71 protein-coding genes and 1 pseudogene (1 of these 72 running past the window's edge) are annotated in these 56,798 nt (G+C 34.3%); 62 read left to right on the top strand and 10 right to left on the bottom strand.

The window, feature by feature from the left end; all coding sequences use genetic code 11:
* Positions 1-114 precede the first annotated feature (114 nt).
* From tnpA to B5E92_RS04200, 4 genes are all read left to right on the top strand, one after another.
* Positions 115-582 (top strand): IS200/IS605 family transposase, encoded by a 468-nt coding sequence (gene tnpA / locus B5E92_RS04185; protein WP_087299509.1) that lies wholly within the window; start codon positions 115-117, stop codon positions 580-582.
* Between the two features lie 214 nt (positions 583-796).
* Positions 797-1,393 carry a PTS sugar transporter subunit IIB gene (locus B5E92_RS04190; protein ID WP_158095185.1) on the top strand — a complete coding sequence of 199 codons (597 nt, stop codon included), beginning with the start codon at positions 797-799 and terminating at the stop codon, positions 1,391-1,393.
* Positions 1,394-1,489: 96 nt separating this feature from the next.
* Positions 1,490-2,242 carry a MurR/RpiR family transcriptional regulator gene (locus B5E92_RS04195; protein WP_087299655.1) on the top strand — a complete coding sequence of 251 codons (753 nt, stop codon included), beginning with the start codon at positions 1,490-1,492 and terminating at the stop codon, positions 2,240-2,242.
* 122 nt (positions 2,243-2,364) lie between these two features.
* The gene (locus B5E92_RS04200; protein WP_158095186.1) at positions 2,365-2,673 is read left to right on the top strand and encodes a cyclic-di-AMP receptor; all 309 of its coding nucleotides are present in this window, start codon (positions 2,365-2,367) and stop codon (positions 2,671-2,673) included.
* A gap of 57 nt (positions 2,674-2,730) precedes the next feature.
* On the opposite strand, the gene B5E92_RS04205 is transcribed toward B5E92_RS04200, so the two are convergent.
* The 6 genes from B5E92_RS04205 to B5E92_RS04230 form a co-directional block, all read right to left on the bottom strand.
* Positions 2,731-3,615, bottom strand: coding sequence for a DUF362 domain-containing protein (locus B5E92_RS04205; RefSeq protein WP_087299515.1), 885 nt, complete (start codon positions 3,613-3,615; stop codon positions 2,731-2,733).
* 60 nt (positions 3,616-3,675) lie between these two features.
* Positions 3,676-4,131, bottom strand: a complete 456-nt coding sequence (locus tag B5E92_RS04210; protein ID WP_087299517.1) for a GNAT family N-acetyltransferase — start codon at positions 4,129-4,131, stop codon at positions 3,676-3,678.
* A 171-nt stretch (positions 4,132-4,302) separates the two neighbouring features.
* Positions 4,303-5,415 carry a tyrosine-type recombinase/integrase gene (locus tag B5E92_RS04215; protein ID WP_087299519.1) on the bottom strand — a complete coding sequence of 371 codons (1,113 nt, stop codon included), beginning with the start codon at positions 5,413-5,415 and terminating at the stop codon, positions 4,303-4,305.
* 189 nt (positions 5,416-5,604) lie between these two features.
* Positions 5,605-6,654 (bottom strand): type I restriction endonuclease, encoded by a 1,050-nt coding sequence (locus tag B5E92_RS04220; RefSeq protein WP_087299521.1) that lies wholly within the window; start codon positions 6,652-6,654, stop codon positions 5,605-5,607.
* A gap of 48 nt (positions 6,655-6,702) precedes the next feature.
* The gene (locus tag B5E92_RS04225; protein WP_087299523.1) at positions 6,703-6,969 is read right to left on the bottom strand and encodes a hypothetical protein; all 267 of its coding nucleotides are present in this window, start codon (positions 6,967-6,969) and stop codon (positions 6,703-6,705) included.
* 4 nt (positions 6,970-6,973) lie between these two features.
* Positions 6,974-7,423 (bottom strand): helix-turn-helix domain-containing protein, encoded by a 450-nt coding sequence (locus B5E92_RS04230; RefSeq protein ID WP_087299525.1) that lies wholly within the window; start codon positions 7,421-7,423, stop codon positions 6,974-6,976.
* A 150-nt stretch (positions 7,424-7,573) separates the two neighbouring features.
* On the opposite strand from B5E92_RS04230, the gene B5E92_RS04235 reads away from it, so the two are divergent.
* Complete coding sequence (locus tag B5E92_RS04235; protein WP_087299527.1) at positions 7,574-7,771, top strand: helix-turn-helix transcriptional regulator; 198 nt, start codon at positions 7,574-7,576, stop codon at positions 7,769-7,771.
* A 153-nt stretch (positions 7,772-7,924) separates the two neighbouring features.
* A complete protein-coding gene (locus tag B5E92_RS04240) occupies positions 7,925-8,128 on the top strand; it encodes a hypothetical protein (protein ID WP_087299529.1) in 204 nt (67 codons plus the stop codon).
* Here B5E92_RS04240 and B5E92_RS04245 read toward each other — a convergent pair.
* The gene (locus tag B5E92_RS04245) at positions 8,112-8,348 is read right to left on the bottom strand and encodes a hypothetical protein (protein WP_087299531.1); all 237 of its coding nucleotides are present in this window, start codon (positions 8,346-8,348) and stop codon (positions 8,112-8,114) included. The two genes, B5E92_RS04240 and B5E92_RS04245, sit on opposite strands and share 17 nt — an antisense overlap.
* A 219-nt stretch (positions 8,349-8,567) precedes the next feature.
* Here B5E92_RS04245 and B5E92_RS04250 point away from each other — a divergent pair, with 219 nt between their 5' ends.
* The 50 genes from B5E92_RS04250 (at position 8,568) to B5E92_RS04490 (ending at position 48,469) form a co-directional block, all read left to right on the top strand.
* Entirely contained in the window at positions 8,568-8,828 is a 261-nt protein-coding gene (locus tag B5E92_RS04250) for a helix-turn-helix domain-containing protein (protein ID WP_087299533.1), read from the top strand.
* Positions 8,829-8,880: 52 nt separating this feature from the next.
* Positions 8,881-9,081: a hypothetical protein gene (locus B5E92_RS04255; protein WP_087299535.1), complete on the top strand. Its 201-nt coding sequence runs from the start codon at positions 8,881-8,883 to the stop codon at positions 9,079-9,081.
* Positions 9,082-9,185: 104 nt separating this feature from the next.
* Entirely contained in the window at positions 9,186-9,434 is a 249-nt protein-coding gene (locus B5E92_RS04260; RefSeq protein ID WP_087299537.1) for a hypothetical protein, read from the top strand.
* Positions 9,424-10,704: an AAA family ATPase gene (locus tag B5E92_RS04265; RefSeq protein ID WP_087299539.1), complete on the top strand. Its 1,281-nt coding sequence runs from the start codon at positions 9,424-9,426 to the stop codon at positions 10,702-10,704. Before B5E92_RS04260 ends, B5E92_RS04265 begins: the two co-directional genes overlap by 11 nt.
* Positions 10,704-11,795, top strand: coding sequence for an ATP-binding protein (locus tag B5E92_RS04270; protein ID WP_087299541.1), 1,092 nt, complete (start codon positions 10,704-10,706; stop codon positions 11,793-11,795). The genes B5E92_RS04265 and B5E92_RS04270 overlap by 1 nt, the downstream gene beginning before the upstream one ends.
* 15 nt (positions 11,796-11,810) lie before the next feature.
* On the top strand, positions 11,811-12,308 hold the full coding sequence (locus B5E92_RS04275) for a DUF669 domain-containing protein (protein ID WP_087299543.1): 498 nt from the start codon (positions 11,811-11,813) through the stop codon (positions 12,306-12,308).
* On the top strand, positions 12,308-13,915 hold the full coding sequence (locus B5E92_RS04280; RefSeq protein ID WP_087299544.1) for a DEAD/DEAH box helicase: 1,608 nt from the start codon (positions 12,308-12,310) through the stop codon (positions 13,913-13,915). The genes B5E92_RS04275 and B5E92_RS04280 overlap by 1 nt, the downstream gene beginning before the upstream one ends.
* Before the next feature lie 3 nt (positions 13,916-13,918).
* Positions 13,919-16,180 carry an AAA family ATPase gene (locus B5E92_RS04285; RefSeq protein ID WP_087299546.1) on the top strand — a complete coding sequence of 754 codons (2,262 nt, stop codon included), beginning with the start codon at positions 13,919-13,921 and terminating at the stop codon, positions 16,178-16,180.
* 190 nt (positions 16,181-16,370) lie between these two features.
* Positions 16,371-16,682, top strand: a complete 312-nt coding sequence (locus B5E92_RS04290; RefSeq protein WP_087299548.1) for a hypothetical protein — start codon at positions 16,371-16,373, stop codon at positions 16,680-16,682.
* A 2-nt stretch (positions 16,683-16,684) separates the two neighbouring features.
* The gene (locus tag B5E92_RS04295; protein ID WP_087299550.1) at positions 16,685-17,083 is read left to right on the top strand and encodes a RusA family crossover junction endodeoxyribonuclease; all 399 of its coding nucleotides are present in this window, start codon (positions 16,685-16,687) and stop codon (positions 17,081-17,083) included.
* Between the two features lie 13 nt (positions 17,084-17,096).
* Entirely contained in the window at positions 17,097-17,273 is a 177-nt protein-coding gene (locus tag B5E92_RS15465) for a hypothetical protein (protein WP_158095187.1), read from the top strand.
* 9 nt (positions 17,274-17,282) lie between these two features.
* On the top strand, positions 17,283-17,477 hold the full coding sequence (locus B5E92_RS04300; RefSeq protein ID WP_087299552.1) for a hypothetical protein: 195 nt from the start codon (positions 17,283-17,285) through the stop codon (positions 17,475-17,477).
* Positions 17,474-18,154: a hypothetical protein gene (locus B5E92_RS04305; protein ID WP_087299554.1), complete on the top strand. Its 681-nt coding sequence runs from the start codon at positions 17,474-17,476 to the stop codon at positions 18,152-18,154. The genes B5E92_RS04300 and B5E92_RS04305 overlap by 4 nt, the downstream gene beginning before the upstream one ends.
* A 154-nt stretch (positions 18,155-18,308) precedes the next feature.
* Positions 18,309-18,674 carry a hypothetical protein gene (locus B5E92_RS04310; protein WP_087299556.1) on the top strand — a complete coding sequence of 122 codons (366 nt, stop codon included), beginning with the start codon at positions 18,309-18,311 and terminating at the stop codon, positions 18,672-18,674.
* Positions 18,671-19,339: a hypothetical protein gene (locus tag B5E92_RS04315; protein WP_087299558.1), complete on the top strand. Its 669-nt coding sequence runs from the start codon at positions 18,671-18,673 to the stop codon at positions 19,337-19,339. The genes B5E92_RS04310 and B5E92_RS04315 overlap by 4 nt, the downstream gene beginning before the upstream one ends.
* 100 nt (positions 19,340-19,439) lie before the next feature.
* A complete protein-coding gene (locus B5E92_RS04320) occupies positions 19,440-19,634 on the top strand; it encodes a hypothetical protein (RefSeq protein WP_239406390.1) in 195 nt (64 codons plus the stop codon).
* Positions 19,635-19,752: 118 nt separating this feature from the next.
* Positions 19,753-20,025, top strand: a complete 273-nt coding sequence (locus tag B5E92_RS04325) for a hypothetical protein (protein WP_087299560.1) — start codon at positions 19,753-19,755, stop codon at positions 20,023-20,025.
* Between the two features lie 3 nt (positions 20,026-20,028).
* A complete protein-coding gene (locus B5E92_RS04330) occupies positions 20,029-20,610 on the top strand; it encodes a MazG nucleotide pyrophosphohydrolase domain-containing protein (protein WP_087299562.1) in 582 nt (193 codons plus the stop codon).
* 268 nt (positions 20,611-20,878) lie between these two features.
* On the top strand, positions 20,879-21,238 hold the full coding sequence (locus B5E92_RS04335) for a hypothetical protein (RefSeq protein ID WP_143357566.1): 360 nt from the start codon (positions 20,879-20,881) through the stop codon (positions 21,236-21,238).
* Between the two features lie 400 nt (positions 21,239-21,638).
* Positions 21,639-21,965: a hypothetical protein gene (locus B5E92_RS04340; protein ID WP_087299566.1), complete on the top strand. Its 327-nt coding sequence runs from the start codon at positions 21,639-21,641 to the stop codon at positions 21,963-21,965.
* A 21-nt stretch (positions 21,966-21,986) separates the two neighbouring features.
* Positions 21,987-22,754 (top strand): terminase small subunit, encoded by a 768-nt coding sequence (locus tag B5E92_RS04345; protein ID WP_087299568.1) that lies wholly within the window; start codon positions 21,987-21,989, stop codon positions 22,752-22,754.
* A complete protein-coding gene (locus B5E92_RS04350) occupies positions 22,741-24,021 on the top strand; it encodes a PBSX family phage terminase large subunit (protein WP_087299570.1) in 1,281 nt (426 codons plus the stop codon). The genes B5E92_RS04345 and B5E92_RS04350 overlap by 14 nt, the downstream gene beginning before the upstream one ends.
* Positions 24,021-25,343, top strand: a complete 1,323-nt coding sequence (locus B5E92_RS04355; protein ID WP_087299572.1) for a phage portal protein — start codon at positions 24,021-24,023, stop codon at positions 25,341-25,343. The genes B5E92_RS04350 and B5E92_RS04355 overlap by 1 nt, the downstream gene beginning before the upstream one ends.
* On the top strand, positions 25,336-26,829 hold the full coding sequence (locus B5E92_RS04360; protein ID WP_087299574.1) for a minor capsid protein: 1,494 nt from the start codon (positions 25,336-25,338) through the stop codon (positions 26,827-26,829). The genes B5E92_RS04355 and B5E92_RS04360 overlap by 8 nt, the downstream gene beginning before the upstream one ends.
* Positions 26,822-27,010 carry a hypothetical protein gene (locus B5E92_RS04365; protein ID WP_087299576.1) on the top strand — a complete coding sequence of 63 codons (189 nt, stop codon included), beginning with the start codon at positions 26,822-26,824 and terminating at the stop codon, positions 27,008-27,010. Before B5E92_RS04360 ends, B5E92_RS04365 begins: the two co-directional genes overlap by 8 nt.
* Before the next feature lie 61 nt (positions 27,011-27,071).
* The gene (locus tag B5E92_RS04370; RefSeq protein ID WP_087299578.1) at positions 27,072-27,404 is read left to right on the top strand and encodes a YjcQ family protein; all 333 of its coding nucleotides are present in this window, start codon (positions 27,072-27,074) and stop codon (positions 27,402-27,404) included.
* Entirely contained in the window at positions 27,401-27,715 is a 315-nt protein-coding gene (locus B5E92_RS16010; RefSeq protein ID WP_087299580.1) for a ribosomal-processing cysteine protease Prp, read from the top strand. The genes B5E92_RS04370 and B5E92_RS16010 overlap by 4 nt, the downstream gene beginning before the upstream one ends.
* 158 nt (positions 27,716-27,873) lie before the next feature.
* Positions 27,874-28,512 (top strand): DUF4355 domain-containing protein, encoded by a 639-nt coding sequence (locus B5E92_RS04380; protein WP_087299582.1) that lies wholly within the window; start codon positions 27,874-27,876, stop codon positions 28,510-28,512.
* 9 nt (positions 28,513-28,521) lie between these two features.
* Complete coding sequence (locus tag B5E92_RS04385; RefSeq protein ID WP_158095188.1) at positions 28,522-29,694, top strand: hypothetical protein; 1,173 nt, start codon at positions 28,522-28,524, stop codon at positions 29,692-29,694.
* 14 nt (positions 29,695-29,708) lie between these two features.
* Positions 29,709-30,029 (top strand): phage head-tail connector protein, encoded by a 321-nt coding sequence (locus tag B5E92_RS04390; protein WP_087299584.1) that lies wholly within the window; start codon positions 29,709-29,711, stop codon positions 30,027-30,029.
* The gene (locus tag B5E92_RS04395) at positions 30,026-30,328 is read left to right on the top strand and encodes a hypothetical protein (RefSeq protein WP_087299586.1); all 303 of its coding nucleotides are present in this window, start codon (positions 30,026-30,028) and stop codon (positions 30,326-30,328) included. Before B5E92_RS04390 ends, B5E92_RS04395 begins: the two co-directional genes overlap by 4 nt.
* The gene (locus B5E92_RS04400) at positions 30,328-30,672 is read left to right on the top strand and encodes an HK97-gp10 family putative phage morphogenesis protein (RefSeq protein ID WP_087299588.1); all 345 of its coding nucleotides are present in this window, start codon (positions 30,328-30,330) and stop codon (positions 30,670-30,672) included. The genes B5E92_RS04395 and B5E92_RS04400 overlap by 1 nt, the downstream gene beginning before the upstream one ends.
* A 10-nt stretch (positions 30,673-30,682) precedes the next feature.
* The gene (locus B5E92_RS04405; protein ID WP_087299590.1) at positions 30,683-31,066 is read left to right on the top strand and encodes a hypothetical protein; all 384 of its coding nucleotides are present in this window, start codon (positions 30,683-30,685) and stop codon (positions 31,064-31,066) included.
* 9 nt (positions 31,067-31,075) lie between these two features.
* On the top strand, positions 31,076-31,612 hold the full coding sequence (locus B5E92_RS04410) for a phage major tail protein, TP901-1 family (protein ID WP_087299592.1): 537 nt from the start codon (positions 31,076-31,078) through the stop codon (positions 31,610-31,612).
* 44 nt (positions 31,613-31,656) lie between these two features.
* Positions 31,657-32,022: a tail assembly chaperone gene (locus B5E92_RS04415; RefSeq protein ID WP_143357567.1), complete on the top strand. Its 366-nt coding sequence runs from the start codon at positions 31,657-31,659 to the stop codon at positions 32,020-32,022.
* Between the two features lie 83 nt (positions 32,023-32,105).
* The gene (locus tag B5E92_RS04420; protein ID WP_239406393.1) at positions 32,106-32,375 is read left to right on the top strand and encodes a hypothetical protein; all 270 of its coding nucleotides are present in this window, start codon (positions 32,106-32,108) and stop codon (positions 32,373-32,375) included.
* A gap of 1 nt (position 32,376) precedes the next feature.
* Positions 32,377-35,385, top strand: coding sequence for a tape measure protein (locus B5E92_RS04425; RefSeq protein ID WP_087299596.1), 3,009 nt, complete (start codon positions 32,377-32,379; stop codon positions 35,383-35,385).
* Complete coding sequence (locus B5E92_RS04430) at positions 35,386-36,957, top strand: distal tail protein Dit (RefSeq protein ID WP_087299598.1); 1,572 nt, start codon at positions 35,386-35,388, stop codon at positions 36,955-36,957.
* 83 nt (positions 36,958-37,040) lie between these two features.
* The gene (locus B5E92_RS15950) at positions 37,041-42,524 is read left to right on the top strand and encodes a phage tail protein (protein ID WP_394337370.1); all 5,484 of its coding nucleotides are present in this window, start codon (positions 37,041-37,043) and stop codon (positions 42,522-42,524) included.
* Positions 42,525-42,690: 166 nt separating this feature from the next.
* Positions 42,691-43,050 (top strand): hypothetical protein, encoded by a 360-nt coding sequence (locus B5E92_RS04440; RefSeq protein ID WP_087299600.1) that lies wholly within the window; start codon positions 42,691-42,693, stop codon positions 43,048-43,050.
* A 96-nt stretch (positions 43,051-43,146) separates the two neighbouring features.
* The gene (locus tag B5E92_RS04445) at positions 43,147-43,461 is read left to right on the top strand and encodes a hypothetical protein (RefSeq protein ID WP_162607508.1); all 315 of its coding nucleotides are present in this window, start codon (positions 43,147-43,149) and stop codon (positions 43,459-43,461) included.
* 24 nt (positions 43,462-43,485) lie between these two features.
* Positions 43,486-43,887 carry a hypothetical protein gene (locus B5E92_RS04450; protein ID WP_087299604.1) on the top strand — a complete coding sequence of 134 codons (402 nt, stop codon included), beginning with the start codon at positions 43,486-43,488 and terminating at the stop codon, positions 43,885-43,887.
* Between the two features lie 16 nt (positions 43,888-43,903).
* A complete protein-coding gene (locus B5E92_RS04455) occupies positions 43,904-44,155 on the top strand; it encodes a hypothetical protein (RefSeq protein ID WP_087299606.1) in 252 nt (83 codons plus the stop codon).
* 10 nt (positions 44,156-44,165) lie between these two features.
* On the top strand, positions 44,166-44,651 hold the full coding sequence (locus tag B5E92_RS04460; RefSeq protein WP_087299608.1) for a phage holin family protein: 486 nt from the start codon (positions 44,166-44,168) through the stop codon (positions 44,649-44,651).
* A gap of 2 nt (positions 44,652-44,653) precedes the next feature.
* Positions 44,654-45,094 carry a hypothetical protein gene (locus B5E92_RS15790; protein WP_239406395.1) on the top strand — a complete coding sequence of 147 codons (441 nt, stop codon included), beginning with the start codon at positions 44,654-44,656 and terminating at the stop codon, positions 45,092-45,094.
* A 17-nt stretch (positions 45,095-45,111) separates the two neighbouring features.
* Positions 45,112-45,384 carry a DUF6275 family protein gene (locus B5E92_RS04475; RefSeq protein ID WP_087299610.1) on the top strand — a complete coding sequence of 91 codons (273 nt, stop codon included), beginning with the start codon at positions 45,112-45,114 and terminating at the stop codon, positions 45,382-45,384.
* Positions 45,385-45,388: 4 nt separating this feature from the next.
* Complete coding sequence (locus tag B5E92_RS04480; protein WP_087299612.1) at positions 45,389-46,462, top strand: CHAP domain-containing protein; 1,074 nt, start codon at positions 45,389-45,391, stop codon at positions 46,460-46,462.
* A 4-nt stretch (positions 46,463-46,466) separates the two neighbouring features.
* Positions 46,467-46,706: a hypothetical protein gene (locus tag B5E92_RS04485; protein ID WP_087299613.1), complete on the top strand. Its 240-nt coding sequence runs from the start codon at positions 46,467-46,469 to the stop codon at positions 46,704-46,706.
* Entirely contained in the window at positions 46,696-46,857 is a 162-nt protein-coding gene (locus B5E92_RS15475; RefSeq protein WP_158095190.1) for a hypothetical protein, read from the top strand. Before B5E92_RS04485 ends, B5E92_RS15475 begins: the two co-directional genes overlap by 11 nt.
* Positions 46,858-47,074: 217 nt before the next feature.
* Positions 47,075-48,469 (top strand): 6-phospho-beta-glucosidase, encoded by a 1,395-nt coding sequence (locus B5E92_RS04490; RefSeq protein WP_087299614.1) that lies wholly within the window; start codon positions 47,075-47,077, stop codon positions 48,467-48,469.
* A gap of 32 nt (positions 48,470-48,501) precedes the next feature.
* Here B5E92_RS04490 and B5E92_RS04495 read toward each other — a convergent pair whose 3' ends face one another.
* Positions 48,502-49,518, bottom strand: a complete 1,017-nt coding sequence (locus tag B5E92_RS04495; RefSeq protein ID WP_087299616.1) for a M42 family metallopeptidase — start codon at positions 49,516-49,518, stop codon at positions 48,502-48,504.
* Positions 49,519-49,837: 319 nt separating this feature from the next.
* Here B5E92_RS04495 and B5E92_RS04500 point away from each other — a divergent pair, with 319 nt between their 5' ends.
* Entirely contained in the window at positions 49,838-51,202 is a 1,365-nt protein-coding gene (locus B5E92_RS04500) for an MATE family efflux transporter (protein ID WP_239406398.1), read from the top strand.
* A gap of 116 nt (positions 51,203-51,318) precedes the next feature.
* On the top strand, positions 51,319-51,699 hold the full coding sequence (locus B5E92_RS04505) for a MerR family transcriptional regulator (RefSeq protein WP_087299618.1): 381 nt from the start codon (positions 51,319-51,321) through the stop codon (positions 51,697-51,699).
* 2 nt (positions 51,700-51,701) lie between these two features.
* On the opposite strand, the pseudogene B5E92_RS04510 reads toward B5E92_RS04505, so the two are convergent.
* Positions 51,702-52,585, bottom strand: a pseudogene (locus B5E92_RS04510) (LysR family transcriptional regulator).
* Between the two features lie 696 nt (positions 52,586-53,281).
* Here B5E92_RS04510 and eno point away from each other — a divergent pair.
* The 3 genes from eno to B5E92_RS04525 all read left to right on the top strand — a co-directional run bounded on the left by eno (position 53,282) and on the right by B5E92_RS04525 (position 55,895).
* Positions 53,282-54,571: a phosphopyruvate hydratase gene (eno, locus tag B5E92_RS04515; RefSeq protein WP_087299620.1), complete on the top strand. Its 1,290-nt coding sequence runs from the start codon at positions 53,282-53,284 to the stop codon at positions 54,569-54,571.
* Between the two features lie 96 nt (positions 54,572-54,667).
* Positions 54,668-55,021, top strand: a complete 354-nt coding sequence (gene nrdI, locus B5E92_RS04520) for a class Ib ribonucleoside-diphosphate reductase assembly flavoprotein NrdI (RefSeq protein ID WP_087299622.1) — start codon at positions 54,668-54,670, stop codon at positions 55,019-55,021.
* 502 nt (positions 55,022-55,523) lie between these two features.
* Positions 55,524-55,895, top strand: a complete 372-nt coding sequence (locus B5E92_RS04525) for a metal-dependent transcriptional regulator (protein ID WP_087299624.1) — start codon at positions 55,524-55,526, stop codon at positions 55,893-55,895.
* Between the two features lie 27 nt (positions 55,896-55,922).
* On the opposite strand, the gene B5E92_RS04530 is transcribed toward B5E92_RS04525, so the two are convergent.
* A complete protein-coding gene (locus tag B5E92_RS04530; protein WP_087299626.1) occupies positions 55,923-56,372 on the bottom strand; it encodes an N-acetyltransferase in 450 nt (149 codons plus the stop codon).
* Between the two features lie 181 nt (positions 56,373-56,553).
* Between B5E92_RS04530 and B5E92_RS04535 the strand changes: the two genes are divergently transcribed.
* Positions 56,554-56,798: the start of a CapA family protein gene (locus B5E92_RS04535; RefSeq protein ID WP_087299628.1), read on the top strand. Its footprint extends 805 nt past the window's final position; the window shows 245 of its 1,050 coding nt (coding positions 1-245); its start codon is at positions 56,554-56,556; its stop codon lies beyond the right edge, outside the window.

A 56,798-nucleotide genomic window follows, 5' to 3' on the forward strand; every position in this document is an offset into this window, starting at 1 on the left:
GCTAGGCTGGGGGTGTATAAAAGCTTTAGTGGAGTGATAATGAAAAACCTCCATGTTATAATATACTTGCGGCTACCAACTGCAAATAAAATAACACGGAGGAATGACAAATGAATAAATAAACAATATTCAGATGACTTACATAGTTTATCACACACAAAATGGAGATGCAAATATCATGTAGTATTTGCACCAAAGTATAGAAGAAAAGCATTTTATGATGAAAGAAGAGTCGCAATAGGGGCGATATTAAGACAATTATGCGAATGGAAGGGAGTAAATATAATAGAAGCGGAAGTATGTATAGATCATGTACATATGCTGATAGAAATACCACCAAAATATAGTATTTCAGGATTTATGGGATTTCTAAAAGGGAAAAGTAGCCAAATCATATTTGAAAGATGGGCGAATGCAAAATATAAGTATAGACATCGAGAATTTTGGTGCCGAGGATATTATGTAGATACAGTGGGGAAAAATACAAAAAAAATTAAGGAGTATATCTCAAATCAGTTGAAAGAGGATCAAGAAGGGGAACAACTAACTCTGGATTTTGAAGACCCTTTTAAGGGTAAATAACGACAAGGTGCATGCGGTAGCCGTAAGGCATAAGGAATGTCTTCAGACATGCGCTTTGGGAGCAGGGCTATGCCCGCATAAGTAAAACCACCGGCTAGGCCGGTGGATATTTATTTGTTTTTTTATTAAAATAACACGAATGGATTTTATAGAAATGTCTAGTCAATTGTGTCATAATTTAATAAAGGAAACATTTAATAAAGGAGGTGTAAAAATGGAGGAAGTATTCCAAAATTGGTTAATAAAAAATAACCTTGATAAAAATATTGAACCATTAGTTTATGATGATAGAAAAATATATTCAATAATATATGAAGATTTTTTAGGGGAACTAGTAGTTTGGCATAATTTGATAGTAGAAGAAATTATTACAAATCAAAAAACACGACAGCAAATGTATTATTTGCATTATGAAATTAGTGATAAAACTGAAATAAATGAATTAGTTGAAAATTTTAAATGGCGAATATTTAATATTAATAGACAAGATTTTATCATTAAAAAAGATGATCAATTGCGCAAAATATTACTTTGCTGTTCTAGTGGCTTAACATCAAGTTTATTTGTCATGAAATTAAATAATTTTTGTAAAGAACATAATATTAATTACCATTTTAAAGCAGCAAGTATTTTTGATAAAGAAGCATTGAATAAAGAATATGATTTGCTTTTGATGGCACCGCAAGTACAACATTATACAAAAGGATTAGCTAATATTTTTCATCAGCGGATTTTAAATATTGATCCTAATGATTATGGTCAATATAATTGTAATAATATTATCGCTAAAATTCAGGAGATTTTTTTATAATCATCGTTATGTCTCAATTTCTTTTTGAATAGAAATGGTATATACTATTATTAAAGGTGGTCTTACAGTAAATATATAGAAAGAGAGTAGATGTATATGGAACTGATGATTTCAAGAATTTTAAAATATTTAAACGGGTGTCTTGATGATGATCATATGTACCGAATTGGTAATTTTGTTATCCAGCATTATACAGAAATGGAAAAATATGATTTAAATGGTTTTTTAAGTGCTAGCAATTTTAGTGAAAGTGAATTGCTGGATTTTTGTAGACATTTTGGAATTCATAGTTATGATGAATTTAAGGGACGACTATTAGCAGATCATCAAAGCCGCTTAGAACAAATTCATGCTAGAATGTTGAATTTAGATTGTAATCAGTTTATTGAACATTTAGATACTAGTTATGATAAAGAAGAATTGAATCAGTTAATTGATGAGCTTTGTGATTTGATCTTTAAGAAAAAAAGGATCGTTATTATTGGGGCGCTATATCCAAGTAGTGTAGCTGTTGATTTTCAAACTGATTTAATCTCTTTAGGAAAAGAAGTAGTCGAATATCATAGTTTTGATACCAAATTTGAATTTGGTGACGATGATGTTGTATTTTTCATTACGGCAACAGGTAGATTAATGGAACAAAACGTCAAAAAGTTAAAACCGCAAAATATTTGTGAAGCATATTTAGTATTAATCACTCAAAATATCAAATATCGTCAATATGAAAATATATGTGCTGATTATGCAATAGAAGTATTGGGTAAATTTGATGGAATTCAGTTTAACTATCAAATAATGATGATTTTTGATTTGTTACGGATTCGTTATTATCAAAAATATTATCGTTAATATATCATAATTACAAGATAAGGCATTTTTTAAGTGCCTTTTTTGTTTAGAGTGAAAATATTGTTATTGACTTTGAGTTAACTATAAGTTGTATGATATAAAAAAGAAAGGTGGCTATGACTATGAAGATTATGTTAATAGTTCTAAATGAAGACGATGGAAAAAAGATTGCAAATGAATTAGAGATGGATGATTACAAAGTTACAAGATTAAAAAGTTTAGGTGGTTTTATTAAAGATGGTCAAATAGCAATCATGCTGGCATTAGAAGAATACCAGATTAAAATGGCTTTAAAAACTGTTAAAGATAATTTAGATAATAGTAATGAAAAAATTGAACTTGATAATATTTGTACTTGCACTTTAAATCGATTAACAGTTGATCAGGCAGCAATCTTTATTTTAGATCCAGATAAGTTAATATTAATATAATAATAAATCCTGTTTTTTCATAAAACAGGATTTAATCGTTTATATAATTAAAAAAAACTAATCAATATTAATAATTTCGTATTCACGATTTCCTAATTGTAATTTAGCGGCAGCTTCAACAGTATGAATACCATGACGTGAATCCATACGTTCAATTAATGCAGCTTTTCCATCATCAGGTGAATTAATAACAGCATCATAGCATGCTTGATCTAGAGCTACTGGATCGATAGAAGCAAAGATTCCAATATCTGCCATTTCTGGAGGTGCTGGATGAGAATCACAGTCACAATCGACAGATAAGTTATTAGCTACATTTATATAAACAATATTGTCTTTACCCATGTAATCAATAACTCCTTTACATGCATCAGCCATTGATTCAAGAAAATGATCTTGTTCAGGTAAGTTATCCCATAGTTTTTTAGGATCTGTAGTGACTCCGGCAGTATGAATATTTGCTTTTCCGTTAGAAGATGCAATACCAATACTCATATTTTTTAAAGCACCACCAAAACCACCCATGGCATGACCTTTAAAATGAGATAGGACAACCATTGATTGATAGTTTTTAAAGTGTTCACCAACAATATCAGCTTTTAAATGGAAACCATTAGTAATTGGTAATTCTATTTCTCCAAATTCATCCATAATATCACATGGTGCAATTGCTTTAAATCCATGATCTTCAATAGTTTGCCAATGATCTTTAACATCCATTCTTTTACCACCATAAGCAGTACAACATTCAACAATTGTTCCTTGTAATTTAGAAACTAAATCTTTAATTAGATTAGGATTTAAAAAGTTGTGTCCACCAGGTTCACCTGTAGAAATTTTAATTGCTACTTTACCTTTTAAATCTCTATTTAGTGCTTCATAAATTTTAATTAAACTTTCAGCACTAATCTCTTTAGTAAAATAAACATTTGCTTTTTCCATGACTATCTTCCTTTCTAAAGTTTTCTAACTTTAGTTTCATTATAGTCCTTAAAGTTCACTTTAAGTCAACACTTTTTCCATTACATAGTTAGTTAAAACAACACCATTTCTAATTACTTGTTGTTCTTTAATTACTTGATAACCTCTTTTTAAAAAGAAAGATTTTGCAGTAATTGATGCATGAGTAGTAATCTTAGAAACATTAAATTTCATTTCTAATTTATCACATATTTTAGTAGCGATTCCTTGTTTTTGAAAATCTTTATGGACATATAAACGATCTAAATAACCAGTTTGATCGATATCACCAAAACCAACGATTAAATCGTTTTCTATTGCAACTAAACAATAATTTTTGGCTAATGATTGTTGCCAAATCTTTAGATCAATATTTTTATTTGCCCAGGCATCAACTTGTTCTTTGGTATAGTCTTGAATATTAATGTTATGAACAGTTTGATAAAATAAATCAATGATTTCTTTACAATCTGCACTTCTATATTCTCTAAGTATCATTTAAATACCTCCAAATACTATTCATTATATAATACCTTCTAGATAAATATTAACATTATTTTTTCAAAAATTGAAAGATATTATTATTAAAACTCGCATAAAATCGAGGGTTTTAGCCGATAAAAAATAGTAAAATGTACCTCGTAAGTAACAAATAAGTAACAAAAAAAATCAAAGCTTTGGAACTTTGATTTTTATAATTTCATTGTATAAATCTTCAATAACAGTATCTGTGTATGTGTCAAAAGTCAGATCCTTAAATTTATGCCCAAGCATACGTTTTCTAGCAAATATATCTACATTATACGTTTGACATAATGTTGCAAATGTATCACGAGTGTCATGCATAGTATGCTGCATGTTCAAATTATCCATCAAAATGTAAAATTGACTTTTTTTGAAGTATTGATAACTATGATCTATCAATCTTTTCTTTTTATCAACTATCAGTTCCTTTACAAAAGGTAAAATATATGGATGAATAGGTACTACTCTATCTTTCCCGCTTTCTGTTTTTAAACCGGTTTTAAAATAATAGAAATTGCCATGGTTGATAATTTTTTCTCTAGGAATATTGAGTAATTCGCTAGCTCTTAGACCGCTGTAGATATAAATCAGTACAATCTTCGCTATATCACTGTTATCGTCTATTAGCGTCTTAATTTCATCCGTAGAAAAAGCATAATGTTTAGTTGACTTTTTATTTTCACCACATCGAATGTATTCAGTATAATCATTATCTCTAGAGATATATTGATGTATTACTGCATACTCGAATATCTTCGAACACAATACTTTCATATGGGCCTTCGTACCATGCCCCGCTTTATCCCGGTCAAATATTTCCTGCAGATCAGCAAGGGTTACTTGTGAAATTTTTTCGTTATGAACTTTTTTAAAATGTTTTATCCATGATCTGTAACCAGTAGCTGCAGATTTAGATAACTTTGATAAATCTTCTTCATATATAATGTCAAATATTTCTTTGAAGGTAGGAACATTCTTTTCACGCTGATCAACCAGCTTTTGGAAAGTGTCTGGTGCAAGGGCACGTGCTTCTTTATCGGTTATGGTCTTTTTGTTTGTCAATCTATAAAGTGTTAAGGCATCATCAGCTTCCTGCCATGTTTCAAATGTACCTATTGAAACCTGAATCTGATTACCGGTTAACGTATCATAACCGCTTGTTACTTTAGCGCAGAAAGGTTTTCTTCTTTTACCGGACAGTTTTACTACAGTACCGGCTTTGTTTGGTCTGCGCCTAAATGTTTGCTTTCTAGCCATAATAAAAACACGTCCTTTCAATTGTCATTTGCCTTGAACGTGCTCTTATGGTAAAATTGAGTACGTAAAAGGACTTTTGAGAGAGTCTTTTATATTAAGTGATATAGGCGTATCACTTTTAATTTAGCGATGGTATCTCTACGGGGACCATTGCGTAAACCATCCTATTGGCGTAGGGTGGTTTATTTTTTACATATATCTTTTCAAAGAATCAATTATCTCTTTTTCATAATTATAGATATCATCAATTGTATCAATATCGTATCTAATTCCTTTTTTGTTTTCATCCGGAATAATGATATGTTTATTTCTAGAATTTAGATTAATACGTAAAATCCATTTTCTTATGTTATTATCCAGTAATATTCCAAAGTAACTTTCTGTATCTTTGTAAAAAATACGCTGTGGCTCAATTTCTTTTCTTAAAATTGATTTTACAATTGCATATGAATTTAATTCATCAATTGTTGTAACGATTTTGCTTTCCTCTTTTGAATCTTCAATATCTTCATCTTTTTCATTATCACCACTAGTTAAGGTTTCTTTAAATTTTGAAGATAATTTTTCATTTATATATTGATTCATTGCCCGTTTGGTAATTGGTTTAAATTTATCAATAACCTTTTGATTTTTTACACCATCATATATTCCGGTATTTAATAATAATCTAACAAATTCATCGGAAGGATTTTCCATCAGCTCTTTAAAGGCAAGTTTTGTTAAATTAAGATACTTTAAATCACTAGCAGTATTTAAAATATTATCTATATCTAAATTAGCTTTAATAAATTTTTCTACGTAGGCAATAGATTGTTCGCTTAAATTTTCCATATCTAATATATAGAATGGTTTTTTATCCATAATGTTTGGCTGATCTAAATCACTAAAAAACTTATATATGATACCATTTGTTAAAATAGCAAAACGTGCTCTGGTAGTTCCAAAATATCTAAACAATTGAGAATCATGTTTTGATAAATCATCATTACAAGGTTTTGCTTCGATTAAAATAATCGGTTCATTATCCTTTAAAATAGCATAATCTACTTTTTCACCTTTTTTTATGCCCACATCCGCTGTAAATTCGGGTACAAATTCTAATGGATTGAACACATCATAGCCTAACGCTTGAAAGAAAGGCATTATAAACGACTGTTTAGTAGCTTCCTCTGTTTGAATTTTTTCTTTAAGTTGTTTTATCCTTTCGCTCAAAGAATAAAGTTTTTCATCTAATTCCATTTTTTCTCTCCTTTTTTATTAATTAACACCAAAAATGTGTTTGCCAAATTAAAATTTATTTTTTAATTCCCTGATAATTTGCTCAACTTCTTCCTCACATTCTTCTTCATCTCCTTTTTGACAGAAAAAATGATTTTTAAATATGTGAATAAGTTCATGAGCAGTAGTTTTTATATTCTGTTCACGGCTGTATTTTGAATTTATAGCAACCAGATAGTTACAACCGTTATAATATGCAAATCCTCTAACTGCAGAGGGTATATTGACATAATTAAGATTTATGTTATGAAATCTTAAAAAGTCTTCAAAATTCATAAAATCACATCGTTTCTTTATTGAATGTATCGATGATTTTAAGTATTTGTTCTAAGTCTTGAGGACTTAATTTTCTTGCTTTATCAAAAAGTAAAACCAGCTGATCATTAGCAACTATTTCCTTGTAAAGTTCCAATAGTTCCGGTTTGTCTTTTAGATATTCTACATTTTCGTTATAATCGCCAAGATTTGAATTTTTTGAATTGTGAAAATTAACCTCATTTTCCGCTTCTTTTATTACATCTACATAATTGATATTTAATGCTTCACATACGATAGGTAAAATATCCATATCTATTCGCGATTTGCCGTCTTCATATCTTTTTAATGTGCTTTTTGTTTTGATGCCATTAATCTTATCAACAAGCTGGTCTAAACTTATTTCTTTGTTCAATCTTTCTCTTTTTAAAATTTTGCCTATTTCTTTGTATAGCATCATATCAATTTTTGCCATTGTCTCACCTTCTTTATTTTAATTATACCAAAAAAGTGGGACATTACAATAATAAAAAATAAAAATGTGCCAAAAAAACGTTGCATAAAAACGCAAAAAGTGTTATATTATTCATGTGCCATATAAACGGCACAAAGAAAGGAGGATTAAATGGAAAGATACACGGTAGAACAAGCTAGACGTTTAGCAAAAATTTCACAGACGAAAATGGCACAACTTCTTGGATTAAGTGAGAATACCTACATAAATAAAGAAAAAGGTGAAACAAGATTCTACGTTGATGAGGCATTGCGTTTTGCAAAGTATGTAAATATTCCTTTTGAAAAAATAAAATTTACAAGAAGCTAATTTTTTTTGAAAATAATGTGCCATTAAAACGGAACGGAGTGTTATTTAATCATCGACCAGTTAAATCATATCATTGATATCGATGAAACATCAAACACAGAAGTGTGGTTAGAAGTCATAAAAATGGATTTAAAAAATTTAGGAGGTTAGGTAATGGAGAATAAAGAGGATAAAACAATAATTTACTTATATATAGAAGATGGGAAGTTTTCCTGGAGTAAAGAAAAAATGGAAAATACCGATTTTGAAATCATCAGATTGGAAAATTATAAAAGGTTTAATAGTTTGATAAAAGAAAAAGGATTAAGTAAAGATGACCTAACCCTAATTCTACAGACAATTAAATTGCCTTTCTAGTGACGTATGGAGCTAATTTAGATATTTCTATTTTACCGTCATCTTCAATAAGTGATTTAGCAATAGCGTCAATTGTTTTACTAGTTATTAAATCACGAGAAGAAAGCGGTGTGAAATCAGTTCCTAATAGAGCGTTAAAATCATTTAAATTGGACATGATTTCATTCCAATGAAATTCTAATTTGCTTTCCATTCTAACATGGTCTCGTTCAATCTGCATACACTATCTCCTTTCATTAGATTTCAGCATGGCAGTGCTGATAAATCAATTATAGCATGAGGTGGAAAAAATTATTTATATAACTTTCTTGTCTGAAAGGAACTGATCTAGAGCAAAAATATTTCTTCTCCCCAAAACTAACATATAAGAATACCTGCTTTAGACGGTTCCTCTCAGGCAAGAAGGTGGAAAACAAATCTTAAACAGGAGGTGAGAGTCGTGGATAGTCCGGTTATAAGTGTCGAAGAAGTTGCAAAAATATTAGGCAAAAGCCGACATTTTGTCATAAATGCTGTTGTGAATGGTAGCTTGCCTGGTTGCTATACAATCAGTCCTGGTGGTCGAAGAAATGTAAGTATTCCAAGAAAAGCTTTTGAAAAATTCATGGAGGCATGGGATAGATCACCAGATGAAGAAGTTATAGATGCACTTATTAAAGCTTATGTAAACAAAAATAGCCGACACGGCAATGTCGACTAAACAAAAATATAATCCAATCACATTATAAGTGATTTAAAAGGAGTTGTCAAAGATGAAAAAAAAGGAAATTATTCAGGAACTAGAAAAAATTAAAAAAATCACAAGTATGACTCGTGAAGAACTCTATGAGAAATATCCACAGGCTCGTGAGTATATTTCTGTAACAGATTCTATCTATCCTGGTTTAACAGGAATCGTTAGAAGTGAATTAGGACATCTGATTGAAAGGATCGAGAAAAATGAATTTAGATAAGATGAGCGCCAGAGGCGCATTCACAATCGTAGCAATGATTATAACAGCTGCATTTATCGCAGTTGGAATAATAGAAAAATTATTATAGGAGGATCAATAAGAAAATGGAAAAGGACAGAAAATGGTCAATTCATATAGACAGCAGTGAAAAGTCAGACCAAGTTTGTATAAGTACACAACATACAGATCCGTTTGATATTATGACGTCTATTCATGAACTGATAGAAATATTAGAAGTTAATTATAAAATGAATCCGAAAATAGTATTTCATGCGATCGAAGAAGCATATTTTTTAAACCGTAAACTTAAAGAAAATTTAAAAGCAAGAGAGGTAAATATAGATGTCAATTAAAATTAACAGTCTAGAGTTGGAAAACGTAAAACGAATTAAGGCAGTAAAAGTAGAGCCAACTCAAAATGGATTAACAACAATTGGTGGAAGAAACAATCAAGGTAAAACTTCGGTACTTGATGCAATAGCCTGGACACTGGGTGGTAACAAATTCAAACCTAGCAGTCCTGTTAGAGAAGGTTCAACTATTCCGCCAGTTTTAAATATTACATTAAGCAATGGATTGAAAGTTGAACGTAAAGGTAAAAACAGTACTTTAAAAGTTACTGATCCGAACGGGAATAAAGCTGGACAACAGCTTTTAGATGAATTTATTGAAGAGCTTGCACTTGATCTTCCAAAATTTATGAATGCCAACAACAAAGAAAAGGCTAGTATTCTCTTAAAAATTATTGGAGTAGAAGATCAGCTTATTGAACTTAACCATGAGGAAATTGAATTGTACAACAATCGTCGAGCAATAGGACAGATTGCTGATCAAAAAAAGAAGTATGCTAAAGAACAGGTATTTTATAATGACGTACCTAAAGATTTGATTTCGCCACAAAGTTTGATCAATCAGCAACAAGCTATCTTAGCTCAAAATGGTGAAAATCAGCGCAAACGTGAAAGAGTAACTCAGATCGAATATAGTGTGTCTACTTTGACTAAAGAAATTGCAGCATTGAAAAAACAATTGCAGGCAAAAGAGCAGGAACTCAACAAAGCGACTGCTGATCTAACTATCGCTAAAACAAATGCTTTAGATTTAATAGATCAGTCTACAGAAGAACTTGAAAAGAATTTGGCAGATATCGAAGAAACTAATCGCAAGATTAGAGCAAATCTAGATAAGGAAAAAGCAGAAGAAGATGCTAAACAGTATCAGGTTCAATATGAAAAATTAACTGAACAAATTGAAACAGTTAGAGAAAAACGTATTAATTTATTAAAAAATGCTGACTTGCCATTACCGGGGTTAAGTGTTGAAGATAACGAACTTACATATAACGGTAAAAAATGGGACAGCATGAGCGGTAGTGATCAGTTAAAAGTGGCAACAGCTATTGTTCGAAAATTAAATCCAGATTGTGGATTTGTTCTTATCGATAAGCTGGAACAGATGGATATTGAAACAATGAATGAGTTTGGAGCCTGGTTAGAACAGGAAGGATTGCAAGCTATTGCTACTAGAGTTAGCGTTGGAGATGAATGCAGCATTATTATTGAAGACGGTTATGTAAAAAGCGAACATCCAACCGCCACTACCTGGAAAGCAGGTGAGTTTTAATGCCTTTTGAAATTACTAGTGGAAAAATTGATAAAGCAAAAAAAGTAGTATTTTATGGTCCTGAAGGTGTAGGAAAATCGACTTTTGCAAGTCATTTTCCTGACCCTTTATTTATTGATACAGAAGGATCTACAACAGAACTTGATGTCAAAAGATATCCTAAGCCATCTTCCTGGCAGATGTTAATCCAGGAAGTACAGGAAGTAATTCAATTAAAAAACTGCAAGACATTAGTTATTGACACAGCTGACTGGGCCGAAAAATTATGTACAGAATTTATTTGTTCAAAATTTGGTAAAAGTGGTGTAGAGGATTTCGGCTATGGGAATGGATATACCTACATTGCAGAAGAATGGGGAAGATTTTTAAATCTGCTTCAGGATGTTATAGATGTAGCAAATATTAATGTCGTATTAACAGCACATGCAATTATCAGAAAATTTGAGCAGCCTAATGAAATGGGGGCCTATGACAGATATGAACTTAAGTTAGGTAAAAAAACTACAGGGCAGACAGCCCCTATTACTAAAGAATGGGCAGATATGGTATTATTTGCTAATTACAAAATATTTAGTATACAGGCTGATGAAAAGGGTAAGAAACATAAGGCTCAAGGTGGACAAAGAGTTATGTATACGACACATCACCCATGCTGGGATGCTAAGAATCGTTTTGGACTTCCTGAAGAACTGCCGCTTGATTATTCGGCGATTGCTTATATTTTTGGAACACAATCTAATTCACAGGAAGATATAAAACAAAGTAAACCTGTAACAGATCAGGTTATTGCTAATGAAATTGAAGATAATAAGCCGATAAGTGAATTAGGCAGTGAAATACCACCTATTATTGAAGCTTCTAATGAGACTGTTATACCAGTTCATGAAACAAATTTGCCAAAAGGATTAACAGACTTAATGAATCAGAATTTGGTTACTGAAGAAGAAATAAAAAAAGCAGTAGCTTTAAGAGGATATTATCCTGAAAATACACCAATAGAAAACTATGATCCGGATTTTATAAATGGTGTTTTGATTGGCGCATGGCCAAGTGTTTTAAAAATGATAGAAGAAGAAATAAGAGAATTTTAGAAGGAGATAGTAATTATGGATAATTTTGGAAATAGTTATGGAAATGGATATGGAAATGTAAATGGTAATAACGGATTTGATGGTGAATTAGGATGGGAAGATACGATACAGAAAGAACAGGAATTTATAATTTTGCCACCAGGTGACTATGATTTTACAATTGATGGTTTTGATAGAGCAAGATTTAACGGTTCTGAAAAGATGCCGGCATGTAACCAGGCTATTGTTCATGTCACAATCAATTATAACGGTAGCAAGGTTGTGATTAATCATAGATTAAATCTTCATACAAGAAGTGAAAGTTTCTTAAGTGAATTTTTCAGAGGTATCGGATTGAAGAAAAAGAACGAACCTTTAAGAATGAACTGGAATGCAGTACCAGGAGCAACTGGTCGCTGTAAAGTAGGTACAAGAGTTTATAACGGTAATGAGTACAACGAAATCAAGAAGTTCTATCCAAAAGATGAGATTGTTCAGGCACAGACACCTAATTATAATCCAGGACAATTTTAATGAAGCTTAGACCATATCAGCAGGAGGCACATGATCATATATTTGAAGAATGGGACAAAGGCAATAAGAAAACGCTTCTTGTCCTGCCTACCGGCTGTGGAAAAACAATAGTATTTGCTGAAGTGGCTAAAGACTGCGTCAGTAATGGAGATAGAGTCTTGATTATGGCACATCGAGGAGAACTGCTGGAACAGGCTGCAGATAAGATTGCTAAAAGTACCGGTCTTGGATGTGCTACAGAAAAAGCAGAACAGACATGTATTGGAAGCTGGTACAGAATCGTTGTTGGATCAGTGCAAAGTCTGCAAAGACCAAAACGTATGGAACAGTTTTCGCACGATTATTTCGACACTATTATTATCGATGAAGCACATCACTGTTTAAGCGATGGATATCAGAGAGTTTTAAATTATTTTAATACAGCAAAGGTATTAGGAGTAACTGCCACTCCAGATCGTGGGGATATGAGAAATTTAGGAAGTTACTTTGACAGTCTGGCTTATCAGTATACATTACCAAAAGCAATTAAAGAAGGGTTCCTGTCACCTATAAAGGCGCTTACGTTACCGTTAAAGATGGATTTGTCCGGGGTCGGAGTTCAGGCTGGTGACTTCAAGGTAAGTGATATAGGTACAGCATTGGATCCTTATCTTTATCAGATAGCTGAAGAAATGAAAAAATACTGCAAAGAGAGAAAAACTGTTGTGTTCTTACCTCTGGTAAAAACTTCAAAAAAATTCAGAGATATTCTCAATTCAAATGGTTTTAGAGCAGCTGAAGTAAATGGTGACAGCAAAGATCGTACTGAAGTGTTGAAAGATTTCGAAAATGGAAAATATAACGTTTTATGCAATTCAATGCTGCTTACAGAAGGATGGGATTGTCCGTCTGTTGACTGCATAATCGTGTTGCGACCCACGAAAGTGAGAAGTTTATATTCACAAATGGTCGGCCGTGGTACTCGTCTATATGAAGGCAAGGACCACTTACTGTTACTTGATTTCTTATGGCATACAGAACGTCATGAATTATGTCATCCAGCAAATCTTATTTGCGAAAATGAAGAGGTTGCTAAAACGATGACAAAAAATTTAGAAGAAAAAGCAGCAGCTTGTCTTCCTGAAGATATATTAGAAGCAATTGATATTGAAGAAGCTGAAAAACAAGCTGAAAGCGACGTTGTAGCTAAACGCGAAGAATCTTTAGCTAAACAGCTTGAAGAAATGAAAAAAAGAAAAAGAAAACTTGTTGATCCATTGCAGTTTGAGATGAGCATCATGGATCAGGATTTATCCAGCTATACACCATCTTTCGGATGGGAAATGGCACCAGCAAGTCGAAAACAGATAAAAGCTTTAGAAAAGTTTGGAATTTTTCCAGATGAAATAGATAACGCAGGGAAAGCAAATCTTTTACTTGACCGTTTAAACAAACGGAAAGCTGAAGGACTTACAACCCCTAAACAAATAAGATTTTTAGAGGGACGTGGGTTTCAGCATGTCGGTACATGGCAGTTTGATACGGCTAATAGACTTATAAACCGTATTGCTGCAAACGGGTGGAGAATACCGCGTGATATTAATCCTGCTACTTATAAAGGAGAATAGTCAATGGATTATAAAACTGATCTTATTGAGATACTTGACTATATTGACCCATCTCGTCTTGAATACCAGGAATGGATAAATGTTGGTATGGCACTTAAATACGAAGGATATACTGCAAGTGACTGGGAACGATGGAGTCAAAGAGATTCTGCAAGATACCATCAAAATGAATGTATAAAAAAATGGAATACCTTTACTGGTTCAGGAGTGACCGGTGGAACTATAGTCCAGTATGCAAAAGATCAGGGCTGGACTCCACCGAGTACGAGTAGAGAACCTGGTCATGAGCTGGATTGGAATGATGTAATCAATTCAAAGGATGAAGGAGTAATAGTAGACAGGAACTGGCTTGAGGTCAAGGAGGTTCGGGAACCACGGAGTTGGGACCCAGTAGCTGAACTTATTACTTATCTCGAAACATTATTCGATTCAACTGAAAATGTAGGATATGTTACTAAATCATGGATAAAGGATAATAAACATCTTCCCACTCAGGGGTGCTGGGACAGGACTGCAGGTAAGCTGATACAGGCTCTTGGAAAATGTAAAGGTGATATCGGTGCAGTTTTAGGAGATTACGATTCCGAAACCGGAGCATGGATAAGATTTAATCCACTGGATGGAAAAGGATGTAAAAACGAAAATGTTACGGATTATCGTTATGCACTTGTAGAAAGCGATAAAATGAGCATCGCTGAACAGAATGCAGTAATTAGAGAACTTGAATTACCTGTAGCCTGCTTAGTTCATTCGGGTGGTAAGAGTCTGCATGCAATTGTAAAAATTGAAGCTGCGGATCAAAGAGAGTATCGCAAAAGAGTTGATTATTTATACAACATATGCAAAAAAAATGGTTTTGAGGTTGATACACAAAATCGTAATCCATCACGTCTATCTCGAATGCCTGGAGTTACAAGGAATGGTAAAAAGCAGTTTCTTGTTGCAACAAATATTGGAAAAGAATCATGGGATGAATGGTTTGAATGGATTGAAGGAGTAAATGATGATTTACCTGATCCTGAATCATTGAGTGAATTCTGGAACAGTATGCCTGAACTGGCACCACCTCTTATAGATGGAGTGCTTAGGCAAGGACATAAAATGCTGATAGCTGGACCGTCTAAAGCTGGTAAATCATTTGCACTTATTGAAATGTGTATCGCAATTGCAGAAGGGGAGAAATGGTTTGGCTGGCAATGTGCAAAGGGGAAAGTAATGTATGTAAATTTAGAGCTTGATAGAGCATCATGTCTTCATCGTTTTAAGGATGTTTATACTTCCCTTGGTATAAGGGCAAATAACCTATCAAATATCGATATTTGGAATTTAAGGGGTAAATCTATTCCTATGGATAAACTGGCTCCTAAACTGATTAGAAGAGCGGCTAAAAAGGATTATATAGCTATTATTATAGATCCAATTTACAAAGTTATTACCGGTGATGAAAACAGTGCTGATCAGATGGCCAATTTCTGTAATCAGTTTGACAAAATCTGTAATGAACTTGGAACTGCAGTTATTTACTGTCACCATCATTCAAAAGGGGCACAAGGTGGTAAACGTTCTATGGATCGTGCTAGCGGTTCAGGGGTATTTGCACGTGATCCGGATGCTCTGCTCGATCTTATAGAACTGGATTTGAACGATGCGGTATACAAACAACTAAAGAATAATGCAGCGTGCAAATACTGTATTGACTATCTAAATGATAATTATCCAGGATGGCAAAATGACGTTTCTCAAGACGATATGCTGAGTCAGAGAGAAATGGTTGATTATTGTAAAAAACGTATTTCTAGAGGAAAATATGGCGAATTCGATACCGGCTTAAACAAGGTAAGAGATGAAGTTCATGCAATTACTGGATGGCGTATCGAGGGAACATTGAGAGAGTTCCCAAGATTTGAACCGGTAAATTTATGGTTTGATTATCCTGTTCACAAAGTTGATGAAAGTGGTGTTTTAAGAGATATTGAACCAGAAGATACAAAACCTTTGTGGCAGAAAGCAAGTGAAAAAAGAAAAAAGCAGGCTCAGGAAAATAAGAAAAAAACGGTTAGTGAATTCGAAATAGTGTTTTCAAATATTGAATTTGAAGGCAGAAAAGTACCTGCTCAGGAGCTGGCAGATAAGCTAAATGTAAGTTCTAAAACGCTGTTATCTTGGTTTGGAAACGGTCAAAAACAGAAGCCAGATTTGGTAAAAAATTACGAAGCGTATTTCGGTGAAGATGGAAAAAAATACATTAAAAGAAAGGATGTTTAGGGGTGCGCTCGACCATGGTCTGGCGCATAGGCGCATAGGGGGGTGCGCCGGACCCTATATATAAATATATAAAGTGTGTTTGGAGCACCCACTTACGCGGGCATGGGTAGTCGTGCGACAGCTAACGCACGACGACCACCCATCCCGCACGATAAGTGGCACCAACCTAGAGCATAGGAGAAATAAAAGAATGTGTAGAACTAAAAATAAGAAGAATGGTTTTTCTCGTAGTAAATTGTTGGCGGTTGCAAAACATATGCCACCGCTATATCACAAATTACCAGGAGAAGTTTTCGATATCAAGAAAAGTGAGGTTGTAAAATGGCTAGTTCAGCAACCAGAAATATTAAATTATATTTTCAATCAGATTAAAGGTAAAAACCCTTATATCGTTTATAATCCAACGACGGGTAAATGGCGAGGTATTGATTATGTAAAACAGAATGGAAGTTTTAGCAATTGCAATGTGTGTAATGATCATATGGTCGAAGAAAGGGATTGATTATGAAACAAATTGAATTTTTCATGCCTATGATACCTCCGACCATTACAGCTCAGGAAAAGAAAATCACAGTGGTTAATGGAAAACCAAAATTGTACGATCCGCCGGAGCTGGCTGCTGCAAAAAATAAAATTAAGTCTAATTTGATTCCGTTTGTTCCTGATCAGCCGTTAGATGGTGCTTTGAGGCTTGTTGTTAAGTGGTGCTTTCCAGTAACAGGCAAACACTATGATGGGGAGTATAAATACACTAAACCTGATACAGATGATTTAAACAAGGCTCTGAAGGATATCATGGAAAACCTGGGTTTTTATGTAAATGATTCAAGAGTTGCCAGTGAGACTATTGAAAAATTCTGGGCAGAGGTGCCTGGCATATGGATACATCTAGAAAAAATTTAAGGAGTGATTAATTATGGCAAATATATGCAAAAGCTGTAAGCACAATCAAATGAATATTTGTATTTTAACCAAAGAGCAGGTATTACCAAATAAACAAAAATGCAGTAATTTTGAGACATCTTATGTACAGGAACAGCTATTCGAAGCTGTTGGTGGAGCAAATGATCTACACAACAAAAGAAGATCATGAGGTGTTCGTATGAAAAAATGGAGAAAATTAAAGAATTACGGTCGTTATGTTCAGTGGAAAAACGTAAAGGCTGGATACAGAGAATGTTTCTGGCCAGGTATCAATCCAAACAAAGAAAAAGATTTGGTTGAAGATAGCAAGAGACCACAGAAATATGTACCTAGACCGCGACCATTTCGATTCAAACAGGAGGAATTTAAATGAAAGAACTAAAAATAACAGTAGAGGCTGAAACTACGAAAGCCAAGAACTTTATCATGGATCTTATAAAACTGGTAGACCGGTATGAACCGACAGAAATAATCATCAATTCGGATTTCACAGCAACCTTGAATTTTAGATCCTTGGTTGAACTGAAGCTGAATACTTCAGAGCAGGATGAAACAAAAGATAAGCCGGTCAAACAAAAGAAAAAGGGTAAACACGGCAGGACTCCTGAGCCTAAGAGACAGGTAGATGTTAAAAAATTTAAAGAAGCAGTAGATAAATTAGGCGGGGATAATTTCTCGCAGAATATTGAAAAGGCTATAGATATCAGCGGTCTTTCAAAAAGCAGTATTACTCGTGTCTACTACTGCAAAGACGAATATAAGCCTGCAGGTGGTCTACTGCTGGATGGGTGCGAACGGCTTTATAAACATGTTTTTGGTAAAGAGGAAAGCGTTATTGCAGGAAATAAATCAATCGATCCTGAAAGCGAAAAGAAAAACTGGATAATGATAGTCCGTGTAAGAAACAGCAAGAAAACCACGGACCCTGATGTTATCGCTGATACGATAATGAATAACAACAATATCAGAAGAAATACGACATTTGCTAGTCGTGAAGAAATAATCGATATGATCAACAAACGTAAACAGTGGCTTGAGGCAGAAATGTGAAAGATATAGGTTCAACAATAAATCAAACCCGTTAAAACACGTTAATAAAAAGCGTTTACGGAGCGTTTTAGCAAAATAGGTGTATTTATACCTGCTTTGCTTTTAGAAACTAATATAGGTGTTATTTGGGACCAAAGAAAGGAGAACAAAAGCAATGAATGTACTGGAAATGGAAATGAAAAGATTACATTGTACAGAAGCACAGTTTAATTATGCACTATCGCAGCCACTTGTAAGTTTAAATAAAGAATTTCATTTAAGTTATCATCTGTCGATTTATGAAGAACCAGTAGAACTGCTGGCAGTGGATGACTTGGACCCTATGCAATGGCAGATTAAGTGTCCTTATTGCGGAAGTAGAACAACAATTGGTGATACTTACATGATCAGCGGTTATGTTGGATGTAATCATTGTTACTTCGTGCCTGGAGGACTGCTGGAAACGGTTGAGGATCTTCGGAAAAACAACTACGAAGAGTACGTAAAAGGAAATTTCTACAAGGAAGGATTTAGAAAATGAAAATGAGTGAATGGGCAAAAAGAGAAGTTGAAATTGCTTGCAAAAAAGAAAATTCGGACAGAAAAGAAGGTGAATTCGATTATGGATGCGCCTGCTACGAAAGCGCATTAAAAGCATTTAATTCGTTGCTAGAAGATGGCCATAGTGGCTATAGTATCGGTTTTACTAAAAACATCTTGAATAGATTGATTGATGGACAACCTCTTACTCCAATCGAAGATACAGATGATGTCTGGGAAGAACGAGGTGTTTACAAAGACGGAGTTAAAATGTCATATCAATGTAAGCGTATGGGCTCTTTATTCAAGGATGTTTACGAAGATGACACCGTCAAATATACCGATGTTGACAGATTTATCTGTTACGATAGTGATAGCAATATCGGTTATCATAATGGATTTATTAAAGAAATTGCAACGGAATATGTTGGCGAAATTACTATGCCGTATTATCCATCAACTAAACCTATAAAAGTCTACACCTCTGAATATCTGTTTGATCCGATAAATGGCGATTATGATACTTTATGCATTGAATATTTAGAATTTCCTGATGGTCAAAAAATTACTATAGCTAGATATTTCAAAGAAGCAGAAGATGGCTTTGAGGAAATAGACTATGACGAGTACAAGATGAGACTGGAAATTGCTAGCAAAGACAGATGATCAAATTACTAATTGGACTGGTAGCAGTGACACTGGGGCTCCTTGCCCTGGTTGTTGCTGCACGTTTCGTTGTTTGGGTAGTCGAAGGAGGTAGAAGTCAATGCCAAATAAATACCAGGAAGCACTAAACTATATCGTAAGAAATAGTTGTTACAAGAAAACTATTTGCAGTGAATGTAATATGCATAATAGTTGCCATATTCCTGCTAAAAGGTACGTGGATATTTTGCAAGAATTAGTTGATAAGGCAACACCCACAAAACCCAACATCTATGGTGATGGCTATGATGAATAAGGGGAATTAATATACGACATGTACGATTGCCCGAGGTGTGGTAAATCATATGAAATTGATTATGAAAAATATAGGTATTGTCCAAATTGTGGCTAAGTGATAGATTGGAGTGATAAATATGACTAGAACCGACAAGAAACTGGAAAAATTAGGTTTTATAAAAAAAGTAGAAAACAAACATGGTGCTGCTTACACTAGAACAAACGACGAATATAGCTATATCCATTGTTTGGTTATCCTTCGTAAAGCTAATGAAGACCATATAATTCAATCCTATCAAAGAAGAGTAAATTCAAATGGTTTCAACAACGTGGTAGGTCTAACTTATAAAGAAACGAAATTGGCCCTAAAAAAATATAGGCAGTTAAAGAGAAAGTATAGATGGGAGTAATTGATGATGTTGACTAAAGAAGAATGTTATATCGCTTTAAATGATATGTATGATAGTACCCTTTTAAGTAAAGATGACTGTGAAAATAATCGTGCAATATTAGTACAGTTAATCAAAGAACACTTTATACTTGTAGAAGATATGCGAACAATTACAAAAGATTATAATGCTATCATAAAAAAGAATGAAGAATTAGAATTTGAAAATGAACGTATTTTAAATCAGCTGGTAGAAGCACAAAGAGTATGTAAGGTTAAACAGGATATAATTGACCGGACACGGGATGACAAATTAAAAAAGTTTCCAAATATAGTGGTAGATTATTATGGACCAGAAGCTCAGACACGCCTAGCAATGGAAGAGTGTGCTGAGCTTATCCAGGCAGTCAATAAGTGCCTTCGATATCCAGATAATGAAGAAAAGCATACAGATCTTGTCGAAGAAATGGCTGATGTAGCAATAATGCTTAACCAGCTTATGCTTATTTTCAATGTCAAACATGATGAATTCAATGTGATGATCAAGAAGAAAACTGAAAGAATATTAAATCGGTTAGAGGCAGATAAAAAGAAAGCGGAGGTCTAAAGTTGTGTATATTAGTGAGTTCTGGTGTGGGGTCATAGCTACTATTTTGGTGGAGGTATTAGCAGTGTTTACATTTGCTTATGTTAGTTCAAGAAAGGACGATGATGACGAATGAGGAGCAAAGAGAATATTATGAAAGAGCTGTTGGATCGTTACCAACAGCTTGATGCGGTAAAAGGATGTAAAAGTGCTAGAATGATATTAGAGCTTTATATTCGAAAACTTGAGCTTGAACTAAAATCAATACTGTAGGAGGAATTAAGTGACTATGACATACAAGGAAAAAGTAGATTTTCTATCAAAATACAAAAAGAATTATTTTAGAATTAAGTTTATCGATAGTAAGATAACTAGTCTTAGGGCCAATCCTATTGGTAATGAAGATGAAGAATATCATGGTCCAGGCAAAAATTTAGAGGACTATTTAGATGAAAAAACAACGTTAGAAAAGGAAATGCGTCAGGTTGAGGTAGTGATAGATATGATCAGAAATGAAAACGAGAAATATATTCTTGGTTATAAATTTTTGGAATTTCTAACGCTTGAAGAAATAGCACCACTGATGAACTACTCGTTTAGCTGGGTAAAGAAAAATTACAGAAGAGCCATAAATAATCTAAATATCTAAAAAAGTGTGTCCCTAAATGACCCTAAGTGTCCTTGAATGTCTTGTCAAGTGTGGTATTATGGTATTGTGGAATTTTTGGAAGACAGTAATATACATTCACCTCCCCGGAATCAGTTTTCTGCCTTTCAAAATAAACACTAGGTAAGAAATAATGGCGGCATGGATTGTTCTATATTCTTTCTTTATTTTAGGGTTGATGCTACGGTTTTTAGTTTTTTCATTATTAGATCCTTTTTCAATAAATTTTTCTATAATAAACAAAAGAAGCTCGAAATGAGCATTTTTTGTTTTAGATAAAGCGACATCAATGCCTATATGCCTCCTTAATTTGTTGATCTGCTTGGTAATGATTTTTGGTGTCGCTTTATGTGAAATATTGAACGGCAAAGGAGCTGGAAATATGAAAGTAAATATTCTAGGAACAGAATATGATGTTGAAATTTTATCACAACGTGATGAAACAATGAACGCAATAGAAGCTGTTGGTTATACTGATTATTCAGTCAAAAAAATACGGGTTCTTGATGTAACCAAAAATACTGATTCAGATCAGCAGGAAGATACAGAAAGATATCAAGATTTAATCATAAGGCATGAACTAATTCATGCCTTTTTGTATGAAAGTGGGATTGATTTTAGGATGCAATTTCACAATGAAGAAATGGTGGACTGGTTAGCTATGCAGTTTCCTAAAATGGTAGAAGTGTTTGACAAGATGGAAATATAAGACAGAGGTGGTGAGCATGACTTGGAAAAATACGAGCTAGCGTATGATGATTACCTTAGCGGTATGAAATACAAAGAAATAGCAGCAAAGTATGGAGTTACTGTAAGTGCGGTCAAGTCGTGGAAGAGTCGCTACTGGAAAGATAAAAAGTTGCAACCAAAAAAGAAAAAGGTTGCAACCAAAAAAGATGCAAAAAAGATTGCTAAAAAAATTGCAGATGAAAGCAAGCTGGACGATGAACGCCAGCTTTTTTGTATATATTATTTGAAATATCACAATCAAGTAAAAGCTTACATGAAAGTAAAGCCTAATTCCAAATACAGCAGTGCTGCAGTCATGGCTAGTAGATGGATGCATGAACCGGGAATTCAGGAAAAAATAAAGCGGTTGAAAGCCGAACTCTATGTAGAAGCTCTGCTGGATCCGCACGATATCGTTCAAAAGTATATCGATATTGCTTTTGCAGATATTACTGACTATGCAAAATTTAGTGGCGGAAGTGTTAGTTTGAAAAACAGTGACTATGTCGATGGAAGTATTGTTCAAGAAGTTACTCAAGGAAAACATGGTGTTTCTATAAAGCTAAACGACAGGATGAAAGCACTCGACTGGTTAACTAAGCACCTTAATATGGCTAATGATGAGCAGAAAGCTAAAATTGAGCTGATAAAAGCTCAAATCGGTAAATTGAATGCCGGAGAAGAAGCTGAAACATTCGAAAACGATGGCTTTATTGAAGCTTTAGATAACTCTGCAAAAGAAGACTGGAGCGAAGATGAAGAAGAATAGGGCACTGTTCAAGTTTAAGCCTTTTAGCAAGAAGCAGCGTAAGGTCCTTAACTGGTGGTGCGATAGCAGTCCAGTAAAAGACAAAGATGGAATCATAGCAGATGGTGCAATTCGTTCTGGTAAGACCGTTGCAATGGCCTTATCTTATGTCATGTGGGCAATGGAGAATTTTGACGGCGAAAATTTCGGGATGGCCGGTAAGACAATCGGTTCCTTTAGGCGTAACGTTCTTGCTGTTTTAAAGCTTATGCTTAAAACAAGAGGCTATAAAGTAGTTGATCATCGAGCTGATAACATGCTTACAGTAAGCAGGAACAGTGTTACTAATTATTTTTATATCTTTGGTGGTAAAGACGAACGATCCCAAGATCTTATACAAGGTATTACTCTGGCAGGAATGCTTTTCGATGAAGTAGCACTTATGCCTGAATCTTTTGTGAATCAGGCAACTGCAAGATGTTCGGTCGAAGGTTCGAAGTGGTGGTTCAACTGCAACCCGGCAGGACCTTTTCACTGGTTCAAGGTCAACTGGATAGATAAAATAATAGAGAAAAACTTGATTTATTTACACTTCACTATGGACGATAACTTATCTTTAAGCGAAAAGATAAAGGAGCGTTATCGAAACCAATGGAGTGGAGTTTTCTACGACCGTTACATATTAGGTCTGTGGGCAGTAGCTGAAGGAATCATCTATGATATGTTCGATAGGGCAAGAAACGTTGTCGATACGGTTAGAAGCCTAACGCAAACAAGATATATAAGCTGTGACTATGGTACACAAAACGCCATGGTCTTTTTGCTTTGGGAAAAAGGTACTGATGGTATCTGGTACTGCACTAATGAGTATTATTACAGCGGTCGAGATAAGAAAAAACAGAAAACTGACAGTGAATATGCAGATGATCTGGAAGAATTCGTTGGAGATAAGAAGATAAAGCAGGTTATAGTTGACCCGTCTGCTGCTTCTTTTATTGCAGAACTTAAAAAACGAGGTTTCAAGGTCAAGAAAGCAAAAAATGACGTGGAAGACGGAATAAGAGAAGTCGGTACTGCTTTGAAGCAGGATAAAATCCGTTTTAAAAACAATTGTGTAATGACAATAAAAGAGTTTGCTACCTATGCCTGGGACCCGAAAGCATCGGAGAAAGGCATGGATAAACCAATCAAAGAAAATGACCACTGCATGGATGCAGTTAGGTATTTTGTATATACGATATTAACACATAAAGCTAAATTAAATACTAGTTTGAAAGGAGGAATTTAATGTTTAGATTGCCAAGCAATACTGAAATGACGCCGGAGCTTTTATCAGAATATATTACTAAACACAAAGCAATAGTAAATAATCGATACTCTAAGCTTAAAGATGCATATGAAAACAATTATGATATCTTTCATCAAACAGCTAAAGCAGAATATAAACCGGATAACCGTATTAGTGTCAATTTTGCAAAGTATATTACAGATACTTTTAACGGTTTTTTTATTGGAAATCCAATTAAAATTCAGTCTGATAATAAAGATGTAAATGATTATCTGCAGTATCTGGACAGCTATAACGATCAGGACGATAACAATGCCGAGCTATCGAAAATCTGCAGCATTTATGGAAAAGGTTATGAGATGTATTACGTTGATGATGAAGGAAATATTGGTATTACTTACCTAGCACCAACGGAAGCATTTATTATCTATGATGAAAGTATAGTGGAAAAACCACTATTTTTTGTTAGATATTACAAAGATTATGAAAATGTTGAAAGAGGTAGCTGGTCAGATGCAACGCAAGTACAGTATTTCTACAACAATGGGAGCTATAAATGGCAGGATGACCCACATAACCATGGTTTCGATGGTGTTCCAGCAACTGAATATGTAGAAAACGCAGAAAGATTAGGTCTCTTTGAGAGTGCACTTCCTATGATCAATGCATATAACAAAGCAATTTCTGAAAAAGCTAATGATGTCGACTATTTTGCTGATGCGTATCTTAAAGTTCTAGGGACGCTCCTTGATCAAGAGGGTTTGAAGAAGATAAGAGACAATCGAATCATAAATTTCGATGAAGATGCTTCAGATTTGGTAGTCGAATTCATGCAAAAGCCTAATGCGGACACAACGCAGGAAAATTTGTTAAATAGGCTGGAAAGACTTATCTATCAGATATCAATGGTAGCAAATATCAATGATGAAAATTTTGGAACTTCCAGTGGTATTGCTTTGAAATACAAGCTTCTTTCTATGACGAATTTAGCCAAAACGAAAGAACGTAAATTTGTTAGCGGTATGAACAGAAGATATCGGCTTATTTTCAGTAATCCAGTTAGTGGAATGACCAGAGATGCATGGGTAGGTATTCAGTACAAATTTACGTTTAATATTCCAGCTAATTTATCGGACGAAGCAACAGTTGCAACACAGCTGGAAGGTGTCGTATCGAAAGAAACGCAGTTATCAGTATTGTCAATCGTAGATGATGTGCAAAGTGAGTTGGATAAAATCAATGCTGAAGATGAACAGAATGCGTTGTCTATCGTTGATCAGCGAATGTTCAGCAATGACACTAGTGAGGATGTAGATGAGTAGTTACGATTACTGGAAAGAGCGAGAAGAGGCTCAGCGTAAAAAAGATAACAAAGACATGAAGTCTTACTCAACTGAAATAAAGAAAATCTATCAAAATATGATGGATCAGATAAGTAATGAAATTCATGCATTCTATTCTAAATATGCGAGTGATACTGGTATAACAATGGCCGAAGCTATCAAACGAGCTAACAAACTTGATATGGAAGAGTATTCAAGAAAAGCTAAAAAGTATGTTGAAGAAAAGAATTTTTCTGAACAGGCAAATGCTGAGATGAAGCTTTATAACATGACGATGAAAGTTAATCGGCTTGAACTTTTAAAAGCTAACATTGGATTGGAGCTAGTAAGTGGCCATGATGAACTGGAAAAGTTTTTTCAGGAAGAATTGGAAGGTAAAACAATTGAAGAAATTGAAAGGCTCGCTGGAATTCTTGGTGATTCGATACAGAACAACAAAGAATTTGCCGAGTCTATTGTTAATGCATCTTTCCACAACGCTACTTTCAGTGACCGTATCTGGATGCATCAGGATCTACTTAAAAACGATATAAGTAGTCTGTTGCAAACCGGTCTAATTCAAGGTCGAAATCCAAACGTATTGGCCAGAGATTTGAGAAAACGTTTCAATGTCAAAATATCCGATGCTGAACGTCTGATGCGTACCGAAATGGCTAGAGTACAAGTTGATGCTCAAATGCGATCATACTTGGCTAATGGAATTGATGAATATGAATATATAGCTTGTGGGGGTTCTGATGTTTGTTCTATTTGTCGAGCAATGGATGGTAAGATATTCAAGGTATCGAAGATGATGTCGGCAAAAAATGCTCCACCTATGCATCCTAACTGTCACTGTTCTACTGGAGCTCATATTGACGATAAAGATTATGAAGACTGGTTAAGCTTTATCGAAAGTGGCGGGACGACAAAAGAGTGGAATGTTCAAAAAAGAATAAAATCGAGTATGGGAAAACAGCTTGAAAAGTTGACTACTAAAGAAAAAGAAGTATTGACTAGATATACAGGGAATTTAGCATTTCAACTTAATACTGCTCTTAATGCAAACAGATATAAAAAATATCAAGACGAGATAGATATACTTGATAAAGCTTTAAATAAGGGGACTATTCCAGAAGATGTTGTATTAAGAAGAAAAATAAGCCTAGATTTTTATGTTGGAAAAAGGAATTATAGTTTAGATGATGTAAAGCAATTGATTGGTACTGAGGAAACAGAAAAAGGTTATACATCTACATCGTTCAATCAGTTTGATGATATTGATTTCAAATTACGTGACGGATTTATAGAATTTGATGTTCCTAAGGGATATAAAGGTGCACTCTACATTAAAAGCTTAGCTTATCCAAAATATAAAAATCAGGATGAGGTCTTGTTTGCCCGAGATTTGAAATATATAATAAAAGATGTAACAGAAGAAAACGGAATTTATTATATCAAGGCAGAGGTGATTAAAAATGATTGATCCAAAAGATTATCCACTTCACGTAGAACAACTTGGCGGTGTTGAAGAATTTGAAGAGTATATAAGATTATGGAAAGAAGCAACCCCGTGGATGGATGAAGAGCGGATTAAGGATTTATTAAAAGACGAAGAGCAAGCTGGAGTAAGTATGTCCATGTGGACTAACCCATATATGCGATAACAAATAAAGTTTTATATTTTGACCGACTGTTTAGTCGGTTTTTATTTTGGAGGTAGAAAACATGGCTAATGACGATATGTTTAAAATCATATACTGCATCTTAAAAGAATTGTATGAATGCAAAAAGCAAGGTTTTAAAGTGTGTAAACACGATATCAGTCACGAACGATTCGGTATTCCATATTCATACTGGCTTGATATTCTTATAGAAATGCAAAAGAAAGGATACGTTGACGGTGTACTGTATAGAAGTACTAAAGGGACAGGAAGAATCGTAAATTATGATGACATTGACATCACGTTTGAAGGTGTAGAATATCTTGAAGAAAATTCAATGATGAAAAAAGTTGCTGAAATTTTGAAAGATGTAAAAGATATTGTACCAGGATTATGATAAAGATTAAAATAGAAGAAACAAACGAACATATCCATATCGAAGTAAAAGGTCATGCTAATTACAATATCGTTGGTCAAGATATCGTCTGCAGTGCAATTTCTGCACTTCTGCAGACACTTTGCTACTCGTTAGAGGAATTGACCATTGATAAAGTTAATGTTTCACTAGAAAGCGGTAATTCGTTTGTAAGCATATATAAACCACATTGCAAGAGTCGAACATTAGTCGGCTCTTTTTTTATAGGCTGTCGCGAGATAGCAAACCTCTACAGCGATTATGTAGAGGTAGTTAAAACTAAAGATGAATAGCGTCCGTTTCTGGACGCTTTTTATATTGTCCAGGCGTGTAAGACGTAAAAAGATACGAGAGCAGGCGTGGAACTCGTTATAAAGCTACGGTTAGAAAAAAAGTTAGGCGTGATAACTATAAATTACGGTAGTTTAAAACAAAAAAATTGGAGGAAACTATGAGAGATTTTTTAGACAATTTATATTCAAGAAGATTTATTGATTTACAGCTTTTCGCAGATGGCGATGATTCTGAAGGCGGAGAAGGCAATGACGATGATGATGATCCAGAGGATGGAGAAGGTCAAGATGATGGAAAAAACACTAAGAAATACAGTGATGATGAAGTAGATCGTATCATTGCACGTAAGCGTGCTGAGTGGGAAAAACAGCAAAAGAAAGCACAAAAAGAAGCTCAGGAAGCTGAACGGTTAAAAAATATGACTGCTCAAGAAAAGCAGGAAGCACAATTGAAAGCTCTTCAAGATGAATTAGCAGGATACAAACGTGAAAGAACATTAGGGGAAATGTCTCGAGTAGCTAGATCAATGTTAGCTGATCAGGATATTACGATCAATGAAGAGTTGTTAGCTAATCTTGTAACAGAAGATGCAGACACAACTAAAACTAATGTAGAAAATTTCGCTAAGATGTTCAAATCGGCCGTTCAAAAAGAAGTTGCTGCTAAGCTTCGTCATGAACCACCTAAAAAGGGTAGTCAATCAAAGATGACTAAGGAACAAATCATGGCTGTTAAAAACACTGCTGAAAGACAACGTTTGATCAATGAAAATATAAATCTTTTTGTTAAAAAATAGGAGGAAAGTATGAATAAATTTTTATTAAATTTGCAATTATTTGCTGAAGATAATTTAATCACAAGTAACGATATCGAACCTGCGATTTCAATTGATTTTACAAGCAGATTAACATCTAACATTACTGAATTACAACAATTATTAGGTGTTACAGATATGCAACCTATGTCTGCTGGTACAAGTATCAAAATCTATAAGACAGAACAAGTTAACACTCCCGAACAAGTTGGTGAAGGGGAAACTATTAAATTAACTAAAATCGAAAGAAAACAAGTAGATACTATCGAATTAAAATTAGAAAAATATAGAAAATCTACAACAGCAGAAGCTATTCAAAAAACTGGTAGACAACGAGCTATTAACGAAAGTGATACTAAATTGGTATCTGGTATTCAAAAAGACATTAAACGTAAATTCTATAAGGCTTTAAAATTAGCATCTGGAAGCGCCACTGGGTCTACATTACAAAGCACTTTAGCTGCAGTATGGGGCGCAATTCAAAAACAATATGAAGATATGGATGCAACACCAATTTATTTTGTCTCTAGTACGGATGTAGCTGATTATTTAGGAGATGCACAGGTGACTTTACAAACTACTTTTGGATTTAGCTACATTGAAAATTTCTTAGGTTTAGGTACTGTAGTAATTACTCCAGAACTTGATCCAGGGGAAGTTTATGGTACAGCTAGAGAAAATATCAATGGTGCATATGTTCCAGCAACTTCTGGAGATGTAGCACAAACATTTGGATTAACAGGAGATGCCACTGGATTAGTGGGTATGACTCACCAAATCAAAGGTGATAATGCTACAGTAGAAACAATCTGTTTCTCTGGTGTAGTATTCTATCCAGAGCTTACAGATGGTATCATCAAAGGAACTATCGATGATACACCAACATTAGATACATTAACAGTATCATCTGCAGCAGGTTCTACAACTGGTACAACTAAAGTTACTGTAAGTCCAGAATTAGGACAAGGTCATATCTACAAATACAAAACAGATGCATCAGCAGCACCAACTGTTACATATGGTCAAAATGTTAGAAATTGGACTGCATGGGATGGTAAAAGCGATATCGAAGCCACTACTGGTCATCACATCACTATCGTAGAATGTGATAGTACTTATAAAGCTCTAGCTTCAGGTACAGACGAAGTTACTTCAATGGTCTAAGGCGGTGAAGCCTTATGGCAGTATTAGATGATGTCAAGGTCCTTCTAGGTAATCCTGAAGGACTTGACAATAAACTAAATACAATCATCAATCTGACAGAAAATCGTTTGAAAACTCTTTTAAATGAAGATACAGTACCTGCAGAACTGGAATACATCGTCACAGAAGTTACAATCATACGATTTAACAAGATAGGTTCAGAGGGTGTTTCTTCGCATTCAGTTGAGGGTGAAAGCATGTCTTTTAATGACAATGATTTCGCTGGATATCTTGATGATATCGAGGCCTACAAAAACAAGAAAAATGAAGTGAAAGGTAAGTTGAAATTTCTATGAGATACGATACACCTGTATATTTTCAAAAAGTTAAGCAAGGCGAGTATGATCAAACGACTGGTGACTACAAAGATGATACTGTCGAAGAAACGATGGTAATGGCTAGCGTGATGGATACCAGAACGGAGACAATGAAACTGGTCTACGGTTCTATCAAGCAAGGCAGTCTAACTGTTCATATGCAAAATCATTATCGAGGAGACTTCGATTTTATAAGGGTTGGAGAAAAGCAGTATCGAGTCGATTATGGTCGGTATCTAAGAGTAAAACAGAGCATGGTACTTTCAGAGGTGCAGTAATGGGAGTAAAAATTACTGGAATTGAAAAGCTCCAAGTAAAATTGAAAAAAAATATAAAAATGGATGATGTTAAAAGAGTTATTAAAAATAATGGTGCTCAGCTTCAAAACAAAATGGTTAGAAACGCTAACTTCGTTAAAGGTTATCAAACCGGGACTACAAAAAGAAGTATCAGGCTTGATGTGACTGACTTTGGTTTGACAGCCGAAGTTGGTCCAACGACCGAATATAGTGGATACCTCGAATATGGTACCAGATATATGGCGGCTCAACCATTCGTAAAACCATCTCTTGAAGAACAAGAAAAGAAATTTAGAAGTGACATGAAGAAGTTGACAAAATGAGGTGGAAATGATGGATCCTCAACAGGAATTGTTTACTACATTAAAATTAGAATTAGAAAAGCTAGGATATGGTGTATATGATGGATTTTTACCACCTGAAGATACACCATATCCTTTTATATATTTAGCAGATAGTCATCTTATAGATGATGCTAATAAATCTGCAGTATTTGGCAATGTATATCAAACAGTACATATTTGGCATAACAATCCAAAGCAACGTGGTACTGTTTCAAAAATGTTACTAGCTATAAAAAATACTGCTAGAAAAATAGATAAAACTGATAATTTTTCGTGGTTCGTTATTAATATTGATCAACGAATATTAGCCGACACCACTACAAAAACACCATTGTTACATGGGGTTTTAGAGTTAGAATTTAAATTTTCATAGGAGGTTAATATGGAACGTAAATTTGATTTACAGCTATTTGCTGAAGCGGTACAAGGTAGAAGAATTGTTTATTTATATCGCCTTTTAAGCAAAGAAACAACAACTGCAGCAACAAACATTGCTTTTACAACTGAAAATGAAAATACAATGTCACAAGATGCAGATACAACACAAACTAAAGATGGCGCAATCAGAACACCGGGAGGTATTGAAGTTGAAATTACTTGCACTTCAATAATGGCTAAAGGTGATACATTATATGATGATTTGAAAGCTGCTATGAAAAGCAGCGAATTAGTTGAAATGTGGGAAGTCAATCTTGATGAAAAAGGAACAAGTGATAATGCTCAAAAATATAAAGCAACTTATTACCAAGGATATATTACTGAGCTTGGATTAACGGCATCTGCAGAAGATTTTGCAGAGATTTCAATTACATACGGTGCAAATGGTTCTGGAGCGAGCGGTTATGCAACTTTAACAGCTGAACAGCAAGAAATTGCAGAGTATGTATTTAAAGATACTACTAAAGTTGCTGAAGAATAAAAGAAGCTAAAAAATAGCTTCTTTTAATTTATATGGAGGTAAAAATGGAATTAACAATTAATAATCAAGTTTATGAATTTAAAGCTGGTATCGGTTTTTTAAGAGATGCAAATAAGAGAATACAACAAAAAATCGAGGGAACAGACCGAGTAAAGGATGTGGGTCTGCAATATTTGATTGCTGGGATAATCGATGGTGAAATCGAAGATCTTATCGATACATTAGACCTTATGAACAAAGGATGTGCACCTCGTCTTACGAAAAAACAAATCGAAAACTATATCGAAGAAGTTGAAGACATTGATAAATTGTTTGATGAAGTTTTGGGTTTCTTGAAGAATGCGAATGTATCGAAAAGAATCACGAAAGATCTACTGAGAAGAGTAGAAGAAGCTCGGAAGAATCAATAGATAAGGATTTTGAAGAACTTTATCACGAGATAGCTCTAAATTGTTTCAGGTATCTAAATTATAAAAACTTTCATGAGGTAGATATGTTAACGATACCTGAATACAACCTGTTAATGAAGTCTGTAGAACTTAAACAGGTCGATAAAAGCTACTGGATACATTTACAGGCATATAAAAATCTGCAGGTAAAAGCAGAAAAGAAAGTCGGCAAAAATATAACAAGACCGGTATACAACACTTTTAAGAAATTCTTTGACTATGAAAATGAAATAAATAAAGTGTTAGGACTAACAAAAAGCAAAATTGATAAGTTCAAAAATCTAAAAAATTACATGCGAAGAAAGGAGAAGTAAAATGGCTGAAAGTTTTAGTGTAAAAGCGATATTAAGTGCAACTGATAAAGGTTTTACTTCTGCTTTTGAAAAAGCAAATGCAGCTGCAACAAGTTTAAAAGACAAAATAACTAGTGGACTGGGTTTTGGTGTACTTACAGGCATTGGTCAAAAAGCATTTGATGTTGTAACAAGTGGAATAGGTGGTATTACAAGTGAGTTGTCTGAAAGTTCTGCAGCTTGGAAAACATTTGAGGGCAATATGGGGATGCTTGGAAAAACTGCTGATGAAATCAATTCTACAAAAAAAGAATTGCAAGATTTCGCTACACAAACTGTATATAGTGCCTCTGATATGGCAACTACTTACAGCCAGTTAGCCGCAGTAGGTACTAAAAATTGTACTCAACTTGTTAAGGGCTTTGGTGGCTTGGCCGCAGCAGCCGAAAATCCAACACAGGCTATGAAAACATTAAGTCAACAAGCTACTCAAATGGCAGCAAAACCTAAAGTTGCCTGGGAAGATTTCAAACTTATTCTAGAGCAGACACCAGCAGGAATTGCTGCAATCGCTAAAGAAATGGGAAAAACAACATCTCAATTAGTTACAGATGTTCAAAATGGTAAAGTAAAAACTGAAGATTTCTTTGATGCAATTACAAAAGTAGGTACTAATGATGCGTTTACTAAACTTGCAACAGAATATAAAACTGTTGATCAGGCAATGGATGGTCTAACAGAGACATTAAGTGTTAAACTTTCTCCTGCTTTCGATGCTCTATCAGAAATTGGGATAGGGGCAATCGAAGGTATAATTTCATCTATGGATAAATTTGACGCGTCTAAAATAGCAGATTCAATTACAGGAATGGTCGATAAAGTTGAACCTTACTGGACTGCATTCAAAAATGCTGCTTTAGATGCAGGAGATGGAATAATAAAGATTGTTGGAGTTGCGGGAGAATTAGTAGATGCATTTATCAGTAATGAAACAGTAATAAAAATGTTTTCAGATACATTAGAATCAGCAGGAAATGTAATCCAAAGTGCAGGAGAATTTGTAGAAGATAACCAAGAAACAATTAAAACTGCTACTCCAATTATTTTAGGATTTTTTGCAGCTTGGAAAGGCTATAAAAAGATAAAATCAGCTGCTACATCACTACAAAAATTTGCAGATAAATTAACTGGTTTAGCAGGTTCAGCAACAGAAAAAGTAACTGAAAAACTGGATGATGTTGCAAAGAGCTCAGAAAAAGTAGGAAAGTCATCATCAAAAAGTGCGACAGATCTAGTTGCAAGTGGTAAGTCTTTTGTCCTGATGGCAGCAGGAGTATTGCTTTTAGCAGCAGGTTTTGCTTTACTGGCTAATTCAGCTATTTCCTTAGCAAATGCCGGACCACTTGCAATCGGTGTTATGGCTGGATTAGTAGTCGCTTTAGCCGCGTTAGGTGCAGGGATAACAGTAATGCTTAACAGTATCAAACCTGGGCCTGCTCAATTGAATGCTATTTCAGTAGCAATGTTAGCAATGGGAGCGGCGGTTATTTTAGTAGCGGCAGGCTTTGCAATTCTAACTGTATCAGCAATAAGCTTGGCTAATGCTGGACCATTAGCAATCGGTGTTATGGCAGGGATGGTTTTGGCAATAGCTGGTCTTGCTGCAGGTGCTGCAGTTTTAGGACCAGCGTTAAGTGCTGGAGCTGTAGGATTTATTGCATTTGGTGCTGCAATTGCACTTGTAGGTGCTGGAGCGCTTCTTGCAGGAGTTGCATTAGCAATTGTCTCTGCTGTATTGCCTACTATAGTTGAGTACGGTGTTAATGGTGCGGTTAGCATAGCAGCTTTAGGAGCAAGTATGCTAGTTTTTGGAGCAGGAGCAGTTGTTGCTGCAGCAGGTGCCATAGCATTAGGAGCTGGTCTTGTTGTCGTTGGCGCAGGAGCCCTTGTAGCTGCTGCTGGAGTATTAGCTCTTAGTGTTGCAGTTATTACTGTAGGTGCAGGTTTACTTGTAGCAGCAGCGGGAGCAACAGTATTGGGACCAGCAATTCTTGTAATAGCAACTGGAGGTTTAGCTGCTACGGCATCTATGTTAGCACTTAGTGCGGGAATAATTGCATTTACTGCAGGAGCTGTAGCTGGAGCAGCCGGCTTTGTTGCTCTTAGTGCTGGATTGATAGCAGGTACAGCGTCAATGGTAGCTTTTACAGCCTCACTTGTGGCGGTCACTGCAGGTATGATAGCTTTAGCTGCTGGACTTGCTGGAGTGCTTGCTAGCATGAAATCAATACAAAAAAGTGCAAAATCAACTGCTAGTTCATTAAAAAGCATGAAAGCATCAATTAGTTTTGTAAATAGTGCATTAGATGGATTAGGCAATATGTGTAAATCAGCAATTAAATCGATGATAAATGCTTTTAATGATGCTGAAGGGAAAGTAAAAACAGCTGGTAAAAATATAGGAACTGGAATTACTCAAGGAGTACAAGCCGGTACTTCACAATTGCCAATAATTACAAATCAAGCTGTATTAATGGTAGTAATGACGTTACAAGCTGCACAAAATCAAACCTATAGCGCAGGAGCTTATATTGGAAAAGGGCTAGCTAATGGTCTTCGTTCTAGTTTAGGCGAAGTTAGATCCGTTGCCGCTCAACTTGCAAGTGCAGCTGAACAAGCTATTAGAGCTAAAGCAAAAATTCATAGTCCATCTCGAGTTTCCGATAAATTAGGAACATATTGGGGACGAGGTTTAGTAAATGGTATTGCACGTATGAAAGCTAAAGTAGCTAAAGTAACAGATGCTATTTTTAGCATACCAAATACAAATACATATGCACCTAAATTAGCTTTTTCTGGTGGATATAGTGAATTAAATGCAGATTATAGCTATACTCAAAAAGCTGAATATACAATTTATGTTCCTTTTAATATCGAAGGTAAAGAATTTGCACATGCTACGGCTAAATATACAGACGAAGAACTAAAAAAACAGGAAAAAATCAACAACATGATCAAGGGGGTCAAGTAAATGTACGAGTTTAGAGATACAACGGCATCAGAGTTTTCGGCAGGTAATTCACTACCTGCTGAAGCTATGTCTTTTAATGGAAAGTATTTTGAAAACGAAATTACAGGTTACAGAACCCTTCATGTTTCCGGTCGTGAGATTATGTCAGCAGAGGTGCAGACTGAAGATATTAATTTGATCAATGGCTCTAAGTACTTTGGAAAAAGATATCCAGCTAGAACCATTACAGTTACTTATCAGTTGATTGCAGAAAATGATACGGCTTTTAGACAGGCATATAACAAGTTGAATCTTCTGTTAAGAGGAGAACAGGTACAGATAATTTTTAACGATGAACCTGATAAATACTTCATTGGTACTGCAGTGGGAAACACTGATCCAGAGCCAGGTGCTAATTCGGTTACCGGAGAAATAGAAATATACTGCAGTGATCCGGTCAAATATTCAACTACACTAAAAGAAATTACAGCTAGTGCTAATGATGATGGAGTACTGGAAGCTGTAATCGAGAACAATGGAAGTGTACCAGTTTCTATTGATTATGAAATAACACATAATGCAGAAACAGGATACATCGGTATAGTATCTGAAAATGGTGGAACCATGCAATTTGGAAAAATTGATGAGGCAGATACTGAGCCTTATGAAGTCAATGAAGATCTTGTAACTTTACAGGATTTTATCAGTGCCAGCAATGATACGGGTGTAGATGTGATGCATCCAAACTACGGTACTAAAGGTACTCTAACTTTAAAAAACTGGTTCGGTAAAAACTTCCTGACTTTTTCAACAAAAGGTACAACTGTAGGTAACGCAAATGGTGGAATGCGTACAGTTACTATTCCAGCCGACTCTGGAGGGGATAGCTCTGGAGCGGTAAATTTCTATGCTTATTTTCATTTGCTGTTTTACGCAGGGCTGATGGGACAAACGGGAGAAATGTCCATCAGCTTTTTAACTGCAGATAATAAATTAATCGCCGGCGTAAACTGGAACAAAACGGATACTGTAGGGAACACTGGGCATTATGATCTGGTAACCTACAATCCTAACCCAAGTGGCGATATGGCTGGTAGAGTACTTAAATCTTATGATTATACAACAAGCCATATACACAGTGAAAACCCTTGGTATTGGGACTGGGGACATTGTGATTTGCTGAAAGAAGGAAGCAAATTACGTTTTTATTACAACGGAAATTATCCATCTTTTGTTGTTCCTGAGGTTGAAAATTTTAAATGTGCTAAGATACAGCTCTCATGTAAACAGTGGGGAGAACGCGGAGGAAATCAGCTTTTAACCTACTTCGGCTTTGATACGTTTAGATTTGAAAAGATGAACGTAACTAGATATCGTGATATTCCTAATCGGTATAAAGCTGGAGATGTATGTACGATAGAGGGTGCAGAGTCAAAATTTTATGTAAATGGAATGCATAAACCAGCGGACGAGGTACTTGGAACTAGTTATTTTAAAGCTGATCCAGGCGAAACTAAAGTTCAATTCTCTTTTAGTGAGTGGACAACTACAAAACCTACGGTAAAAGTTAGAATACGAGAGGGGTGGCTATAAATTATATGAATAATATCAGAATAGCTATACTGAATGCCTATGACAGTGTGCAGACCTTTATTGATAATCAGGCTACAAATGCAATGCATTACTTTGATGAAGAACTGCATACATATTTATCGGGTTCGGCATATACATTTACATTTTCTACTTTCTCTGATCATGAAGATGCAAAGTATCTGGTAGTCGGGAATAAGCTATCTTTTAAATATAAAGATAAAGGTTATTACTGCAATATCGTAAATATAGAAACGACAGAAACGAAAGTTAAAGTAACAAGTTATGGTTTATCGCTAGAGCTTACAAACGAAGAGATTGGTGAGTATTCAGGAACCTCTTTAAGTTTTGAACAATACATCGAAAATTTTAACTTTGAAAATAAAGTAATTACTATTGGAGTTAATGAAGTATCAGACAAAAGAATATCAAACGAATGGACGGGTACAGAAACAGTTTTGGCTCGTCTTTTTTCGTTAGCAAATGTTTTTGATGCAGAACTTGAGTTCGTTACAGAACTAAATGACGATTATTCATTAAAACAGATTACTATGAATGTTTACCGAGCTCATTCTGATGCATATCAAGGAATGGGACATGATAGGACGAGCGAGGTAATTAGATATGGTAAGGAAATAAAAGGAATAACAAAAACAAGCGATATTACTGAACTGTATACTGCTATCCGTCCGACCGGTACAGATGGTTTAAATTTAGCTGGAATATCTAAGACAGAATATGATGCAGATGGAAATGTTGAGTACTATTCGCCTAGCGGAACTATAGAAATCCTAGCACCTCAAGCGAGAGATAGATTTCCTTCAACACTTCTTTATACAGATAATGACAGATATATAGCTAAAGTTTGGAGCTATGAAACTGATAATGTAAATGTACTGTATGGTCAGGCTCTTGCTCAATTGAAAAAGAACTGTGTGCCTCAGTCTAGCTATGAAATCGACGGCTATATTGATGCTGATATCGGCGATACATTTACTATCGAAGATAGCGAATATAATCCGATTTTATATTTGCAAGCAAGAGTAGTCGAGCAGATTATTGTTTTTACTGATGAGACAAAATGCAAGACAACATTCGATAACTTTACCGTCGTAGAGTCACAGATCAGCGAAGATCTTCTTGCACAAATGAATGCTTTAGTTGAAGCGAATAAGATGTATCAGGCAACGATCGTCAGCGACAACGGTATCTTGTTAAAAAATAATACCGACTCAACTATACTTACAGCACTGTTAAAAGACGGTGTCGAAGATGTTACAAACAACCTTACGATAAACTGGTATAAAGATAATGTTTCACTGGGTACTTCAAAATCAATAACTGTTTACGCAAAAGATATCGAAGATAAAAGCGTTTATCGATTTGAAGCAATTGACAGTAACAACAAGATCAGAGGAACTGCTGAAGTTACAATAATGCTACTTGAGGCGGTAGATGGACAAACTTCATATATCCATATTGCCTACTCAAACAGTGAAGACGGAACTGTCGGATTTAGTACAAATGACAGTGAAGGAAAAGAATATTTAGGGCAGTACGTAGATTTTAATGCAATAGATAGCGAAACACCAAGCGACTATTACTGGTCAAAAATCAAAGGAGAGCAGGGAGAACAGGGAATCCAAGGAGAAACCGGTCCTCAGGGAGCTACAGGACCTCAAGGACCACAGGGCGAGACTGGTCCTCAAGGTGAACCGGGACCACAAGGGCCACAAGGTGATGTTGGTCCACAGGGGCCTCAAGGTATTCAAGGACCTGCCGGAGAAAATGGTCAGACAACTTATTTTCATATCAAATACAGTTCTGTTTCTACTCCGCAGTCAGCTGACCAGATGACCGAAACACCTAGTGCTTATATTGGAACGTATGTTGATCACAGTGAAGAAGATAGCAATGACCCTAATGACTACGTATGGTCAAGATTTCAGGGAGAACAAGGTACACAAGGAATTCCTGGTCAAAACGGGGAGGATGGTAAAACAAGTTATCTTCACATCAAATATTCAAATGACGGCGGTATTACGTTTACTAGCAATGATGGAGAAGATGTTGGTGATTACCTTGGTGTTTACATAGATTTTACAGCACAAGATTCATCAGATGTTGACAGCTATACTTGGGCAAAGATCAAGGGAGAAACTGGAGCACAAGGTATTCAAGGACCTACTGGTGCAGATGGTACAAGTTCATATTTCCATGTTCGTTATTCTCAAAACGCTAATGGAAATCCGATGACTGAAAGTGCAGTTGATGCTTTGTACATGGGGGTCTGTGTTACAACGTCAGCTATTGCACCTTCTTCATATACAGAATATCAGTGGTCAAAAATAAAGGGAGATAAAGGTGAGCAAGGTATCCAGGGACTTAATGGTGAAGATGGACAAAGCTCATATCTTCATATCAAATATTCAGACAACGGAACCTCATTTACCGCAAACAACGGAGAGACACCTGGAAAATATATTGGTACTTACGTTGATTTCAATCCTACAGATAGTACAGTTTTTAGTAATTACACTTGGGTCAAAATTGAAGGTCCTCAAGGTATACAAGGTCCAAAAGGTGATGATGGTATTCAATATTATACCTGGTTAAAATATGCAGACACTCCTACAAGTGGTATGAGTGATAGTCCAGATGGAAAGGACTATATTGGTCTAGCTTACAATAAAACTACTGCTACTGAAAGCTCGAATTATTCTGATTACACCTGGTCAAAGATAAAAGGCGAAAAAGGTGATCAGGGAATTCAAGGACCTAGCGGTGATGATGGCCAGACTTTATATACATGGGTCAAATATGCGACATCTGCAAGCGGTGCAAATATGTCTGATGATCCAACGAATAAAACTTATATTGGGCTGGCGTACAATAAAACTACTGCTAGTGAGTCAAACAATGCGAATGATTATCAATGGTCTTTGATTAAAGGTGATAAAGGTGATACTGGTCCTCAGGGACCTGCAGGTGTAAGTGTTTCTAGTATCACGGAATACTATGCCGTGTCATCATCTAACACCAGTGCACCAACGTCGTGGTCTACGGACGTTCCAACAATGACGACAACGAATAAATATTTATGGAACTATGAAAGAATAACTTATAGTGACAGTACTTATGAAGAGTCGTCTAAAAGAGTTATCGGAGTCTATGGTAATACCGGACCACAAGGTGCAACTGGAGCTAAAGGCGATAAAGGAGACACAGGAGCCACAGGTAAAGGGATTTCTAGCATAGTTAACTATTATTTAGTTTCATCTGCTTCATCTGGTGTTACAACATCAACAAGTGGATGGTCAACAGCTATCAAGACTACAACTGAGACCAACAAATATCTCTGGAATTACGAAAGAATTACATACACAGATAATTCTACGTTTAATTCAACCCCTTGTATAATCGGTACTCATGGTGCGACCGGACCTCAGGGAGATAAAGGAGATACCGGCGCTACCGGTCCTCAAGGTCCTAAGGGTGATACTGGAGCCACTGGTGTAGGAATATCAAATGTAACTGAATATTATGCGGTATCAAGTTCAAATACTACAGCTCCAACCTCATGGAGCACGTCTGTACCAACCATGACCACGACAAACAAATATCTCTGGAACTATGAACGTATTACTTATACAGATAGCTCAACAGAAGATACTGCTAAGCGAGTAATAGGTGTCTACGGGAACACAGGATCCACAGGTCCAAAAGGAGACAAGGGAGATACAGGTGCCACGGGTGCTCAAGGACCGCAAGGAAGTACAGGTGCCACTGGTAACGGAATATCTTCTATAGTCAATTATTATCTTGTATCTGCTTCATTAAGCGGAGTAACAACTTCTACTTCTGGTTGGTCGACTACGGTCAAAACAACTACAACAACTAATAAGTATTTATGGAATTATGAAAAGATTACTTATACGAACGGAACAGTTGTAAATACCACTCCTTGCATCATAGGAACTCATGGAGCTACTGGAGCAACCGGTGCCAAAGGGGATAAAGGAGACAAAGGCGATACAGGAGCTACAGGTGCGACAGGCCCTCAAGGTCCAACGGGTTCGGCTGGTAAAGGAATTTCTTCAATCACTGAATATTATCTCGCTACTACTGCTTCAAGTGGAGTTACGACATCTACGAGTGGTTGGACGACAACAATACAGTCCATCACATCTAGCAAGAGATATCTATGGAACTATGAAGTTATTAAATACACAGATAATTCCACAACTACTGTTTCTCCTTGTATCATTGGTGTTTATGGTAACACAGGTGCTACCGGAGCGACTGGTGCTAAAGGTGACAAGGGTGATAAGGGAGATACTGGAGCTACTGGACCTCAGGGTGCAACAGGCGCAACTGGAAATGGTATCTCAAGTATTACAAATTATTACTTAGCAACAACTGCAGCAAGTGGTGTTACTACTTCAACCAGTGGCTGGACAACATCAGTACAAAGCATTACAACTTCTAAGAAATACTTATGGAACTATGAAATAATCAAATATACGAATGGAAGCAGTACAACAACTACACCGCATATTATCGGAGTGTATGGAAACACTGGTGCTACCGGTGCACAAGGGCCACAGGGGAATACTGGTGCAGCCGGGGCTGATGGACAAATGCTTTATGCTACTTGTGGCACAGCAGCAGCAACAGCCGCTAAAGTTGCTACTCTTACAAGTGGAACGTTAACTTTAAAAAGCGGTGCTACTGTCTGCGTTAAGTTTACTTACGCTACATCAGTTGCAAATGTAACTTTAAATGTTGGTGGTACTGGTGCTAAGACAATAAGAGTCTATGGTGCTAATCTTACAGCAACTAGTGTTTACAACTGGGTTGCTGGAGCAACGGTACAGTTTGTTTATGACGGAACCTACTGGGTGATGACTGACACATCAGCTTTGAAAGCAGCTGCAACCTGGGCATATAACAATAACCTGAATTATATAAATGGTAGCAAGATATATGCGGGAACTGTTGCTGCTGCACAAATTGCTGCTAATGCCGTTACAGCAGATAAGATTGCAGCTAAAGCAATCACTGCTGCTAAAATGAATATTACTTCTTTAAGTGCAATATCTGCAAATTTAGGCTCTATAACCGGTGGATCTATCAACATAGGTAGTGGAAAGTTTGTAGTAACATCTGCAGGAGTAATTACTGCAACGTCTGGAACTATCGGCGGTGTAACGATTGAGAGCGGTGGATTGACTTCACAAAGTACATCCGGTGGTCTTACTACTCAGTTCAGCATAAACAACGATGGTACTATAGAATCTACTCAAAGTGGCGGAGAAATGAATTATTCATTGCTGATGAACTATGGCATGATTAATCTAAGTGCACTCACAAATGATGGATCTGCAGGAAGCTGGAGCAGACAGATGGGAATTAACATTAGCGGTGGACTAATTAATTTCATTAGTGGTGTTTCGGAAAGTGTTGCTAGCTTTGCCGTAGATGTGAATGAGGGCTGTGTTATTTACACAAATGGTGGCAGTGAACAGCCGATTTTTGAATTAGTAGGAACAGTAAATGTGACTATATAAAAATAATATGAGGAGGTAAAAAACTTTGAATAATTCGTTTAAAAATTTGTGGGGGGGGGTGTGCTTTTAGAAAATTTTCTAATCGTACAACTCTTACCTCACAGTCAACAAAATCGAAAGGTGGTGCAGTCTACTAGCAATAGAGATTGCACTGGACGGTGGTTCTATGGCTATTAAGGTATTCGGCTTTAAGTCAGGTAATCGTCTACAAAGAAAAGACACGTTCTTTCAATATAGTACTAATGAGCAGTTTACCGGTGAGTACTGGATAGACGGGAAGAAGATTTATTGTCGAACTTACAATTTTGGTACTATCACTGGTGGTTTAACGTATCTTACTACAGTAGATGGACTTGATAAGATCATAGAAATGACAAGTTTCTATACTTTAGGTTCTCCGAATGGAAATAAGCAGACAGGACATTCCCCAGTTTTTGCTTCTCCAGATAATCGATTACATTGTAATTTTGATGACAACGCATATAACTTTGTACTGACGTTGTGGTATACGAAAACCACCGGATAAGTACCGAAAGACCACCGATAGCAATGTAGACTAAAAGCTGTGGCAATACAAATTTTCGATTTTAGAGATGATTATAAAAGGTTAAGAAAAAAGAATGTGTACTTTCAATACAGCACTAGTGAACAGTTCACCGGTGAGTACTGGATAGATGGAAAAAAGATATACCAAAAGACATTTACAACAACAAAAAATAATATCAATACTGGAAATACTAACATAAATGTATCAAACCTAGGCTCTTATAGAGCATGGGTTCCACAAGGATGTTTTGTTGTATTCAGTGGAGGTGTAAATCAATATCCATTGCTAAATCTTGGTGTAATCAATAATGCTGGATATTGTAATGGTGCGTACAACAGTGAAGAAGGAACAGTATATTTAACTGTTCGGTACACAAAAACGACAGATTAGAAAATTGTTCTAAAAGTGTCGTTAATGGCTAGAACAAGTAAATTTATTGAATTTATAAAAGATAAATCTGATAGGGCTTATATAAAAGCAAATTCGATAGTGACTGATAATAATGAAAGCTTACAAGATGTTTTGAATTCTCAAAAGCTTTACATGATGTCTGGATCTAAAGTTTGCAACCCGGGTGGAGCGAACTCTGTTGTTGTTCACACATGGAGTGAAATTCAAAATTTATTCAACACTGAATATGGATTTACTCCATCTCGACAAGATGTATTAGGAGTAGTATTTACTAATGGTGACGGAAATGCAAATGGAGTACATTTGAATGGCGCTACATGGTTAGGAACAACTTTATACGCAACTTTAAATTCAGCTACAAGTAATAACTTACGTGTAAATTATGCTTATTTCTATAACAATTAATTAGGAGGAAAGAAAAATGGCAGAAATAGTAAATAACATTCGTACAACACTACAGATGGAAAACGATATCACAGTTGATGGAATTTCTGTAAAAGGCCAAAGAGCAATGATTGACAGTAATAATCCTGAGCAAATTACAATTGATGCATGGATGAATAATCAAGAGCTTTATAAAGAAAACAGAGCAAAAGTTCGTCAATTGGAAGATGCTTTTGAAGATGAGGCATATGCTAAACAGGATGAAATGATTGCAGCAAAAAATAAATAAGGTGAGGAATATGAAGAAAATGGTTTTGAGTAATTTAAACTATATGGATACTTTTAATGCAATTGCCGGAGCGGTAATTGCTTTTTTAACGTTTATTTTTGGCGAACACTGGTTATTATTTGCGGTATTTTTATTACTAAACATCATCGACTGGATCACTGGGTGGATGAAATCTCGTATTGCTAAAAAAGAAAACAGTGTAAAAGGCTGGCAGGGTGTTCTAAAGAAAATTGGCTACTGGTTGATGATCATGGTAGCTTTCGCTTTATCTGCAATCTTTATCGAATTAGGAAATACACTAGGAATTGATCTAGGTGTGACGACATTGTTAGGATGGTTCGTTTTAGCGAGCCTACTAGTCAATGAAGCAAGAAGTATTGTAGAAAATTTTGTTGAAGCCGGATTTAATGTACCTAATGTGTTGATCAATGGACTAGAGGTTGCAAATAAAATTATTAATAAAGATACTGATGCAGAAAGCGAAGAGGTGGAGTAGATATGAAAAAGTATGTTGGAGTTAAATTGATTGAAGCAAAGCCAATGACTCGTGGTGATTATAACAAATATCGTGGATGGACTATTCCAGAAGATGAAAATCCAAATGATGAGGGGTATCTAGTTAAATACAGTGATAATTATGTAAGCTGGTCACCTAAAGGAGTGTTTGATGAAGCATATAGAGAATATGAAGCAAACGAATTACCACAAACAGCGTTAGGAATGATTAGTAACGATTACAAAGAACGTTTTAAAGCGGAGTATTACCAAGCAAAGATTAGACACGATAAGTTGCGTAATATGCTTGTTAAAAATGAAGCAGGAACATTAGGGTTTGAACCTAGTTGTCCAATTACAGTATTAGATGATCAATTGTATTACATGAATGAGTATTTGAAAAGTTTAGAAATTCGTGCAGAAATTGAAGGTATTGAATTATAAAAAATCAGGAGGGGAATATGACATCATATGAATTTGAAAAAATAGCCAAAAATGCAGTTATCGATGTTATGAAAGAAAAGCATAATATTGAACTTACAATCGAAGAATTGGATTTTGTATGGTTTGCACACGAGTTAGGTTATAAAAAATGTACTTTATATGCTAAGGCATTAGGACATTACTATCCCGAAGTAACTTATAACAGAGATAAAGATGAATTATATGTAGACATTTATTTAAAACAGTCAAATACATGTATAAAATCTAAAGATTTCAAAATGGAGGTATAGAAATATGAGTAATGTAGATAAAATTTTAAATGTAGCACGTAGTTGGATCAATTGTAAAGAAAGTAACGGAAGTCACAAACAAATTATTGATGTGTATAACTCATATACACCTTTGCCTAGAAACTATAGAGTAAAATATACTGATTCATGGTGTATGACTTTTATATCTGCTTGTTTCATTAAAGCGGGGTTAGCAACTTTATGTCCACTAGAATGTAGTTGTGGTAATGCAATTACCAAAGCAAAAGAAATGAGCATCTGGCAAGAAAATGATGATATTACACCTAACGTTGGTGACTTGATCATGTACGACTGGGATAAAAAAGATGGATGGCCAGAGCATGTAGGAATCGTAGAAGCGGTATCTGGGAATCAAATCACAGTCATTGAGGGCAATAAATCTGACGCAGTAGCCCGTAGAACTATTGCAGTTGGTAATGCTTCTATTCGTGGATATATTCATCCTAAGTATGATGAAGCGACTACTGTAATTCCACCATCACAGCCAACTGTCCCATCAAATAACAATGACGGATTTACTACTGGAACTTATACTATCACTGCTAGTGATTTGATTGTACGTAGCGCTCCGGCTGGTTCTGCAGTAGGTCATGGAGGATTAAGTACAGACGGTAAAGCTCACGATAAAGACGGTGACGGTGCATTAGACAAAGGTACAAGAATTACAGTATCTCAAATTTCAGTATCAGGAAATGACATCTGGGGTAAATGTCCATCAGGCTGGGTATGCCTTAAAAAAGGAAATAGTGTATATGCTGTAAAAGATGGTTCATCATCTGCTTCTACTGGTTCAAGTTCATCTTCGTCTAGTACATCTAATTCAAAAACATTAGGCACTTATGAAGTAACAGCTAGCGATTTATCTGTAAGAACAGGTCCAGGAACTAATTATAGAAGAAAAACATATTCAGAACTAACTGCAGATGCTAAAAATCATGATTATGATAAAGACGGATGTATCAATCAAGGAACACGTGTAACTGTAAAAGAGTGGAGCGGTAACTGGGCACGTATTCCAAGTGGTTGGGTAAGCGGAGACTATTTGAAGAAGGTGTAAGATCATGGCACTAAAAGCAAAACGGCTTATTGTTTCTGTTGTAGCTTTATCCTTACTAATTAATATATTATCAGTTGTTTACATTGCACAAATAAAAAATAATCAGGAGGCTCTTAATAAGTCTTATCAAAATAAAATTTCAGAATTAGAAGATGATGCTGAATTTTATCGAAACCAATATCATAAATATTATGAATTGAGCGAAGAACTCCAGAATCAGATGGGAGTCTATTATGATTATTAAATTAAAGGAACACGCAGAAACAATAGATGCTAAGAAACTATCAGTAGACCAGAAATATTGGTTGATATTGGACGGCAAGTTTATTAGTGTTATTGAAGATAAAAACCACAAACAATATTACATTAATAATAAATATATTGAAAAATCCTAGGGCTTATGCTCTAGGATTTTTTATTTAGAAATGTTTAACAAAACTCAATAAAACGTACTAAATAAGTAACAAATAAGTAACAAATTGGCTAAAGTCCGCAATATAGAATAAAATTTTTTTCAAAAATTGAAAGACATTAAAAAAACAATGAAAGCTATTTCATTATTTAAATTAATTCGTTAAAATATAATCATCAAGAACGAAAGGAAGTAAGTATATGGAAAAAAAACCAGTAAAAATTGTTACAATTGGTGGTGGAAGTAGTTATACACCAGAATTGATGGAAGGATTTATTAAAAGATACAATGAACTACCAATTAAAGAAATTTGGTTAGTTGATATTGAAGATGGTAAAGAAAAATTAGAAATCGTTGGAGCAATGGCTCAAAGAATGTGGGATGCATCACCATATGATGTTAAAGTTCATTTAACTTTAGATCGTCGCGAAGCTTTAAAAGATGCTGATTTTGTTACAACTCAATTTAGAGTTGGTTTATTAAATGCTAGAATTAAAGATGAAAGAATTCCATTTTCTTATGGTTTATTAGGTCAAGAAACAAATGGAGCAGGAGGAATTTTTAAAGCATTTAGAACAATCCCAGTAATTTTAAGTATTGTTGAAGATATGAAAGAATTATGCCCTAATGCATGGTTAATCAACTTTACTAATCCAAGTGGTATGGTTACTGAATCAGTAATGCGTTATGGTAAATGGGATCGTGTAATTGGATTATGTAATGTTCCAGTTGGAGCAATGATGGCTGAACCAGAAACTATTGGGACTACATTAGATAAATTAATCTATAAATTTGCCGGATTAAACCATTTCCATTGGCATCGTGTATTTGATATTCATGGTAATGATGTAACAGGAAAAATCATTGATGCAATGTATGAAGGAAAAGATGCTGGAATTCCTGCTAATATTCATGATATTCCATTCTTTAAAGAACAATTAAAACAAATGAATTTAATTCCATGTGGATATCATCGTTATTACTATCGTCAAGAAGAAATGCTTAAACATGGTTTGGAAGAATATAATACAATTGGAACAAGAGCACAACAGGTAAAACAAACAGAAGCTGAATTGTTTGAATTATATAAAGATCCTGATTTAAATGTTAAACCAGAACAATTAGCTAAACGTGGTGGGGCTCATTATAGTGATGCAGCTTGTGAAACGATTGCTTCAATTTATGCTAATAAAAATACTCATATTGTTGTAACTACAAAAAATAATGGTGCTGTACCAGATTTACCAGCTGATTGTGCAGTAGAAGTATCTGCCCATATTGGAGCAGCAGGAGCATTACCAATTGCTTTTGGACCTTTAGAACCAGCACAACGTGGATGGTTACAATGTATGAAAAATATGGAATTATGTGTAGAAGAAGCAGCTGTTACTGGAGATTATGGATTAGCATTACAAGCATTTATATTAAATCCACAAATTCCTTCAGGTGAAACTGCAAAACGTGTCTTAGATGAATTATTAATTGCACATAAAAAATATTTACCACAATTTGCAGACAAAATTGCTGAATTAGAAGCTGCAGGAGTTACTGTAAAAGATGATGTAGCTCGTGAATTAACAGAAAAAGGATTATAAAAAGGAAAAGGGGGTTGAAATGAAATACCCCCTTATTTTATATAAGCTAAAATTAATTTTAATGTATTTTCGACTCCTTGAAGATGAGTTCTTTCCATACCGTGTGATGCACAAACACCAGGACCGATTAGGGCACCCTTGATATTTTGACCACCTCTTAATGCGGCTGAAACATCACTACTATAGAAAGGATAAATATCAACAGCATATTGTAAATTATTTTCTTTTGCTAGATTAATTAATCTAGTAGTCATTTCATAGTCATATGGACCACTGCCATCTTTAGCACAGATACTTACATCATATTCACTGCATGATAAATCTAAACCAATACATCCCATATCAACAGCTATTAACTCACTTATTTGATTAGAAATATAGCTGCTACCATGACCAACTTCTTCATAAGTAGAGATAATTAATTGTAAATTATGTTGAGGTTTGATATTTTCTGTTGCAATAGTTTTTAATAATCCAAATAAAATAGCAACACTAACCTTATCGTCTAAAAATCTTGATTTAATAAAACCTGATCCAGTAATTGTTGTTTTAGGATCGATAGCAATGAAGTCACCATTACCAATACCTAACTTTTCAACATCAGCTTTGTTTTTTACTATTTCATCAATACGAATGTGCATTGTATCACATGTTCTTTCTAAAGTACGAGCGTCTTTATATACATGGACAGCTGGAGAGTTTGATAAAATAGTTCCCGTATAACTACGACCATCACGAGTTATAATTCGACAATACTCACCATCTAAAGTAGGAATAATTGGACCACCAATATTAGTAAAAGCAAGTGTTCCGTCATCTTTAATACTTCTAACCATTAAACCTAATGTATCAACGTGACCACAAAAGCCGATTGTATAGTCATCATTACCTTCAACAAATATTTCTAGATTTCCTTTATTAGTTATCGCAGTTTTAAAACCTAGTTGTTCAGCTTCTTTTTGACAATAGCTAATAACTTCTTTAGTATAACCAGAAGGACTATCGATTGCCATAATATCTTTTAAAATATGTAATATATAATCATTCATTATAAATACCTCCAATGGCAATTATTATAACATAATATATTATAGTTTTGTGAGGTAAATAATTTTTAATCTGTTAATGGGTTTTTATATTACATAAACTGAATATTTGCATTTAAATTTTTGGAAATTAGTATATTTATGGTTAGTAATATTTTAAAAATGAGGTAAGATTTAAAAAGATATAAGTATATTGATAAAATAGTATTTTTAGTATATTGACTTATTGTAAGAGAATTAGTAAAATAAAACTACATGTCGCCGGACATTACCTCTATCTATTCCAGTAGGCCTTAGTTGGAATGGATAAGAGGTTTTTTTAATGTTAATAATGTTATTTTTTAGTTGTAAAGGAGAAATTATGATTATGGAACAGCAAAATTATTTTAAAGAATTTGCCAAGTATACCTCGTTAAATGTGCTAGGAATGATTGGATTATCTTGTTATATTTTAGCGGATACATTTTTTGTTTCTAAGGCCTTAGGTGCTAATGGACTTGCAGCTTTAAATCTTGCAATTCCAATTTATAGTTTTATAAATGGTAGTGGATTAATGATCGGTATGGGTGGTGCTACTAAATATTCAATTTTTAAAAGTCAAAACAATTTTAAAAAGGCAAATAACATTTTTACTCAGGCTTTCTTTCTTGTAGTGACAATGGCAGCAATATATTTTTTGATTGGAATCCTATTTTCTGGTCCGCTAGCTAAATTACTAGGAGCAACTAAAAGTGTTTATGATATGAGTAGTGTTTATTTACGAGTTATATTAGTATTTGCACCGATGTTTATGATGAATAATTTATTATTATGTTATGTTCGTAATGATGGCGCGCCACAATTATCAATGATGGCAATGTTAGGTGGTAGTTTTTCTAATATAGTTTTAGATTATGTTTTTATGTTTCCTTTGGATATGGGAATTTTTGGTGCTGCTTTTGCAACTGGACTAGCACCAGTTATTAGTATTTTGATACTTTCACCATTTTTTATAAAAAAATTAAATAATTTTAAATTAGTTAAAACTAAATTAGTAGATAGACATATTTTAGATATCGTTTCTAGTGGGTTGCCATCATTAGTAACTGAGGTGTCTTCAGGAATAGTTATGATTATCTTTAATATGATTATTTTAAACTTAGCTGGAAATACTGGAGTGGCAGCTTATGGCGTTATTGCAAATTTATCTTTAGTAGTTATTTCTATTTATACAGGTATATCTCAAGGTATTCAACCGCTTCTAAGTAGTGGCTATGGTTCTGGACAAATAAAAAAGGTACATATTATTTTTAAATATGCAATATTTAGTGTAGTGATAATATCTATTTGTATATATTTAATTATCTTTTTTAAATGTGATGTGATTGCTGGAATTTTCAATAGTGAAAATAATATAGCTTTACAAAATATCGCTGAAAATGGCTTGAAAATATATTTTGTTGGTTGTCTTTTTGCTGGTATTAATATTGTATCGTCTATTTATTTTACTTCAATAGAGCATCCATTACCAGCGCATGTAATATCACTGTTACGTGGTTTTATCATTATTATTCCAATGGCATTTTTCTTATCTTTGATTGCCAATATGAATGGTGTTTGGGCAACGTTCCCGGTTACAGAGTTTATTGTTTGTACTATAAGTGTTATTTTAATTAAAGTTACAAGTAAAAAAATGATGAAGATGTAGATTTTTGAAAACTGCATCTTTTTTATTATTTAAATTAGGCATAATGGACATTCTTTTAAAGTATTGGTATCGTTATTTTTTTATAGTTATAATGTATGTGAAATAGGGGTGATATTATGCAATATTCAATTAGTGAAGTAGCTAAAAAGTTAAATATACCGGTTTCTACAATCAGATATTATGAAAAATTAGGAATGTTGCCACCAATAACTCGTTATAGTGGTATTCGCGTTTTTAGTGAGCGGGATCTTTGTGTTTTAAAAAATATACTTACTTTAAAGCAAATGAGAATGCCTTTAAAAGACATCAAGTATTTTTGCTATTTATTTTCTTGTGGCGATAACACTTTATCAAAGCGCAATGAATTGATTAAAAAACAGCGTCAAAGTCTTTTAAATGAAATTGAAGATCTAAAAAGAGCATTGTCTTTTTTAGAACATGAAAATTGTTATTTTAACATTAGTCAAAATGATTCATATCTAAAAGTTGGAAAATGATATTATGATTTATTAATTTCTTTTCGTAATTGATTTAAAAAATAACTCGTCGCTTTAGAAAATAAATGATATTTTTTCCATATTAATGTTAAGCCAACTTCAAGCTTCGGTTCTAGTGGGATAAAGCAAAGTTTGCTATTACCTGAAGTATTGATCAATTTATCTAAACCTAAAGCATAACCACTTCCTTCTTCAACTAACAAAGAAGCGTTATAGATTAAATTATAAGTTGCTACAATATTAAGTTTATTATAATCATCATTTAGCCAGCCGGATATTTCATTTTTGACTATTTCCTGACTTGAACAGATTAAAGGAAGTTTTTTTAATGTATCGGCAGTAATGTTTTTTAGCGATGCAACAGGACTATCTTTTCTCATTAATACGCCCCATTTATCTTTTACAGGTATTTTAATAAAATCATATTAGAAATATCAGCTGGTTCAATTAATACCCCAAAATCAATTAAACCATTTTCAATTTTTTCAACTACATTTTGAGAATTACCACTGTACAAGTGAGATTTTATTTTTGGATATTCTTTGTGGCAAGTATCGATTACTTTTGCTAGAATCTGCATTCCTTCTGTTTCACCACTGCCAATATAAATATCACCACTTATTGTTGTATCACTATGCATGATTTCTGATTCAGTTTTTTCAACTAAACTAATTATTTCTTCAGCTCGTTGTCTAAGTAAGATACCTTCTTCAGTTAAATTTATTTTTCGATTTCCACGAATAAATAATTGTTTACCTAATTGTTCTTCCAATCCTTTCATTTGTCTTGAAAGGGGTGGCTGGGTTATATGTAGACTTTCAGCTGCTTTTGAAATTGTTTCTTCTCTAGCGATAGCTAAAAAATACTGTAAGACTCTAAATTCCATCAATATCACATCATGTTACAATTATAATATATAAACTGACTTGTAATAAAATAAAAAAGCCATATAAAATGGCTTTTAAGATGGATTACCTGCAACGATAATCGCTAATAATATTCCATTAGATGGAATAGCTAGAAAAGTGATTATAATTAAGATTAAATGCCAATACTTTTAAAGGATAGTTGCTAAGCCTTCAATAAATCATGACATTTAAAAAGAATTCTCAGATAGCTAAGTATCAGTTAGGTTAGAGAATTGCAGTCATTTATAGCTTCGTGTAAATAAATCATTTTTCTAACATTTTTTAAATAGTAGTCAGCTATTTAAGGTGAATAATAAACCACCTGAATAAAGTATAAAATAAAGACGGTTTAAAGTCAATGAAACATATATGATAATCTTTTAAAAATTTTCAATTTAATTAATATTTATTAAGGATGATTAGCTGGCAATGAAAAGCTTTATCGATATGTTGAGATTTGGCTAAAGACTTAGAAAAATCTAACTTTTTTACTATAAATGAACTGTTATTTTTTTGAAAAAAAATTTGATTTTTATCATCTTTTAGATTGCATAATATAAGGCTTTGTGGTATCCTATTAATGGTTAGGTAAAACTAACTTCGTGTGAATAAATGGTTCTTTCTAACCTGGCTTAGTCACCCGGGTTAGAGCGAATCATAGAGGAGGAGAAATAATGAGTAAAATTAAAAGCGTATATGCACGTGAAGTACTTGACTCACGTGGTAATCCTACTGTAGAGGTAGAAGTAACTACAGAATGCGGTGCTTTTGGAAGCGCAATTGTACCTAGTGGAGCTTCAACTGGTGTTCATGAAGCTGTTGAATTACGTGATGGTGATAAAAACCGTTACTTAGGAAAAGGAACACAAAAAGCTGTTGATAACGTAAACAATGTTATCGCTGAAGCAGTTATTGGTATGGAAGTAACTAACCAAAGAGAAATCGATTACAAAATGATCGAATTAGATGGTACTCCAAATAAAGGTAAATTAGGTGCTAATGCTATCTTAGGTGTTTCTTTAGCTGTTGCTAAAGCTGCTGCTGCAAGCTTAGGTTTACCATTATATCGTTATATCGGTGGAGCTAATGGTTATGTATTACCTACTCCAATGATGAACATTATCAATGGTGGAGCTCATGCTGACAACAACGTAGATTTCCAAGAATTTATGATTATGCCAGTAAATGCACCAAGCTTCAAAGAAGCAATCAGAATGGGTGCTGAAGTATTCCATGCTTTAAAATCAGTATTAAATTCAAAAGGTTTAAATACTGCTGTTGGTGATGAAGGTGGATTTGCTCCAAACTTAGCATCAAACGAAGATGCAATCAAAACTATTATTGAAGCAATCGAAAAAGCTGGTTACAAACCAGGTGAAGACGTTAAATTAGCAATGGACGTTGCAAGTAGTGAATTCTACCAAGATGGTAAATATGTTTTACCAGGTGAAAACAACAAATCTTTCACTTCAAAAGAATTAGTAGATTTCTATGCTGAATTATGTGAAAAATATCCTATTATTTCTATCGAAGATGGTTTAGACCAAGACGATTGGGAAGGTTGGGACTACTTAACTGAAAAATTAGGTGGAAAAGTACAATTAGTTGGAGATGACTTCTTTGTAACTAACACTAAACGTTTACAACAAGGTATTGATCGTGGAGTAGCTAACTCAATCTTAATCAAAGTAAATCAAATCGGTACATTAACTGAAACATTAGAAGCTATCGAAATGGCTCAAAAAGCTAACTACACTGCAGTAATTTCACACCGTTCAGGTGAAACTGAAGATACTACTATTGCAGATATCGCAGTAGCTACTAATGCTGGTCAAATTAAGACTGGTTCTGCTTCAAGAACAGATCGTATTGCTAAATACAATCAATTAATCAGAATTGAAGATCGTTTAGGAAGCCAAAGCAAATATTCAGGAATGACTGGGTTCTATCAATTAGAAAAATAATTAAAAAAAATTATTAAAGTAGTTGCTTTCTTGGTTAGTCTGTGCTAACATATAGATAGTTAGTTAAAGCTAACTAAGAAAAGGAGGCATAGTTATATGAAAATAGTATATGCATCAAGAACCGGTAATGTTCAAAGTATTATTGATCGTTTAAATGTTGATGCTTTAGAAATCAGCTCTGGGACAGAAGTGATTAGTGAAGATTATCTTTTGATAACTTATACTGATGGTTATGGTGATGTTCCTAGCGAGGTTGAAGAATTTCTAAGTGGTAATAATAGCCATTTAAAGGGTGTCATTGTTAGTGGTGATCAAGGATACGGTGAAGCTTATTGCAAGGCTGGAGATGTTATTGCTAAGCAATATAACGTACCATGTCTTTATAAAGTTGAGAATGATGGAACTGAAGAAGATATTGATGAAATTAGAAAAATAATTGAAAATCAATAATAAGTTTTATACTTATAATCTTATCTAATATACCTACAACGATTAAAATTTCCTAATAATTTAGAAATAGTAATTATAAGTATAACATTTAGTGAGAGTATCCGTATTATGCTATTCACCTTTTTCTCGAAGATATTAAATACGGTACTCTTACTAATTTTATCCCGTCGAATAATAAATAATATTAACTTGAATAGCCAAATTCCTTAAATATAATGATTTCTTTAATATTTGATTTCATTCTCAAGTAATATTTTGATTTTTCAAAATATTTTAGAAAGTTTTTTGAAAATGCGATAAAGTTATCCTTCAAGTCATAAGTATGCATTTTCAATAATCGAGCTATAAAAATCCACATCCTAATTAAGTGATAAATAATTTAGCCATTATAATTATCATTCTAAAATAGTTCGTTTTACTTTCAAAACCGGAATTATCCTTCCGGTTTTCTTTTTATGTTATTGTTGGTATACTTATAATGTATTAATTGGAGGTGTATAATATGCATGAATCTGGTGAAATGTATTTAGAGACAATCTTATTATTGAAAAAACGTAATAATAGTGTTCGCTCGATTGATGTGGCTAAAGAATTAGGTTTTAGTAAACCTAGTGTTAGTAGAGGAGTGGGCATTTTGAAAAATGATGGCTATATTACAATTGATAGTAAAGGTTTTATTGAATTGACAGAATTAGGGCTAAATAAAGCTAATTCAGTGTATGAAAAACACCTTTATTTAACAGATTTTTTAATGGTTACTGCTAATGTAAGTAAGGAAGTAGCTGAAGAAGATGCCTGTAGAATTGAGCATATTATTAGTGATGAAGTGTTTGCAGGTATAAAACAATATGTTGAAGAAAATAAAAAAAATTAAGTTCTGATAAAGGACTTAATTTTTTGTTTAATTAAAACTATTTTGACATTTTTTAAAATACAATAAATCTGTAGCTTGCATATCGTTTTCGATTATTTCTTTAGGATAATAATCAATGAAGAAATTTTCAATCCGATGTGAGTAACGATATCCTAGCCGAGTATAGAAAGTGATGTTTTCTAAACTAGAGTTAGCAGTTCCAATTAAAATACAAGGATAAGAACTGTATTTTTCTTCAACATATTTAATTAATGCTTTGGCATAACCATGATTACGATGTTCAAGTAACGTTAAAATATTTTTTATTTCAACATTACCATCGATGATCTCTACAGCTAAAAAACTAACAGGTTCATTGTTAACAAAGTAGCCATATAAAGTACCGTGTTTTAAATAATCACGAACAAGATTTATGTTAGGATCACTTTCAGTAAGTAGTTGATCATAATCCATTTTGTTATCTATTTCTTTTATCATACTAGCCTCCTAGAAAGAATTATATCAAAGCTGTTAAATAATTAAAAGATTGTTTTTTTCAATAAATTTTTTTAATAAAAATTTATTGAGAGAGATTAATGGATTTTATTGTAATAGTTAGCGGAAATATTTTTTTTTATAGCAAAGAATGTTATACTAATAAAAGAAATGAGGTAAGGAAATGAAAAAGATATTGTTATGTTTGATAATGGTGTTGATGGTAGTTGGCTGCTCTTCATCAGGAGATGGCAACACTACAGAAAAAAAAGAAAGTAAAAAGAAAGATGAAACATCAACTGTCGAAAAAGAGCCGGTAAATGTTAGTGTAAAGATGAGTTTTGCTGGTGACTGTACTTTAGGAAATTATGCCGGCCAATCATATTCAGGATCCTTTAATCAAGAATACGCTAATCAGGGAAATGATAC

Origin of the sequence: Erysipelatoclostridium sp. An15 (assembly GCF_002160675.1) — a bacterium.
GTDB lineage: Bacteria > Bacillota_I > Bacilli_A > Erysipelotrichales > Coprobacillaceae > Thomasclavelia > Thomasclavelia merdavium.

Bases quoted from the DNA above. Each gene is read 5' to 3' on its own strand.
- B5E92_RS04380 (WP_087299582.1), top strand. From the start codon at position 27,874: ATGAGAGATTTTTTAGACAATTTATATTCAAGAAGATTTATTGATTTA.
- B5E92_RS04530 (WP_087299626.1), bottom strand. From the start codon at position 56,372: ATGATAAAAGAAATAGATAACAAAATGGATTATGATCAACTACTTACT.
- B5E92_RS04480 (WP_087299612.1), top strand. From the start codon at position 45,389: ATGAGTAATGTAGATAAAATTTTAAATGTAGCACGTAGTTGGATCAAT.
- B5E92_RS04440 (WP_087299600.1), top strand. From the start codon at position 42,691: ATGGCTATTAAGGTATTCGGCTTTAAGTCAGGTAATCGTCTACAAAGA.
- B5E92_RS04490 (WP_087299614.1), top strand. From the start codon at position 47,075: ATGGAAAAAAAACCAGTAAAAATTGTTACAATTGGTGGTGGAAGTAGT.
- B5E92_RS15465 (WP_158095187.1), top strand. From the start codon at position 17,097: ATGGCAAATATATGCAAAAGCTGTAAGCACAATCAAATGAATATTTGT.
- B5E92_RS04525 (WP_087299624.1), top strand. From the start codon at position 55,524: ATGCATGAATCTGGTGAAATGTATTTAGAGACAATCTTATTATTGAAA.
- B5E92_RS04340 (WP_087299566.1), top strand. From the start codon at position 21,639: ATGAAAGTAAATATTCTAGGAACAGAATATGATGTTGAAATTTTATCA.
- B5E92_RS04485 (WP_087299613.1), top strand. From the start codon at position 46,467: ATGGCACTAAAAGCAAAACGGCTTATTGTTTCTGTTGTAGCTTTATCC.
- B5E92_RS04265 (WP_087299539.1), top strand. From the start codon at position 9,424: ATGTCAATTAAAATTAACAGTCTAGAGTTGGAAAACGTAAAACGAATT.
- B5E92_RS04390 (WP_087299584.1), top strand. From the start codon at position 29,709: ATGGCAGTATTAGATGATGTCAAGGTCCTTCTAGGTAATCCTGAAGGA.
- B5E92_RS04370 (WP_087299578.1), top strand. From the start codon at position 27,072: ATGGCTAATGACGATATGTTTAAAATCATATACTGCATCTTAAAAGAA.
- B5E92_RS04495 (WP_087299616.1), bottom strand. From the start codon at position 49,518: ATGAATGATTATATATTACATATTTTAAAAGATATTATGGCAATCGAT.
- B5E92_RS15790 (WP_239406395.1), top strand. From the start codon at position 44,654: ATGAAAAAGTATGTTGGAGTTAAATTGATTGAAGCAAAGCCAATGACT.
- B5E92_RS04235 (WP_087299527.1), top strand. From the start codon at position 7,574: ATGGAAAGATACACGGTAGAACAAGCTAGACGTTTAGCAAAAATTTCA.
- B5E92_RS04300 (WP_087299552.1), top strand. From the start codon at position 17,283: ATGAAAAAATGGAGAAAATTAAAGAATTACGGTCGTTATGTTCAGTGG.
- B5E92_RS04210 (WP_087299517.1), bottom strand. From the start codon at position 4,131: ATGATACTTAGAGAATATAGAAGTGCAGATTGTAAAGAAATCATTGAT.
- B5E92_RS04450 (WP_087299604.1), top strand. From the start codon at position 43,486: ATGGCTAGAACAAGTAAATTTATTGAATTTATAAAAGATAAATCTGAT.
- B5E92_RS04420 (WP_239406393.1), top strand. From the start codon at position 32,106: ATGTTAACGATACCTGAATACAACCTGTTAATGAAGTCTGTAGAACTT.
- B5E92_RS04415 (WP_143357567.1), top strand. From the start codon at position 31,657: ATGGAATTAACAATTAATAATCAAGTTTATGAATTTAAAGCTGGTATC.
- B5E92_RS04455 (WP_087299606.1), top strand. From the start codon at position 43,904: ATGGCAGAAATAGTAAATAACATTCGTACAACACTACAGATGGAAAAC.
- B5E92_RS04500 (WP_239406398.1), top strand. From the start codon at position 49,838: ATGTTAATAATGTTATTTTTTAGTTGTAAAGGAGAAATTATGATTATG.
- B5E92_RS04310 (WP_087299556.1), top strand. From the start codon at position 18,309: ATGAATGTACTGGAAATGGAAATGAAAAGATTACATTGTACAGAAGCA.
- B5E92_RS04205 (WP_087299515.1), bottom strand. From the start codon at position 3,615: ATGGAAAAAGCAAATGTTTATTTTACTAAAGAGATTAGTGCTGAAAGT.
- B5E92_RS04385 (WP_158095188.1), top strand. From the start codon at position 28,522: ATGAATAAATTTTTATTAAATTTGCAATTATTTGCTGAAGATAATTTA.
- B5E92_RS04270 (WP_087299541.1), top strand. From the start codon at position 10,704: ATGCCTTTTGAAATTACTAGTGGAAAAATTGATAAAGCAAAAAAAGTA.
- B5E92_RS04305 (WP_087299554.1), top strand. From the start codon at position 17,474: ATGAAAGAACTAAAAATAACAGTAGAGGCTGAAACTACGAAAGCCAAG.
- B5E92_RS04225 (WP_087299523.1), bottom strand. From the start codon at position 6,969: ATGAATTTTGAAGACTTTTTAAGATTTCATAACATAAATCTTAATTAT.
- B5E92_RS04335 (WP_143357566.1), top strand. From the start codon at position 20,879: ATGACATACAAGGAAAAAGTAGATTTTCTATCAAAATACAAAAAGAAT.
- B5E92_RS04245 (WP_087299531.1), bottom strand. From the start codon at position 8,348: ATGCAGATTGAACGAGACCATGTTAGAATGGAAAGCAAATTAGAATTT.
- B5E92_RS04355 (WP_087299572.1), top strand. From the start codon at position 24,021: ATGTTTAGATTGCCAAGCAATACTGAAATGACGCCGGAGCTTTTATCA.
- B5E92_RS04260 (WP_087299537.1), top strand. From the start codon at position 9,186: ATGGAAAAGGACAGAAAATGGTCAATTCATATAGACAGCAGTGAAAAG.
- B5E92_RS04220 (WP_087299521.1), bottom strand. From the start codon at position 6,654: ATGGAATTAGATGAAAAACTTTATTCTTTGAGCGAAAGGATAAAACAA.
- B5E92_RS04200 (WP_158095186.1), top strand. From the start codon at position 2,365: ATGAAGATTATGTTAATAGTTCTAAATGAAGACGATGGAAAAAAGATT.
- B5E92_RS04475 (WP_087299610.1), top strand. From the start codon at position 45,112: ATGACATCATATGAATTTGAAAAAATAGCCAAAAATGCAGTTATCGAT.
- B5E92_RS04425 (WP_087299596.1), top strand. From the start codon at position 32,377: ATGGCTGAAAGTTTTAGTGTAAAAGCGATATTAAGTGCAACTGATAAA.
- B5E92_RS04350 (WP_087299570.1), top strand. From the start codon at position 22,741: ATGAAGAAGAATAGGGCACTGTTCAAGTTTAAGCCTTTTAGCAAGAAG.
- B5E92_RS16010 (WP_087299580.1), top strand. From the start codon at position 27,401: ATGATAAAGATTAAAATAGAAGAAACAAACGAACATATCCATATCGAA.
- B5E92_RS04275 (WP_087299543.1), top strand. From the start codon at position 11,811: ATGGATAATTTTGGAAATAGTTATGGAAATGGATATGGAAATGTAAAT.
- B5E92_RS04195 (WP_087299655.1), top strand. From the start codon at position 1,490: ATGGAACTGATGATTTCAAGAATTTTAAAATATTTAAACGGGTGTCTT.
- B5E92_RS15475 (WP_158095190.1), top strand. From the start codon at position 46,696: ATGATTATTAAATTAAAGGAACACGCAGAAACAATAGATGCTAAGAAA.
- B5E92_RS04215 (WP_087299519.1), bottom strand. From the start codon at position 5,415: ATGGCTAGAAAGCAAACATTTAGGCGCAGACCAAACAAAGCCGGTACT.
- B5E92_RS04285 (WP_087299546.1), top strand. From the start codon at position 13,919: ATGGATTATAAAACTGATCTTATTGAGATACTTGACTATATTGACCCA.
- B5E92_RS04315 (WP_087299558.1), top strand. From the start codon at position 18,671: ATGAAAATGAGTGAATGGGCAAAAAGAGAAGTTGAAATTGCTTGCAAA.
- B5E92_RS04295 (WP_087299550.1), top strand. From the start codon at position 16,685: ATGAAACAAATTGAATTTTTCATGCCTATGATACCTCCGACCATTACA.
- B5E92_RS04505 (WP_087299618.1), top strand. From the start codon at position 51,319: ATGCAATATTCAATTAGTGAAGTAGCTAAAAAGTTAAATATACCGGTT.
- B5E92_RS04430 (WP_087299598.1), top strand. From the start codon at position 35,386: ATGTACGAGTTTAGAGATACAACGGCATCAGAGTTTTCGGCAGGTAAT.
- B5E92_RS04290 (WP_087299548.1), top strand. From the start codon at position 16,371: ATGTGTAGAACTAAAAATAAGAAGAATGGTTTTTCTCGTAGTAAATTG.
- B5E92_RS04460 (WP_087299608.1), top strand. From the start codon at position 44,166: ATGAAGAAAATGGTTTTGAGTAATTTAAACTATATGGATACTTTTAAT.
- B5E92_RS04280 (WP_087299544.1), top strand. From the start codon at position 12,308: ATGAAGCTTAGACCATATCAGCAGGAGGCACATGATCATATATTTGAA.
- B5E92_RS04365 (WP_087299576.1), top strand. From the start codon at position 26,822: ATGATTGATCCAAAAGATTATCCACTTCACGTAGAACAACTTGGCGGT.
- B5E92_RS04410 (WP_087299592.1), top strand. From the start codon at position 31,076: ATGGAACGTAAATTTGATTTACAGCTATTTGCTGAAGCGGTACAAGGT.
- B5E92_RS04405 (WP_087299590.1), top strand. From the start codon at position 30,683: ATGGATCCTCAACAGGAATTGTTTACTACATTAAAATTAGAATTAGAA.
- B5E92_RS04330 (WP_087299562.1), top strand. From the start codon at position 20,029: ATGATGTTGACTAAAGAAGAATGTTATATCGCTTTAAATGATATGTAT.
- eno (WP_087299620.1), top strand. From the start codon at position 53,282: ATGAGTAAAATTAAAAGCGTATATGCACGTGAAGTACTTGACTCACGT.
- B5E92_RS04400 (WP_087299588.1), top strand. From the start codon at position 30,328: ATGGGAGTAAAAATTACTGGAATTGAAAAGCTCCAAGTAAAATTGAAA.
- B5E92_RS04240 (WP_087299529.1), top strand. From the start codon at position 7,925: ATGGAGAATAAAGAGGATAAAACAATAATTTACTTATATATAGAAGAT.
- nrdI (WP_087299622.1), top strand. From the start codon at position 54,668: ATGAAAATAGTATATGCATCAAGAACCGGTAATGTTCAAAGTATTATT.
- B5E92_RS04320 (WP_239406390.1), top strand. From the start codon at position 19,440: ATGCCAAATAAATACCAGGAAGCACTAAACTATATCGTAAGAAATAGT.
- B5E92_RS15950 (WP_394337370.1), top strand. From the start codon at position 37,041: ATGCATTACTTTGATGAAGAACTGCATACATATTTATCGGGTTCGGCA.
- B5E92_RS04190 (WP_158095185.1), top strand. From the start codon at position 797: ATGGAGGAAGTATTCCAAAATTGGTTAATAAAAAATAACCTTGATAAA.
- B5E92_RS04255 (WP_087299535.1), top strand. From the start codon at position 8,881: ATGAAAAAAAAGGAAATTATTCAGGAACTAGAAAAAATTAAAAAAATC.
- B5E92_RS04360 (WP_087299574.1), top strand. From the start codon at position 25,336: ATGAGTAGTTACGATTACTGGAAAGAGCGAGAAGAGGCTCAGCGTAAA.
- B5E92_RS04230 (WP_087299525.1), bottom strand. From the start codon at position 7,423: ATGGCAAAAATTGATATGATGCTATACAAAGAAATAGGCAAAATTTTA.
- B5E92_RS04395 (WP_087299586.1), top strand. From the start codon at position 30,026: ATGAGATACGATACACCTGTATATTTTCAAAAAGTTAAGCAAGGCGAG.
- B5E92_RS04325 (WP_087299560.1), top strand. From the start codon at position 19,753: ATGACTAGAACCGACAAGAAACTGGAAAAATTAGGTTTTATAAAAAAA.